The 57671-nt window shown below is 68.8% G+C and carries 50 protein-coding genes (2 of these 50 running past the window's edge); 18 read left to right on the top strand and 32 right to left on the bottom strand.

All coding sequences use genetic code 11. The features are described from left to right. Nucleotides 1-640: the 3' portion of an enoyl-CoA hydratase-related protein gene (locus GLS40_RS11150; RefSeq protein WP_160382798.1), read on the top strand. It extends 155 nt beyond the left edge of the window; the window shows 640 of its 795 coding nt (coding positions 156-795); the start codon falls outside the window, past its left edge; its stop codon occupies nt 638-640. A gap of 747 nt (nt 641-1387) precedes the next feature. Here the strand turns inward: GLS40_RS11150 and GLS40_RS11145 are convergent. Next, on the bottom strand, nt 1388-2332 hold the full coding sequence (locus tag GLS40_RS11145) for a carbohydrate kinase family protein (protein WP_160382797.1): 945 nt from the start codon (nt 2330-2332) through the stop codon (nt 1388-1390). A gap of 433 nt (nt 2333-2765) precedes the next feature. Between GLS40_RS11145 and GLS40_RS11140 the strand changes: the two genes are divergently transcribed. Next, nucleotides 2766-3728, top strand: a complete 963-nt coding sequence (locus GLS40_RS11140; protein ID WP_328598895.1) for a sugar-binding transcriptional regulator — start codon at nt 2766-2768, stop codon at nt 3726-3728. A gap of 23 nt (nt 3729-3751) precedes the next feature. Here the strand turns inward: GLS40_RS11140 and GLS40_RS11135 are convergent, their stop codons facing one another. Next, a complete protein-coding gene (locus GLS40_RS11135; RefSeq protein ID WP_160382796.1) occupies nt 3752-4633 on the bottom strand; it encodes an NAD(P)H-binding protein in 882 nt (293 codons plus the stop codon). Nucleotides 4634-4746: 113 nt separating this feature from the next. Between GLS40_RS11135 and GLS40_RS11130 the strand changes: the two genes are divergently transcribed. From GLS40_RS11130 to GLS40_RS11090, 9 genes are all read left to right on the top strand, one after another. Further along, nucleotides 4747-5175 carry a winged helix-turn-helix transcriptional regulator gene (locus GLS40_RS11130; protein WP_160382795.1) on the top strand — a complete coding sequence of 143 codons (429 nt, stop codon included), beginning with the start codon at nt 4747-4749 and terminating at the stop codon, nt 5173-5175. A gap of 279 nt (nt 5176-5454) precedes the next feature. After that, nucleotides 5455-6768 carry an ABC transporter substrate-binding protein gene (locus GLS40_RS11125; protein WP_160382794.1) on the top strand — a complete coding sequence of 438 codons (1314 nt, stop codon included), beginning with the start codon at nt 5455-5457 and terminating at the stop codon, nt 6766-6768. A 64-nt stretch (nt 6769-6832) separates the two neighbouring features. Continuing rightward, complete coding sequence (locus GLS40_RS11120; protein WP_160382793.1) at nt 6833-7705, top strand: carbohydrate ABC transporter permease; 873 nt, start codon at nt 6833-6835, stop codon at nt 7703-7705. A gap of 1 nt (nt 7706) precedes the next feature. Further along, on the top strand, nt 7707-8132 hold the full coding sequence (locus GLS40_RS11115; protein WP_160382792.1) for a hypothetical protein: 426 nt from the start codon (nt 7707-7709) through the stop codon (nt 8130-8132). A 1-nt stretch (nt 8133) separates the two neighbouring features. Then, the gene (locus tag GLS40_RS11110) at nt 8134-8964 is read left to right on the top strand and encodes a carbohydrate ABC transporter permease (protein WP_160382791.1); all 831 of its coding nucleotides are present in this window, start codon (nt 8134-8136) and stop codon (nt 8962-8964) included. A gap of 12 nt (nt 8965-8976) precedes the next feature. Next, the gene (locus tag GLS40_RS11105) at nt 8977-9978 is read left to right on the top strand and encodes an ABC transporter ATP-binding protein (protein WP_160382790.1); all 1002 of its coding nucleotides are present in this window, start codon (nt 8977-8979) and stop codon (nt 9976-9978) included. A 185-nt stretch (nt 9979-10163) separates the two neighbouring features. After that, complete coding sequence (locus GLS40_RS11100) at nt 10164-11603, top strand: mannitol dehydrogenase family protein (protein ID WP_235905898.1); 1440 nt, start codon at nt 10164-10166, stop codon at nt 11601-11603. A 22-nt stretch (nt 11604-11625) separates the two neighbouring features. Then, on the top strand, nt 11626-12276 hold the full coding sequence (locus GLS40_RS11095; protein ID WP_328598894.1) for an HAD family hydrolase: 651 nt from the start codon (nt 11626-11628) through the stop codon (nt 12274-12276). Between the two features lie 16 nt (nt 12277-12292). Then, a complete protein-coding gene (locus GLS40_RS11090; RefSeq protein ID WP_160382787.1) occupies nt 12293-13861 on the top strand; it encodes an FGGY-family carbohydrate kinase in 1569 nt (522 codons plus the stop codon). 362 nt (nt 13862-14223) lie between these two features. Here GLS40_RS11090 and GLS40_RS11085 read toward each other — a convergent pair whose 3' ends face one another. From GLS40_RS11085 to GLS40_RS11040, 10 genes are all read right to left on the bottom strand, one after another. Beyond that, nucleotides 14224-14979, bottom strand: coding sequence for an ABC transporter ATP-binding protein (locus tag GLS40_RS11085; RefSeq protein ID WP_160382786.1), 756 nt, complete (start codon nt 14977-14979; stop codon nt 14224-14226). Next, the gene (locus GLS40_RS11080) at nt 14976-15833 is read right to left on the bottom strand and encodes an ABC transporter ATP-binding protein (RefSeq protein WP_160382785.1); all 858 of its coding nucleotides are present in this window, start codon (nt 15831-15833) and stop codon (nt 14976-14978) included. The genes GLS40_RS11085 and GLS40_RS11080 overlap by 4 nt, the downstream gene beginning before the upstream one ends. A 142-nt stretch (nt 15834-15975) precedes the next feature. Beyond that, entirely contained in the window at nt 15976-16896 is a 921-nt protein-coding gene (locus GLS40_RS11075; protein WP_160382784.1) for an ABC transporter permease, read from the bottom strand. Next, nucleotides 16893-17942 (bottom strand): ABC transporter permease, encoded by a 1050-nt coding sequence (locus GLS40_RS11070; RefSeq protein ID WP_160382783.1) that lies wholly within the window; start codon nt 17940-17942, stop codon nt 16893-16895. The genes GLS40_RS11075 and GLS40_RS11070 overlap by 4 nt, the downstream gene beginning before the upstream one ends. Before the next feature lie 343 nt (nt 17943-18285). After that, complete coding sequence (locus GLS40_RS11065; protein WP_160382782.1) at nt 18286-19887, bottom strand: ABC transporter substrate-binding protein; 1602 nt, start codon at nt 19885-19887, stop codon at nt 18286-18288. A gap of 68 nt (nt 19888-19955) precedes the next feature. Continuing rightward, a complete protein-coding gene (locus GLS40_RS11060; RefSeq protein ID WP_160382781.1) occupies nt 19956-21014 on the bottom strand; it encodes a dipeptidase in 1059 nt (352 codons plus the stop codon). Between the two features lie 436 nt (nt 21015-21450). Beyond that, nucleotides 21451-22188: a proteasome-type protease gene (locus GLS40_RS11055; RefSeq protein ID WP_160382780.1), complete on the bottom strand. Its 738-nt coding sequence runs from the start codon at nt 22186-22188 to the stop codon at nt 21451-21453. A 37-nt stretch (nt 22189-22225) separates the two neighbouring features. After that, nucleotides 22226-23026, bottom strand: a complete 801-nt coding sequence (locus tag GLS40_RS11050; protein ID WP_160382779.1) for a transglutaminase family protein — start codon at nt 23024-23026, stop codon at nt 22226-22228. A gap of 15 nt (nt 23027-23041) precedes the next feature. Beyond that, nucleotides 23042-23983 (bottom strand): alpha-E domain-containing protein, encoded by a 942-nt coding sequence (locus GLS40_RS11045; protein WP_160382778.1) that lies wholly within the window; start codon nt 23981-23983, stop codon nt 23042-23044. A gap of 5 nt (nt 23984-23988) precedes the next feature. Continuing rightward, nucleotides 23989-25416: a circularly permuted type 2 ATP-grasp protein gene (locus tag GLS40_RS11040; protein ID WP_160382777.1), complete on the bottom strand. Its 1428-nt coding sequence runs from the start codon at nt 25414-25416 to the stop codon at nt 23989-23991. A gap of 399 nt (nt 25417-25815) precedes the next feature. On the opposite strand from GLS40_RS11040, the gene GLS40_RS11035 reads away from it, so the two are divergent. From GLS40_RS11035 to GLS40_RS11025, 3 genes are all read left to right on the top strand, one after another. Then, the gene (locus GLS40_RS11035) at nt 25816-29154 is read left to right on the top strand and encodes a transglutaminase family protein (protein ID WP_160382776.1); all 3339 of its coding nucleotides are present in this window, start codon (nt 25816-25818) and stop codon (nt 29152-29154) included. Nucleotides 29155-29289: 135 nt separating this feature from the next. Beyond that, nucleotides 29290-31728, top strand: coding sequence for a circularly permuted type 2 ATP-grasp protein (locus GLS40_RS11030; protein WP_160382775.1), 2439 nt, complete (start codon nt 29290-29292; stop codon nt 31726-31728). A 7-nt stretch (nt 31729-31735) separates the two neighbouring features. Beyond that, nucleotides 31736-32623 carry a transglutaminase family protein gene (locus GLS40_RS11025; protein ID WP_160382774.1) on the top strand — a complete coding sequence of 296 codons (888 nt, stop codon included), beginning with the start codon at nt 31736-31738 and terminating at the stop codon, nt 32621-32623. A 469-nt stretch (nt 32624-33092) separates the two neighbouring features. On the opposite strand, the gene GLS40_RS11020 is transcribed toward GLS40_RS11025, so the two are convergent. The 10 genes from GLS40_RS11020 to yajC form a co-directional block, all read right to left on the bottom strand. Continuing rightward, the gene (locus tag GLS40_RS11020) at nt 33093-33608 is read right to left on the bottom strand and encodes a DsbE family thiol:disulfide interchange protein (RefSeq protein WP_160382865.1); all 516 of its coding nucleotides are present in this window, start codon (nt 33606-33608) and stop codon (nt 33093-33095) included. A 7-nt stretch (nt 33609-33615) separates the two neighbouring features. Continuing rightward, nucleotides 33616-33774 (bottom strand): heme exporter protein CcmD, encoded by a 159-nt coding sequence (gene ccmD, locus GLS40_RS11015; protein WP_160382773.1) that lies wholly within the window; start codon nt 33772-33774, stop codon nt 33616-33618. Further along, nucleotides 33771-34502 (bottom strand): heme ABC transporter permease CcmC, encoded by a 732-nt coding sequence (gene ccmC, locus GLS40_RS11010; protein ID WP_160382772.1) that lies wholly within the window; start codon nt 34500-34502, stop codon nt 33771-33773. Before ccmC ends, ccmD begins: the two co-directional genes overlap by 4 nt. Nucleotides 34503-34543: 41 nt before the next feature. Beyond that, on the bottom strand, nt 34544-35200 hold the full coding sequence (gene ccmB / locus GLS40_RS11005; RefSeq protein WP_160382771.1) for a heme exporter protein CcmB: 657 nt from the start codon (nt 35198-35200) through the stop codon (nt 34544-34546). Between the two features lie 478 nt (nt 35201-35678). After that, the gene (gene ccmA, locus GLS40_RS11000) at nt 35679-36296 is read right to left on the bottom strand and encodes a heme ABC exporter ATP-binding protein CcmA (protein ID WP_160382864.1); all 618 of its coding nucleotides are present in this window, start codon (nt 36294-36296) and stop codon (nt 35679-35681) included. A gap of 241 nt (nt 36297-36537) precedes the next feature. Beyond that, the gene (locus GLS40_RS10995) at nt 36538-36891 is read right to left on the bottom strand and encodes an Mth938-like domain-containing protein (protein WP_160382770.1); all 354 of its coding nucleotides are present in this window, start codon (nt 36889-36891) and stop codon (nt 36538-36540) included. A gap of 25 nt (nt 36892-36916) precedes the next feature. Then, entirely contained in the window at nt 36917-37669 is a 753-nt protein-coding gene (locus tag GLS40_RS10990; RefSeq protein ID WP_160382769.1) for a sulfite exporter TauE/SafE family protein, read from the bottom strand. Next, a complete protein-coding gene (gene secF, locus GLS40_RS10985) occupies nt 37662-38630 on the bottom strand; it encodes a protein translocase subunit SecF (RefSeq protein ID WP_160382768.1) in 969 nt (322 codons plus the stop codon). Before secF ends, GLS40_RS10990 begins: the two co-directional genes overlap by 8 nt. A gap of 1 nt (nt 38631) precedes the next feature. Continuing rightward, a complete protein-coding gene (secD, locus tag GLS40_RS10980; RefSeq protein WP_160382767.1) occupies nt 38632-40263 on the bottom strand; it encodes a protein translocase subunit SecD in 1632 nt (543 codons plus the stop codon). Between the two features lie 19 nt (nt 40264-40282). Continuing rightward, nucleotides 40283-40570, bottom strand: coding sequence for a preprotein translocase subunit YajC (gene yajC, locus GLS40_RS10975; RefSeq protein WP_160382766.1), 288 nt, complete (start codon nt 40568-40570; stop codon nt 40283-40285). A 236-nt stretch (nt 40571-40806) separates the two neighbouring features. On the opposite strand from yajC, the gene GLS40_RS10970 reads away from it, so the two are divergent. The 3 genes from GLS40_RS10970 (at nt 40807) to GLS40_RS10960 (ending at nt 44813) form a co-directional block, all read left to right on the top strand. Then, nucleotides 40807-42522 (top strand): pentapeptide repeat-containing protein, encoded by a 1716-nt coding sequence (locus GLS40_RS10970; protein WP_160382765.1) that lies wholly within the window; start codon nt 40807-40809, stop codon nt 42520-42522. Nucleotides 42523-42676: 154 nt separating this feature from the next. Then, entirely contained in the window at nt 42677-43969 is a 1293-nt protein-coding gene (serS, locus tag GLS40_RS10965) for a serine--tRNA ligase (protein WP_160382764.1), read from the top strand. A 145-nt stretch (nt 43970-44114) separates the two neighbouring features. Continuing rightward, nucleotides 44115-44813 (top strand): tryptophan-rich sensory protein, encoded by a 699-nt coding sequence (locus tag GLS40_RS10960; protein WP_160382763.1) that lies wholly within the window; start codon nt 44115-44117, stop codon nt 44811-44813. Between the two features lie 226 nt (nt 44814-45039). On the opposite strand, the gene GLS40_RS10955 is transcribed toward GLS40_RS10960, so the two are convergent. From GLS40_RS10955 to GLS40_RS10910, 10 genes are all read right to left on the bottom strand, one after another. Next, complete coding sequence (locus GLS40_RS10955) at nt 45040-45264, bottom strand: formate dehydrogenase subunit delta (protein WP_160382762.1); 225 nt, start codon at nt 45262-45264, stop codon at nt 45040-45042. Next, nucleotides 45254-46063 (bottom strand): formate dehydrogenase accessory sulfurtransferase FdhD, encoded by an 810-nt coding sequence (fdhD, locus tag GLS40_RS10950; protein WP_160382761.1) that lies wholly within the window; start codon nt 46061-46063, stop codon nt 45254-45256. The genes GLS40_RS10955 and fdhD overlap by 11 nt, the downstream gene beginning before the upstream one ends. Beyond that, complete coding sequence (gene fdhF / locus GLS40_RS10945) at nt 46063-48984, bottom strand: formate dehydrogenase subunit alpha (protein WP_160382760.1); 2922 nt, start codon at nt 48982-48984, stop codon at nt 46063-46065. The genes fdhD and fdhF overlap by 1 nt, the downstream gene beginning before the upstream one ends. 4 nt (nt 48985-48988) lie before the next feature. Further along, a complete protein-coding gene (locus GLS40_RS10940) occupies nt 48989-49195 on the bottom strand; it encodes a DUF4287 domain-containing protein (protein ID WP_160382759.1) in 207 nt (68 codons plus the stop codon). Nucleotides 49196-49391: 196 nt separating this feature from the next. Continuing rightward, entirely contained in the window at nt 49392-50921 is a 1530-nt protein-coding gene (locus tag GLS40_RS10935; protein ID WP_160382758.1) for a formate dehydrogenase beta subunit, read from the bottom strand. Further along, entirely contained in the window at nt 50918-51385 is a 468-nt protein-coding gene (locus tag GLS40_RS10930) for a formate dehydrogenase subunit gamma (protein ID WP_160382757.1), read from the bottom strand. The genes GLS40_RS10935 and GLS40_RS10930 overlap by 4 nt, the downstream gene beginning before the upstream one ends. A 94-nt stretch (nt 51386-51479) precedes the next feature. Further along, nucleotides 51480-52373: a LysR family transcriptional regulator gene (locus GLS40_RS10925; protein ID WP_160382756.1), complete on the bottom strand. Its 894-nt coding sequence runs from the start codon at nt 52371-52373 to the stop codon at nt 51480-51482. 40 nt (nt 52374-52413) lie between these two features. Next, the gene (gene der / locus GLS40_RS10920; protein ID WP_160382755.1) at nt 52414-53940 is read right to left on the bottom strand and encodes a ribosome biogenesis GTPase Der; all 1527 of its coding nucleotides are present in this window, start codon (nt 53938-53940) and stop codon (nt 52414-52416) included. A gap of 352 nt (nt 53941-54292) precedes the next feature. Then, a complete protein-coding gene (locus GLS40_RS10915; RefSeq protein ID WP_328598893.1) occupies nt 54293-55609 on the bottom strand; it encodes a PQQ-binding-like beta-propeller repeat protein in 1317 nt (438 codons plus the stop codon). Nucleotides 55610-55695: 86 nt separating this feature from the next. Next, complete coding sequence (locus tag GLS40_RS10910; RefSeq protein WP_160382754.1) at nt 55696-56376, bottom strand: tetratricopeptide repeat protein; 681 nt, start codon at nt 56374-56376, stop codon at nt 55696-55698. A gap of 249 nt (nt 56377-56625) precedes the next feature. Between GLS40_RS10910 and GLS40_RS10905 the strand changes: the two genes are divergently transcribed. Continuing rightward, a protein-coding gene (locus GLS40_RS10905; RefSeq protein WP_160382753.1) for an efflux RND transporter periplasmic adaptor subunit crosses the window boundary here: on the top strand, nt 56626-57671 show its 5' portion. The gene runs 289 nt beyond the window's last position; the window shows 1046 of its 1335 coding nt (coding positions 1-1046); the start codon lies at nt 56626-56628; its stop codon lies off the right edge, out of view.

Raw genomic sequence — 57671 nt, 5'->3', positions numbered from 1 at the left:
CCTGACCGGGGCCGAGGGCTATTTCTGCGTCGGCGGCGACGTCAAGAACATGCATGCCGGCGTGGGTGCCGAGCGGAGCGAAGATCAGAAGGCCGCCGACCTGCGCAGCCGGATGGAGGTCTCGCGCATCCTGAACGAGATGCCCAAGCCGACCATCGCCGCTATCGAGGGCGCCGCCGCGGGCGCGGGCCTGTCGCTGGCCCTGGCCTGCGATTTCCGGGTCTGTGCCGAAGATGCCAAGCTGACCGTCGCCTTTGCCAAGGTCGGGCTGTCGGGCGATTACGGCGGGTCCTATTTCCTGTCCCAGATCCTCGGTGCGGCCAAGCTGCGCGAACTCTACATGCTCTCGCCGATCCTGTCGGGCGCCGAGGCCGCGCAGATGGGCCTGGTGACCCGTGCGGTAGAAAGCGGCGCGGCGCTGGAGCAGGCCATCGTGCTGGGCACCCGGCTGGCCGAGGGGCCGACCCTGGCGCTTGGCCGGATGAAGCAGAACTTTCTGGTCACCGAACATGGCGGCACCCTGTCCGACCTGCTGGACAGCGAGGCCCGCAACCACGCCCGCAGCACGGTCACCGCCGACCACAAGGAGGCCGCGGCCGCCTTTGTCGAAAAGCGCCAGCCCGCGTTCAAGGGCGCCTGAGCGGCCGGTCTGCCTGCATCGTCGCGGGCGGGGCGCGCCCGCGACAGCCGGACCGGGTTCCGCCGGATCGTGCGTTCCGCACCCGTCCCATGACACCGCCGGGCCCTGGCGATCCCACCGCCTGTCAAGGGCCACCGGCCACTGCGCGCCTGCCGCCAAACGGACCGGCGGACTCCCGGTGGCCGGCCAAAGCGCCCGTTCCGGAACCCGGCACCACCCTCACCGCATCGCAATCAGCCGCGTCCCTGCCGGATCCAGGCACTACCCTCGCCGCATTGCGGCCTGTCGCGCTTAGTCCCGATCCCGGCACCGCCCTCGCCGCATAGAACCCGCAGGGCTTGTGCCCAACCCGGCATCACGCTCGCCACATCGCGGCCAGCCGCGTCCGTGCCCGATCCCGGCACTACCCTCGCCGCATTGCAGCCAGCCGCGTCCGCGCCCGATCCAGGCACTACCCTCGCCGCCTTGCGGCCTGCGGAGCCTGTGCCGCGTCCTCTCTCACCGGAGCGCGTGGCAATCCCGGCGCGTGTGGCAAGCTCAACACCCAGCCAGCGTGACCCAAGCCGCCCGCGAGGGCGCCGGCACGGCCCCCGCGCGCCCCTGCAGGCCCCGCAAGGGCCGGTGGTGCGGTTTGCAAACAGCAAATTGCAAAGGGCAGTTTGCAAACAGGGGAGAGGCGCGGCTTTGCCAGGAAGGCTATGCAGATCCGGCTTTGCAAAACGGGGTTTGCAAAGCCCCCTGCCCGTGTCAGCCGTCGAGTTCCGATGCCCAGGGCGGGTTGGCCCCCGCGCGCGCGACGCAGACCGCCGCGGCCCGCACACCCAGTGTCAGGGCCTTGGCTAGCTCCGGCTCTGACGCGGCAATCAGCGCCTCGCGCGACAGCAGGTCATCGCGCGACAGCCCCGCCAGCATACCCGCGCTGAATGTATCCCCCGCGCCCACGGTATCGACCACCGCGACCGGGGTCGCGGGCACATGCAGATCTCCGGCGGCGCGCCAGGCGGTGACACCCTCGGCGCCGCGCGTCACGCAGACCATCACCGGCCCCTCGTCCAGCAGCGCCCTGGCGGCGGCGTCCATCGCGGCGCTGTCGTCGGCCGGCGCACCGGTCAGCCAGGCGAGGTCCTCGTCCGAGATCTTCACCACGTCGGCCAGCGCGAACATCCGCGCGATCCGCGCCCTGTAAGCCGCGTCATCCGTGACAAAGGCCGGGCGGATGTTGGGATCGAACATCACCAGCGTGCCAGCCGCTTTCAGTGTAGCGCAGAGCGCCTCGAAGACCGAGCCGCAGGGCTCGGGCACCAGCGAGATGCCCCCGAAAAGCGCCGCACTGGGCGGCACCGGGCCGGTCCGCAGGTCGCCGGGCTGCAACTCGCGCATCGCGCTGCCCGCGTCGTAGAACCCGTAGGTCGCATGCCCGTCGCGCTTGGTCACGATGGCCAGCCCCGTCGGGCGGTCGCTGAAATCGCAAAGATCGACAGAGACGCCCGACGCCCCCGCATGATCCACAATCATCCGGCCAAAGACATCGGTCGACAGGCCGGTGCACAGGGCGACATCGGCCCCCAGCCGCCCGAGCGCCACCGCCGAATTCAGCGAAGCGCCGCCCACCTTGGGCAGGTAGGCCGGTTCGCCATCGGCGAGGGTCGCGGGGATCATGTCGATCAGGGCCTCACCGGCGCAGAGGATCATGTCTTGGCTCCTTCCATTGCCGGTCCTGGGCATCCGCCGGCTGTTCGGGCAAGCGCCCGCGTCGCGATGACATGGGCGAAGTGGCCCCACCGCGTCAAGCCTCTGCCGATCATCTCTGCGCGGGCCGGTCGTCTGCGCAGGCCGGGCACGGGCTCGGTCCGGCCCCGCCCGAAAGCGCGGGCTGGCGCCCTCAAGCGACCCGGAGGACCCGGCCATCGCGATGCCGGCGCCCGGACAGGCGATCATCCGGCCCGATGCGCGACACCCGACACCGGCACCGCGGCAGGCGGCCCGGACCGCCGCCAGGCGCCCCGCCCCGCCACCCGCCGGCGGGACCCGCCACGACCATATGCCGCCCCGTCCCCCCGGGCCGGTGGGTTGACAGGGCGACGGCGCAGCGGGAACAGTCCCGCCGTACCGGGAGGGCCGCGCCGTGAAGCAACCAAAAACCGAAAGCGCCGACAAGACCAGCCGACGGCTGGACGAGGCGGCGCGGGCGGCATGGCTCTACTACATCTCGGGCAAGACCCAGGACGAAATCGCGGCGGTGATGGGCGTGTCGCGCCAGTCTGCGCAGCGGCTGGTGTCGCTGGCAATGTCCTCGGGGCTGGTGAAGGTGCGCATCGACCATCCGATCTCGCACTGCCTGAACCTTGCCGAAACGCTCAAGGCCCGGCTGGGGCTGGAGTATTGCGACGTGGTGCCCACGCTGCCCGGCAGCGACGGGCTGACCGGCGTCGCCCATGCCGCCGCCGACGTGATCGAACGATGGCTGGCGCGGGACGCGGCGCTGGTGATGGGGCTGGGCACCGGGCGCACCCTGCGCGCGGCGATCGAGCTGCTGCCCCGGCTGGACTGCGACCAGCACCGCATCGTCTCGCTGACCGGCAACATCGCGCCCGACGGCTCCACCGCCTATTACAACGTGCTGTTTTCGATTGCCGACCGGGTCTCGGCCCCGACCTTCCCGATCCCGATGCCCGTTATCGCCGCCTCGGCCGAGGAACGCGACACCCTGCTGGCGCAAAAGACCATCGCGGCGACCCGGGCGATGGCGGCGCGGGCCGATGTCTCGATCGTGGGGATCGGCCAGGTGGATGCGGCGGCGCCGCTGGTGCTCGACGGTTTCCTTGCGCGGGCCGAGCTGGGCGCGCTGCAGGCGGCGGGCGCCGTGGGCGAGATCCTGGGCTGGGTCTTCGACCGCGACGGCCAGCTGATCGAGGGGCTGAGCAACACCCGCGTTTCCTCGGCCCCGCTGCGGGCGGGGCAAGGCGCGCCGGTGATCGCCGCCGCCTGCGGCCCGGCCAAGGTGGCGGGCATCCTGGGCGCGATCCGGGGCGGGCGCATCACCGGGCTGGTCACCGACGAGGCGACGGCCGAGGCCCTGCTGGCCTGAGCCGCCGCCCCGTTTGCCTGTGATCAGGCGGCTTCCATCGCCGCGACGGCCCCGGCCAATGTCTGTTGCCACGGCTCGGTCGGGCGCCCGATCAGGCCCGACAGGACCTTGCCGTCATCCAGCAGCGCGCCCCCGGCGGCCTTGGCATCGCTGTCGGCCAGGATATCGGCCATCACGGCGGGCACCCCGGCGCCTTTCAGCAGCGCGGCATAGTCGGCCTGCGGCATGTCGGCATAGGGGATCGACCGCCCCGCCAGGCGCGACAGCTCGGCGGCGTAATCGGCCAGGGTAAAGCTCTCGTCGCCCGCCAGTTCCAGCGCGGTGCCCGGCGCAACCGTGCCGCCGGCGATCACCAGCGCCGCCGCCTCGGCGTAATCCGCGCGGCTTGCGGTCGCGAACCGTCCCTGCCCCGCCGCCCCGGCCAGCGCCCCGTGTTCCAGCGCCGCCCCGACGCCCATCGCGTGGTTCTCGCTGTACCAGCCGTTGCGGAGGAAGACATGGGGCAGGCCCGCGGCGGCGATCAGCTCTTCGGTCTGGCGGTGTTCGGTGGCGAGCTCCATCGGCGAGCTGTCGGCCCGCAGGATCGAGGTATAGGCGACGAATCCGACGCCCGCGGCCTGCGCGGCTTCGATGACGTTGCGATGCTGCACATAGCGCTGGCCGACCTCGTTCGACGAGATCAGCAGCAGCCGGTCGATGCCCTGCATCGCGGCCGCAAGGCTTTCGGTATCGGTGTAATCGCCCATCCGCGCCTCGACGCCCTGCGCCTTCAGCGCCTCGGCGGCGTCGGCCCGGCGGACAAGGCCGGCGATCCGCGCATCCGGCGCACGGCGGCGCAGCGCTGCAATGGTGAGTGCGCCAAGCTGTCCGCTGGCGCCGGTGATCAGGATGTCGGGTCGGGTCATGTCATGTCCTTTCGGGTCTCGTGGGTCCCGAACCGGCTTTATTTTGGTCTCGATTCGGGATATGGTCTCTTATGTAGACCGTATAGACCCATGCCGGAAGGAGGCAGGATTTCATGCCCAGGACACAGGAAGGTAACCACCTGCCGGATCTCTCGCGTTACATCGCCCCGGCTGGCACGGCGCTGGATGCCGGGCGCTGCCCGGTGCGCGACGTGCTCGACCGGCTGGGCGACAAGTGGACGACGCTGATATTGCTGCAGCTGGCGGAGGGGCCGAAACGCTTTGCCGCGCTGAACCGGGGTGTGCCGGACATCTCGAAACGCATGCTGACCCAGACCCTGCGCACCCTGGAACGCGACGGGCTGGTGGAACGGACGGTCTTTCCGACCAAGCCGCCAAGTGTGCAATACGAGCTGACCGAAACCGGCCTGTCCCTGATGACTCCGCTGGGTGGCCTGCTGGCCTGGGCCGAGTCGCGGCATGGCGACATCCGGGCCGCGCGGGTGGCCTATGATTCGACAGAGGTTGCACCAGCCGAATAGCCGCTTTTCGCTGGCTGCATGCCGCAATCCGGCGCTCAGGGGGCGGCCGGGCCCGGGCGGCGTGCCCCGGGGCACGCCCGATCCGGCGCCCTCACCTCTTGATATTCCATTACATTACAGCGTGTTGCGGGCGCTTCCTCATGCTCGGCGGCAATAGGATACCCGGTGCCTGTTGACAAGACTGCGCCAAGCGTGAACATTTGCCCACATACCCGGCGAATGCTCAAACACTCGGTTGAGACGCCGGAACAGACCACACACGATCTCGGGAGGAGATACATGACACGTCTGACCAGCGCCCTTTTGGGCGCAACGGCGATCTGCGCCCTGTCGGCAGCCGTCCACGCGGAAACCATCACCATTGCGACCGTGAACAACGGCGACATGATCCGCATGCAGGGGCTGACCGAGGATTTCACCAAGGACCATCCCGACATCGAACTGGAATGGGTCACGCTGGAAGAAAACGTGCTGCGCCAGCGCGTCACCACCGATATCGCCACCAAGGGCGGCCAGTACGACGTGCTGACCATCGGCAACTACGAGGTGCCGATCTGGGCCAAGCAGGGCTGGCTGCTGGCGCTGGACGACATGCCCGAAGGCTATGACGCCGCGGACCTGCTGCCCGCCATCGCCGGCGGCATCTCGGTCGACGGCACGCTCTACGCCGCGCCGTTCTATGGCGAATCCGCGATGATCATGTACCGCACCGACCTGATGGAAAAGGCGGGCATGGAGATGCCGACCTCGCCCACCTGGTCGCAGGTCATGGATGCCGCCAAGGCGATGACCGACAAGGACAACGAGATCTACGGCATCTGCCTGCGCGGCAAGGCCGGCTGGGGCGAGAACATGGCCTTTATCACCGCGATGGCCAATTCCTACGGCGCGCGCTGGTTCGACATGGAGTGGAAGCCCGAATTCACCGGCCCGCAATGGACCGCGACGCTGACCGACTACCTGACGATGATGAACGAATACGGCCCTCCGGGCGCATCGTCGAACGGGTTCAACGAGAACCTGGCGCTGTTCCAGCAGGGCAAATGCGGCATGTGGATCGACGCGACCGTCGCGGCCTCCTTCGTGACCGGGCCGGATTCGACCGTGGCCGACAGCGTGGGCTTTGCCCAGTTCCCGAACAAGGACGGCATCGACAACCACGGCCACTGGCTGTGGTCCTGGAACCTGGCAATCCCGGCGTCCTCGGCCAAGGCCGACGCAGCCAAGGCCTTTGTCGCCTGGGCGACCTCGAAGCATTACACCGAACTGGTGGCAGCCAACGAAGGCTGGGCCGCGGCCCCTCCGGGAACCCGCAAGTCGCTCTATGACAACCCCGAGTACCTGAAGGTCGCGCCCTTCGCCGAGATGACTCTGTTCTCGATCGACGCGGTCGACACCTCGGCCCCCTCGGTCCAGGAGATCCCCTACACCGGTTCGCAATTTGTCGCGATCCCGGAATTCCAGGGCATCGGCACGGCCGTCGGCCAGCAGTTCGCGGCCGCTCTGGCCGGGCAGGTCACGGCGGAACAGGCCCTGCAAAGCGCACAGCAGCTCACCGAGCGCGAGATGCGCAAAGCCGGTTATCCCAAGTAACCGCACCTGACTGGAGGGGCCGGCAGCCGTCGGCCCCCCTTTTCCCTCCAGCCGGATTTTCACAATGGCCACCACGCATTCCCGCTCTGCCGCGCGCCTCATGATCTCGCCCGCCGTGCTGCTGCTGCTGGCATGGATGATCATCCCGCTGGCGATGACGCTCTACTTCTCGACCCTGCGCTACAACCTGCTGATGCCGGGGATGGAAGAGTTCATCGGCTTCGACAATTACCGCTATTTCCTGACCGATCCCGCCTTTTACGCGGCGTTCCAGAACACGCTGCTGCTGGTGGTCGGCGTCCTGCTGATCACCGTGATCGGCGGCGTGCTGCTGGCCCTGCTGCTGGATCAGGAGTTCTGGGGCCAGGGCATCGTGCGCATCCTGGCGATCGCGCCCTTCTTCGTCATGCCCACCGTTTCGGCGCTGGTCTGGAAGAACATGTTCATGAACCCGGTGAACGGGCTGTTCGCCCATATCGCCAAGGGGCTGGGATTGCAGCCTTATGATTTCCTCGCCCATGCGCCGCTGTTCTCCATCGTGCTGATGGTGTCCTGGACCTGGCTGCCCTTTGCCACGCTGATCCTGCTGACCGCCCTGCAGTCGCTGGACCGCGAGCAGATCGAGGCGGCCGAGATGGACGGCGCCGGGGCATTCTCGCGCTTCTTCTACATCGTGGTGCCGCACCTGTCGCGCGCCGCCACCGTGGTGGTGCTGATCGAGACGATCTTCCTGCTGTCGGTCTTTGCCGAAATCCTCGTCACCACCAACGGGGGGCCGGGCTATGCCTCGACCAACATCACGTACCTGGTCTACGCCCAGTCGCTGCTGCAGTTCGACGTGGGCGGCGGGGCCGCCGGCGGGATCGTCGCGGTGGTGCTGGCCAATATCGTCGCGATCTTCCTGATGCGGATGATCGGCAAGAACCTGGACGCCTGAGATGCAGTGCCTCGTGCTCACCCTCGGCAACCGCGCCTGTCTTGCCATGAGCGACGGTCAAACGGTTTCCCATGCAGCCGCCGTGCTGCCGCGCGTCGCCCCGGGCCAGACCCGGGGCCTCGCAGGGGGCGGCGCCGCAGGGATCAAGGCCGCGCACCGGGCCCCCGCGCCGATGACGACCGGCCGTCGCGGTGCCGAAACCACGGGCCACCGGCCCTGCGAGATCCCGGCGCGAGGCCGGGATGACGTTGCGCAGATCAAGACGCCAGGGGCCAGCCGGGCAATGACCCGCCTGCCCCGCCCCGGCGGCAGTCCCACAGGCTGCGCCGTCACGCCCGAGATCGTGCTGTCCCTCATGGGCCTGCACGACGCCTTGCCCGCGCGCCCATCGGGCGCGTCAAAGACCGCCCGGACGGAGGAGACCTGACATGGCCCGTTCCACAACCCCGCGCCGCAAGGCGATGTTCACGGTCTTTGCCTGGGCCGTCGGGCTGCTGCTGTTCTTTCCGATCCTCTGGACCGTGCTGACCAGCTTCAAGACCGAGGCCGAGGCCATCGCCTCTCCGCCGTCCTTCCTGGGCTTTCACTGGACCTTCGAGAACTACGTGACGGTGCAGGAACGCTCGAACTACGGGCGACATTTCTGGAACTCGGTCGTGATCTCCGTCGGCTCGACCGTGCTGGGCGTGCTCATCGCCGTGCCCGCCGCCTGGGCCATGGCCTTTGTCCCCGGCAAGCGCACCCGCGACGTGCTGATGTGGATGCTCTCCACCAAGATGCTGCCGCCGGTCGGCGTGCTGATCCCGATCTACCTGATCTTCCGCGACCTCGGTCTGCTGGACACCAAATTCGGGCTGGTCATCGTGCTGATGCTGATCAACCTGCCGATCATCGTCTGGATGCTCTACACCTATTTCAAGGAAATCCCGGGCGAAATCCTGGAGGCCTGCCGCATGGACGGCGCCGGCCTGCGCGAGGAAATCATCCACGTGCTGACCCCGATGGCCGTGCCCGGCATCGCCTCGACCCTGCTGCTGAACGTGATCCTGGCCTGGAACGAGGCGTTCTGGACCCTGAACCTGACCGCCGCCAAGGCCGCGCCGCTGACCGCGTTCATCGCCTCCTACTCCTCGCCCGAGGGCCTGTTTTACGCCAAGCTCTCGGCCGCCTCCACCATGGCCATCGCGCCGATCATGATCCTTGGCTGGTTCAGCCAGAAACAGCTGGTCCGGGGCCTGACCTTCGGCGCCGTGAAATAAGGAAAGACGACCATGGGCAGCATCACCCTGAAACAAGTCACCAAGGCGTTCGGTCCGAAAGAGGTCATCCCGCCGCTGGACCTTGACATCCACGACGGCGAATTCGTGGTCTTCGTCGGCCCTTCGGGCTGCGGCAAGTCCACCCTGCTGCGCCTGATCGCGGGGCTGGAGGACGTGACCTCGGGCTCTATCGTGATCGACGGAAAGGAGGCGACCGACGCCGCCCCCGCCAAGCGCGGGCTGGCCATGGTGTTCCAGAGCTACGCGCTCTACCCCCATATGTCGGTGCGCAAGAACATCGCCTTTCCGCTGAAAATGGCCAAGCTCTCGCAGGCCGAGATCGACGCCAAGGTCGAGAATGCCGCGCGCATCCTGAACCTGGCCGATTACATCGACCGCCGTCCCGGGCAGCTTTCGGGCGGGCAGCGCCAGCGGGTCGCCATCGGGCGGGCCATCGTGCGCGAACCGGCGGCCTTCCTGTTCGACGAACCGCTGTCGAACCTCGACGCCGCCCTGCGCGTGACCATGCGGCAGGAGATCTCCGAGCTGCACCAGTCGCTGGCGACCACGATGATCTACGTCACCCACGACCAGGTCGAGGCGATGACCATGGCCGACAAGATCGTGGTGCTGCACGACGGTTATATCGAACAGGTCGGCGCGCCGCTGGAGCTTTACGAGCGGCCGCGCAACATGTTTGTCGCGGGCTTCATCGGCTCGCCCAAGATGAACTTCGTCGAGGGGCCCGAGGCCGCCAAGCACGACGCCCATACCATCGGCATCCGCCCCGAGCATCTGACCATCTCGACCGAAAGCGGCAGCTGGGAGGGCAAGGTCGGTCTGGCCGAGCACCTGGGCTCGGACACCTTCCTGAAGGTCGACTGCGGCCCCCTGGGCGAGATGACCGTGCGCGTGGTGGGCGAGCTGGGGGTGAAGGCCGGCCAGACCGTCTGGCTGACGCCCGACCCGTCCAAGCTGCACCGCTTCGACGGCAAGGGGCTGTCGATCTTCTAGGCCCCGCCGCGCGGCCCCCTCTTTGCCGGGAAAGGGCGCGGTCCCGGCCCGGACCCCGCGCCGGCGCCACTGCGCGCCGGGAGATCAAGAAACGTTTCAAAGGGGCGCCCGGCAGTGAACCGGGCCCCGCACGACAAGAGGATGTGAGCATGGCCACCGCGCTGTCTCTTTCGACCCTGTCCGACATGCCGGATGGCGTGGCTGTCCCGGGATATGCGCGTTCCGACCTCAGCGCCGGGATCCTGCATTTCGGCATCGGAAACTTCCACCGGGCGCATCAGGCGACCTATCTCGACCGGCTGTTCGCGACCGGCGAGGGGCAGGACTGGGCGATCCTGGGCGCCGGCGTGATGGAGGGCGACCGCAAGGCCCGCGCGGTGCTGCAGGCGCAGGACTGGCTGACCACGCTGGTCGAGCAGGAAGCGACACATTCCCGGGCCCGGGTCATCGGCTCGATGGTCGGCTATCTCGAACCCGGCGACGCGGCGGCGATCACCGCGGCGCTGGCCGATCCGGCCATCCGCATCGTGTCGCTGACGATCACCGAGGGGGGGTATTTCCTCGACAGTTCCGACAGGTTCGACCCGACGCATCCGGCGATCCAGGCCGATGCGAGTACGCCCGACGCGCCCGGGACGGTTTTTGGCCTGATCCTCGCCGGTCTGCGGCTCAGGCGCGAAAAGGGTTTCGCGCCCTTCACCGTCATGTCCTGCGACAACATCCCCCACAACGGCCGCATCACCCGCAACGCCCTGATCGGCCTGGCCGAACTGTCGGATCCCGCCCTGGCCGCCTGGATCGCCGAAAACATCAGCTTTCCCAACGGCATGGTCGACCGGATCACGCCCGCCACCTCGGACCGCGAGCGCGGGATGCTGGAAAGCGACTTCGGGGTGCGCGACGGCTGGCCGGTCTTCTGCGAGGCCTTCACCCAATGGGTGCTCGAGGACGACTTCCCCTCGGGCCGCCCGCCGCTGGAAAAGGTCGGCGTGCAGTTCGTGCCCGATGTCAGCCCCTACGAGCTGATGAAGATCCGCATCCTGAACGGCGGCCATGCGGTGATCGCCTACCCCGCCGGGCTGCTGGACATCCATTTCGTGCACGAGGCGATGGAGCATCCGCTGATCCGCGCCTTCCTCGCCAAGATCGAGCACGACGAGATCATCCCCGGCGTGCCCCCGGTGCCCGACACCGACCTCGGCGCCTATTACGACCTGATCGCCAGCCGGTTTTCCAACCCCAAGATCGGCGACACGGTGCGCCGGCTCTGCCTCGACGGATCGAACCGGCAGCCGAAGTTCATCGTGCCCTCGATCGCCGATTCGCTGGCGCGCAACGGCAGCGTCACCGGGCTGGCGCTGGAAAGCGCGCTGTGGTGCCGCTACTGCTACGGCACCAGCGAAAGCGGGGCCGAGATCGCGCCCAACGATCCCAACTGGGACCGGCTGACCAGAATCGCAAAGGCGGCCAGGGACGATCCCGGCACATGGCTGGGCATGGAGGAGGTCTATGGCGCCACCGGCCGCGACGCCCGGTTCGCCTCGGCCTTTTCCGAGGCGCTGGAGGCGCTCTGGTCAGACGGGACCGAAGCGGTGCTGACCAGCTATATCGACGGCAGGCTCTAGGGTCTTGGCGGCGCCGGGGCTGGTGATATTCGACTGCGACGGCGTCCTGGTCGACAGCGAGCCGATCTCGGTCGAGGTTTTGCGCGAGGTGCTGGCGGACGCGGGCTGCGAGATCAGCGTCGAAACCGCCTATGAGCGCATGCTGGGCCTGTCCATCGGATCGGTGTCAGAGATGGTCCGGCGCGATTACGGGCTGGACCTGACCGGCGCGCATCTGGCCGACATCCGCACCCGGCTCTACGCCCGGTTCCGGCGCGACCTGCACCCGGTGCCCGGCGTGGCGCAGGCGATCCGCGCCCTGTCCCGCCCGGTCTGCGTCGCCTCCTCCTCGCAGCCCGAGCGGATCGCACTTTCGCTGGAGGTCACCGGGCTGGCCCCGCTCTTCGGGCCGCATGTCTTCAGCGCGACGATGGTGTCCCGGGGCAAACCCGCGCCCGACCTGTTCCTGCATGCGGCGCGCGAAATGGGCGTGGCCCCGCGGGACTGCGTGGTGGTCGAGGACAGCCTGGCCGGGATCGAGGCCGCGCAGGCCGCCGGGATGCGGGTCGTGGCCTTCACCGGCGGGGCCCATGCCGGCCCGGCCCGGCTGGCGAATCGCGCAAAGACGCTTGGACCAACGGCACAGGTGGACAACATGGCCGCGCTGGCCGACATTCTGCTGACGCAGCTCTGATCCGGGGACTTCAGGGATGGATCGCTTCGTCTGTGCCATCGACGTGGGAACCCGCTCTGCGCGGGCGGGTATCTTCGACTCCGGCGGCCGCGCGCTGAGCCACCACACCCGCCCCATCGGTCTGTGGGAAGAGGACGGGATGCGGGCGGAACACGCCTCGGAGGATATCTGGCAGGCGGTCTGCGCCGCCGTGCGCGATGCCGTCGCCGGGGCCAATGTGGCGCCCGGCAGCGTGGCGGCGGTCGCCTTCGACGCGACATGTTCGCTGGTGCTGCGCGACACGTCTGATGCGCCCCTGCCGCTTGGCCCCGAGGGGCGCGACACCATCGCCTGGTTCGATCACCGCGCGGTGGCCGAGGCCGCCGAATGCACCGCCACCGGCCACCGCGTGCTGGATCACGCGGGCGGGACGATGTCGCCCGAGATGCAATGCCCCAAGCTGATGTGGCTGAAACGGCACCGCCCGGATCTCTGGCCCCGGATGGGTCGGGCGATGGACCTGACCGATTTCCTCACCTGGCGGGCCAGCGGGCAGGACCTGCGCTCGACCTGCACCCTGGTGGCGAAATGGACCCACCTGCCCCATGCGGGCGGCTGGCAGCGGGACTTCCTGGATGCCATCGGGCTGGACGACCTCGCCGCGCGCGCCAGCGTGCCCGCGATGCCCACGGCGCCGGGGACCGCCGCCGGGCCGCTCACCCCCGCCGCGGCGGATGAGCTGGGCCTGACCACCGCCTGCACCGTGGCCGTCGGGCTGATCGACGCCTTTGCCGGGACGCTGGGCGTGATGGGCGGGCTGGCCCCGCGCGACCGGGCCGGGGCGCTGGCGATGATCGCGGGCACCTCGACCTGCGTGATGAGCATGTCCGACATGGCCTGGCGCGGGCGCGGCATCTGGGGCCCCTACCCCGGCGCCATCCTGCCCGGGCTCTGGGTCAACGAGGGCGGGCAGTCGGCCACCGGCGCCCTGCTGGACCACGTGCTGCACACCTATGCGCCGGACCGCGATGCCTCGCCCGCCGCGCATCGCCGGGTGGCCGCGCGGATCAGCGCGGCGCTCGCACGGGAAGGCGGCGGCTTTGGCCGGGGGCTGGACATCCTGCCCGATTTCAACGGCAACCGCACGCCGCTGGCCGACCCGATGGCCTATGGCGTGGTCTCGGGCCTGACGCTGGACACGGGCGAGGGCGCGCTCGACCGGCTCTACTGGCGCGCCGCCGTGGCCCTGGCCCTGGGGCTGCGCCAGATCGTGGCCCAGATGGAAACCGGCGGCACCCGGATCGAACGCCTGCTGATCACCGGCGGACATGCCCGCAACGCGCTGCTGATGCAGCTCTATGCCGATGCCACGGGGCGCGAGGTGCAGCTGAGCACCCAGCCCGATTCCGTCCTGCTGGGCACGGCGATGACCGCCGCCGCCGCCGCCGGGCTGCACCCCGGCCTGCCCGCAGCCGCGCAGGCGATGGCCGGGCGGCCCGGCTGCCTGAAACCCGACCCGTCCCGCCGGGCAGGCTACGACAGGGACTACGCGGTGTTCCTGCGGATGCAGGCGCACCGGGCCGAACTCTCCGCTATGCCACGGTAAAGGACACGCATCTGCCCGGGACCGCACCTCGACGGACATCCCACATCCGAACCGACCCCGCGCCGCCCGACTGCCGCTGCGACGGCACCGTCGCAAGGGGGCTCTGCCCCCGCCGCACCTGCGGTGCGACTCCCCCGGAGTATTTTGGACGAGATGAAGCAAGGGGAGCGGTCCTCACCTTCCTCTTGCTCCAAATATGCCCGCCGGAGGCGTCAGACGCACCGCGCGGATGCGCGGTGCAAAACATCCTGTGCGCCGCAGGCGCTCCGCTCGGAGGGGGCCACCCCGCGGACCGCCCGGGGTCATCCGGGCCAAGCCACCGGTCCGGCCGGACCCCGCGGGCCGGTTCCGGCCCCCCGGCCTCAGCGCACGGACCGCAGAGAGCTGTCGAGCAGATGCTTCGTATAGGGATGCGTGGCCTTCATGGCGCGCATGTCCTCGACCCCCAGCAATTCGACCATCTCGCCGGTCTGCATCACCGCAACCTGCCCGCACATGTGCCCCACGACACCCAGGTCGTGCGAGACCATCAGATAGGTCAGCCCCCGCTCCGCCCGCAGGTCGGTCAGCAGGTTCAGGATCTCGGCCTGCACCGACACGTCCAGCGCCGAGGTCGGCTCGTCCAGCAGCAGGATGCGCGGCTCGGGCGCCAGGGCCCGGGCGATGGCCACCCGCTGCCGCTGCCCGCCCGAAAGCTGATGCGGGTAGCGGAAGCGGAAGCCCTTGCCCAGCCCGACATCCTCCAGCAGCCGGTCGATCCGGTTGTCGATATCGCCGAAGCCGTGCAGCTTCAGCGCCTCCGACAGCACCGCGTCGACCGTCATCCGGGGGTGCAGCGAGGCATAGGGGTCCTGAAAGACCATCTGCACCTGCTTGTAGAACGTCCGGTCCCGCTTCGCCCCCAGCGGGCGGTTCATGATCCGCATCGACCCGCTCCAGCTCGGCACCAGCCCGGTGATCGCCCGGAGCACGGTCGACTTGCCCGAACCGCTTTCCCCCACCAGGCCAAAGCTTTCGCCCTCGCCGATGCTCAGCGATACCTGCCTGACCGCGTTGCTGCGCGCCGCGCCCTCGCCGAACCAGACGGTGAGGTCGGATATCTCGATGGCCAGGGTCATAGCAGCGCACTCACCGAAGGCGCCTCGCGCCAGGCCGGGTCGCGCCGCAGCACGTCCAGCCGCTCGCGCGGCGACCCGAGGTTGGGGACAGAGTTCAACAGCCCGATGGTATAGGGATGCCTGGCCTCGTGCAGCTTGCCCGCCTGGCAGACCTCGACGATCCGGCCGGCATACATGATGACGATCCGGTCGCAGAAATTTGACACCAGGTTCAGGTCGTGGCTGATGAAGATCAGCCCCATGCCGCGCTCGGCCACCAGCTTGTCCATGATCTCCAGCACCTGCAGCTGGACCGAGACGTCGAGCGCCGAGGTCGGCTCGTCCGCGATCAGGATCTCGGGGTCGGGGATCAGCATCATGGCGATCATGATACGCTGGCCCATCCCGCCCGACACCTCGTGCGGGTATAGGTCGAACACCCGTTCGGGATCGCGGATCGCCACCGCGTCCAGCATCTCCAGCGCCCTTGCGCGGGCCTGGGCCATGTTGACCTTTTCATGGGTGCGCAGGGCCTCTGTGATCTGCCGGCCCACGGTCATCACCGGGTTCAGCGAGAACTTGGGATCCTGCATGATCATGCTGGCGTGGTGGCCGCGCAGCTTGCGCATCTCCTTCTCGCTGGCCGTCAGCACATCGGTGCCGGTCATGGTCAGCCGGTCGGCCTCGATCCGCCCCGGGGGGCGGATCAGCTTGAGGATCGCCCGCCCCGTCATCGACTTGCCCGAGCCGCTTTCGCCGACGATGCCCAGACGCTCCTTGCCGAGCGAGAAGGAGATGCCGCGCACCGCGTCGAAGATGCCGTTGCGGGTCGGGAACTTCACCCAGAGGTTTTCCACGTCGATCAGATTGCTCATCCCGTCGCCCCCGTCCGGCGCAGCGCGCGCCCTGTGGACAAGCCCGGCCCCATGCCCGCAGACGCGGCGCGATCCGCGCCCGGAGCGCCACCCCGCGGCCCGGCGGAGAGGGCGCCGTGACGCCTTTGCCAATCCTGACCCATCACTGCCCCCCTTTCGGGTCGAGCACATCGCGCATCCCGTCCCCCAGCAGGTTGAACGCCAGCGAGATGGCAAAGATCGCCAGCCCCGGGATCGTCGCGACCCACCAGTAATCCAGAAGGTACTTGCGCCCCTCGGAAATCATCGCCCCCCATTCCGGCGAGGGCGGCTGCGCCCCCAGCCCCAGAAAGCCCAGGCCGGCGGCCGTCAGGATGATCCCCGCCATGTCCAGCGTGACCCGGATCACCAGCGACGAGATGCACAGCGGCCAGATATGGCGCGTCACGATCCGCATCGGCCCGGCCCCCTGCAGCCGGATCGCGGCGATGAAGTCGGAATTGCGGATCGTCAGCGTCTCGGCCCGGGCGATCCGGGCATAGGGCGGCCATGCGGTGAGCGAGATCGCCAGCACCGCGTTCTCGATTCCCGCGCCAAGCGCGGCAACGAAGGCGAGCGCCAGGACCAGCCGCGGAAAGGCCAGGAAGATATCGGTGATCCGCATCAGCACCACATCGGCCCAGCCCCCGGCATAGCCCGCGACCGTGCCGATGATCAGCCCCAGAAGGGGCGCCACCATCGCCACCAGCAGCACGATGTAGATCGAGATCCGCGCGCCGTAGAGCAGCCGCGAATAGATGTCCCGCCCCAGGCTGTCGGTGCCGAAGATATGCCCGTCGAACCCCGGCGGCTTCAGCCGCTCGCCCAGGTTCTGGGCAAAGGGATCGTGGGTCGCCAGCACCGGCGCCAGAATCGCGCAGACGATGATGAAGACCAGGATGATCAGCCCGATCATCGTCAGCGGGTTCGAGCGCAGCGTAAGCCACCCCTGATACCACGAGGCCGCCCGCGCCTGCCGGCGCGAGGTCGGCGTTTCGGCCAGCAGCCAGGCGCGCAGGGTTGTCGGTTCGGTTGGCGTGTTCATTTCGACCTCGGATCGAAGAAGCGGTAGAGCAGGTCGGAAAAGATGTTCAGCGCCACGAAGATCACGCCGATCACCACGGTCCCGCCCAGGACCGAGTTCATGTCATTGGCCAGCAGCGAGGTGGTGATGTATTGCCCGATGCCCGGCCAGGCAAAGATGATCTCGGTCAGGACCGAGCCTTCCAGCAGGTTGGCATAGGCCAGCGCGATCACCGTGATCAGCTGGATGCGGATGTTGCGGAAGGCGTGGCGCCAGACGACCTCCCACTCGCTCAGGCCCTTGACCCGCGCGGTGGTGACATATTCCGCCGACAGCTGTTCCAGCATGAAGGACCGGGTCATCCGGCTGATATAGGCCAGCGAGAAATAGCCCAGCAGAGAGGCGGGCAGGATGATATGGCTGAAGGCATCCCGGAAGACGGCGAACTGGCCCTGCAAAAGGCTGTCCACCAGCAGCAACCCCGTCTGCGGCTGGACTATGCCCTGGTAGAAGATGCCCACGCGCCCCGGCCCCGCGACCCAGCCGAGGATGCCGTAAAACACCAGCAGCCCCATCAGCCCCAGCCAGAAGATCGGCATCGAATAGCCGACCAGCCCGACAAGCCGCGCGATCTGGTCGATCCACGACCCGCGCTTGACGGCGGCCAGCACGCCAAGCGGCACGCCGATGACCACGCCGATCAGCGTGCCCAGGGTGGCCAGCTCCATCGTGGCGGGAAAGGCGCGGGCGAGATCCTCGCTCACCTGTTTGCCGGTGCGGATGGAGCGGCCGAAATCGCCCTGCAGCACGTCGCCGAGGTAGATCCCGAACTGGACCAGCAGCGGCTTGTCGAGGCCAAGCGCGATATAGGTCGCGTCGTATTGCGCCTGCGTCGCCCGCTCGCCGATCACGGCCAGCACCGGGTCGACCGGCATCACCCGCCCGATCATGAAGGTTACGAACAGCAGGCCGAGTATGGTGAAGATCACCGTGATCGCGGTGCTGAGCGTCTTCTTGATCCAGGGCGGAATGGTCAGGGCCGCAGCGCCCGTGGTGCTGTCACTCATGCTCGGTCCGTCCTGCAATATGGGAAAGGCGCGCATCGCGCCGTGGCCCCGGCACGCGGGACCGCGGGCATGCCGCCGGGGATGTCGAACGCCTGCCCCGGGGGCAAGGTGCCGGGCCGGGGGCTGCCCGCCACGGGGGCGGCACGGGGCCGGATGCGCGCGCGGCGCGACAGGTGGCCGCCTCGGCCTGCCGGGGGACGGGATGGGAGGGGGGCGTCATCCGCCCTGCCCCGCGCCGGGCGGGCTGCGCGGCGGGCAGGCGGGCCACAGCCCGACCCCAGATAAATCCGAACCGGGCGGGCGGCAGATGCCGCCCGTCCGCATGATCCAGGAGCAAGGCCACTTACTTCGTGATGACCCAGTAGGACACTGCCGTCGTCGCGCCGCCCGCGACGAAGTTCTCGACACTGTCCGTCATCCCGTTCTGTTCGATCTGCTGGAACATGATGCCGAAGGGCGAGACCATCTGATGCTCTTTCTGCAGCTCCAGATACATCTCCTTGCGCACATCGGTGTCGTTCTCGACCACAGCGGCAAGGGTTTCCTCGCTCATCACGGGCAGGGCCCAGGCGTTGCGCCAGGCCAGCAGGCCGGTGGCGCCGGCCTCGTCCGAATTGTCGGGGTTGTAGGCAAAGGTGCCCGCGTTGGTGTTGGGATCGGGATAGTCCGGGCCCCAGGCGCCGAGGTAGATGTCATGCTCACGCGCGCGATAGCGGTCCAGCGTCTGTGCCCCGGTGCCCACGACCAGTTCGACCCCGATGCCCAGCTGGTCCCAGGTGTTCTGCAGCGACTGGCCGATGTCGATCCGCTCCTGCGCGTCGCGGACCGAAATCTTCAGGTCGAACCCGTCGGGGAAGCCCGATGCCGCCAGCGCGGCCTTGGCCTTGTCCATGTCGTAGTCGTAGGGCTTGTCCTTCAGCGCGCCAAGGAAGGTCAGCGGCAGGAAGGCCTCGTGCACCGTGTACTGGCCCTTGAGGAAGCTGTCGGCCATGCCCTGGTAATCGGTGGCGAATTTCAGCGCTTCCAGCACCTTGGGATCGGCCAGCGCTTCGTTCTTCTGGTTCGCGGACCAGTACATCAGACGGCCGCGCAGTTCGTCCACGATCTTCAGACCGTCGGATTCCATCACACCGGCCACGTCCTCGGGCGAGAGGTTGCGCGCCACGTCGATATCGCCGCGTTCCAGCATCAGGCGCTGCGTCGCGCTTTCCTGGATGTGCTGCACGATCACCCGTTCCATCGCCGGCTTTTCGCCGCCAAAGTTCGGGTTCAGATCCAGCAGGACGCTTTCGTTGGGCTTCCACTCGACGACCTTGTAGGGGCCGGAGCCGGCGGAGTTGTCGCGCAGCCAGGCATTGCCCATGTCGCCGTCGACCTCGTTCGCCATCACCGTGGCGCTGTCGACGATGCCGCCGATGGTGGCGGTCAGGCAGTTCAGCACGAAGGACTGGGCGTATTGCTTGTCCAGCGTGATCTTGAGCGTCCTGTCGTCGGTCGCGACGATGGTATCCTCGACGTTGTCGGCGCTAAAGCCGAACTGCGTCAGGATGAACGAGGGCGTCTTGTCCAGCAGCACCGCGCGGCGCAGCGAGAATTCGGCATCCTTGGCCGTCACCGGGTTCCCGGAAGAGAACACATGCCCCTCGGCCATGGTGAAGGTGATGGTCTTGCCGTCCTCGGAGATTTCCCAGCTTTCGGCCAGCTGCGGGCCATAGCCGGCATCCAGGTCCAGCGGGTCGAAGTTCACCAGCTTTTCGTAGACGTTGCGGGACACGTCGGCGCCCGCGAACTCGAAGCTTTCGGCCGGGTCCAGCGTCTTGATGTCGTCGATCCGGTTCGCGATCACCAGCATGTTCGGCGGGGTCTCGGCCAGCACGGGCAGGGCCGTGGTTCCAAGCAGGGTCGCGGTCAGTGCCACCCCGATCAGGCTTCGCATGTGTTTCATGGTCTTACTCCCAGTTGGTTGTCGGTCGTTGCCGGCGGCGGGTCGGTGACGATGTCATCCGGCCCGCATCATTCAACCCACGTCTTGCGCAGGACGCGCAACCAGTTCCCGTGGGTCAGTTTCGTCATCAATTCGGGGCCCACCCCGTGTTCAATCATCGCTGCCCGCAGATTGGGCAGACCGGCGCAATCGCCGATATCCTGCGGCACCAGGGCCCCGTCGAAATCCGAACCGAGGCCCACGCGGTCCTCGCCACAAATTTCGACCAGATGGTCAAGGTGACGCAGAAGGACGTCAAGACCGAAATCGCTGGCCATCCGGCCATCCGGCCGCAGGAAGGCCGAGGCGAGGTTGATGCCCACCATTCCATCGCTGTCGGCGATCTGGCGCAGCTGCCGGTCGGTCAGGTTGCGGGCATGGGGGGTCACTGCATGGGCGTTGGAATGGGTCGCGACCAGGGGCGCGTCGGACAGGGCGGCGATATCGTCCATGCCCTTCTCGTTGAGGTGGCTGAGGTCGATCATGATGCCCAGCCGGTTGCATTCCCTGACCAGCAGCTTGCCCGCCTCGGTCAGCCCGCCGCCGATATCGCCGGTCGAGGGGAAGCGGAACGGCACGCCCTCGGCAAAGACCGTGGGCCGTGACCAGACCGGTCCGATGGAGCGCAGGCCACGGGCATACATGCCCTCCAGCTCGGCGCAGTCGGGGCCGATGGCCTCGGCCCCCTCGATATGGGTGATGGCGGCCATGCGGGGCCCGGCGATGGCGGTCTCCAGCTCGGCCACGGTGCGGCAGATGTCGATGGCTCCGGCCTGCTCCAGCTCGGCCAGCACCTGGAACCCGCGTTCGGCGAAGGGGGCGGCCTCTGCATGGGGCACGGGCGGCGGCAGCGGCAGGTCGTAGGAGGGTTTGGACATCTCCTCCATCCGGAAGGCCCTGTCCGTGGGGCTGGGCACGTAGATCGCGAAGAAGCCGCCGGCGAACCCGCCCGCCGTGGCGCGCGGCAGGTCGATATGGCCGCTGTCATAGCCCTGCACCACATTTTCGACGGTGGCCTTGCCGGTCAGGATCTTCAGGACCAGATCGTTGTGACCGTCAAAGAATGGGGGAGTCGTCTCAGCGCTCATAGGTACCTCGCTTGGTGATCTTTCGCGCCGCCCCTGCCCGGCACTCGGGGAGCGTGCCGTGAAACCCATGACGATTGCAAGCATTTGCACGACGGACGGACGGGCGGGCCCGATGGCACCGCCACCCCCTGCCCGGCCCCCGCGCGGCGCGGGAGAGGCCGCGATATCGACGCGGACAGCGCTGTGGGCGCAGGTGTGCCTTTGCCCCGCCAACCTGCCCGGGAGCAGGGAGGACGGCATCCGCCGGGGCGGGGGTGCAGGAGCGGGTGCGCAAAGTGACGTTGCGTGATGTCGGCGTCCGCCTCAGCCGAAGGGAGCGGGCGAAACCTGCGGAAGGGTATGCGCAGGCCCGGTGTCGCCCCCTGCCCCGGCCTGCCGCAATGACCGAAGGACGGCGCGCCGCCCGGCGAGGCAACGCCCGCCGCGCAGCCGCGACTCAGGCGGGCAGGACGAAGGGCGGCAGGTTGCCGAAGGCCTCGCGCAGGGCCACGCCCCAGCCGTTCGAGATCGTCTCGAAATAGGGATCGTCGCGGTCGACGCGGCCCATGCGGCCGTTCGCCAGGCTGTCGGCCTCGTAGATGTGCCAGTCCAGCGGCAGGGCGACCGAGAGGTTCGCCTTGATCGTCGAATCGAAGGACACCAGCAGCAGCTTCATCGCCTCTTCAAAGCTCATCTGCCGCTCGTAGGCGCGGATGATGATCGGGCGGCCGTATTTCGTCTCGCCGATCTGGAAGAAGGGCGTGTCTTCGCCGGCCTCGATGAAATTCCCCTCGGGGTAGATCATGAACAGGCGCGGGGCGCCGCCCTTGACCTGCCCGCCCAGGATGATCGTCGCGTTGAAGGTCGCGTCGGCGCGCTGGCCTTCGTCGGCGTGGTTGGAAATCACCTCTTTCAGGGTGCCGCCGACCAGCCGGGCAACCTGGAACATGCTTTCGCATTGCAGGATGTCGGGCGAGCGGTCCGAGGGATGTTTCGACCGCTCCTGCAGCAGCGAAATCAGCGCCTGGGTGGTCGCCAGATTGCCGGCGGTCATCAGGGTGATGGAACGGTCGCCCGGCACCTCGAAGCTGTGCATCTTCCGGAAGGTCGAGATGTTGTCGACGCCCGAATTCGTTCTCGTGTCCGACATGAACACGATCCCGCGATCCAACTGGATACCCACACAATAGGTCACGTTCCGCCTCTGAACCTTTCGACTCGACCGGCGGAGTCTATTGCTGAACCTGCAGGGAAACGCAAAGCTCTTCTTGCGCATCGCCCTGCCGCAGCCCGTGCACTGGTGCCGCATCGGCATAGTCGCGGCCCACGGCGACACGCACGTAGCGGTCATCGGGGCAGACGGCGTTCGACACGTCGAAGCCGACCCAGCCAAGCCGCTCGATGAAGATCTCGCACCAGGCGTGGGTGGCGTCCTGTTCGGTCACGCCCTCCATCAGCAGATAGCCCGAGACATAGCGCGCCGGGCGGCCCAGCAGGCGGGCGGCGGTGATCATCACATGGGCATGGTCCTGGCAGACCCCCTTGCCCGCGACAACGGCCTCTTCCGCCGTGGTGGCCGAGGTGGTGGCCCCGACGGTGTATTCCACCGCTTCGCCAATCGCCTCGGACAGGCGGTGCATCGTGGCCAGCTGATCCTCGGCCACCTGTTTCTCGAACGGTTTCACCAGCTTGCGCAGCTGCGGACCGGGAGAGGTGGCCGCCGTCTTGGGCATGAAGACCCACAGCGGCATCAGCCCCTTGCCCATGCCGACGACGCCGTTGCGGTCCTCGACCTCGACTTCGCCTTCCGACACGATCTCCAGCTTTTCGGTCCCGGCCATCAGCACCAGGTCCACCGGGTTGCGGAACTGGTCCTCAAAGCTGACCTGTCGCTCGCCCCCGGTGAAGGTCGAGGTCCAGTTCAGCACCTTCTGACCGTCGGCCGTGCGCGGTGTCAGCCGGATCTGCTGCAGCGCGTAATACACCGGCTTGTCGTAGGTGTAGGTGGTCTTGTGAGAAATCTTCAGCCGCATCGCAACGCTCCCCGTTCACCCGTAGAAGCGGAAGTCTTCCTGAATCTGGCTGGCCAGCCGGGCGGTATCACTGATGCTGCTTTCCAGGAACTCGTGCAACCCCTCGTCGAAGATCGAGTCGATTTCCCTGTCGTTCAGCTTGGCATAGGTCTGCTGCGCGATCTCCAGGCTGGGCAGCGTGCCCGCGTGCTTTTGCGACAGATAGGCCAGGTTGCCCGCCAGCTTGGCATAGCAGAAGGCGAGCGAGCGCGGCATCCGCTTGTCCAGGATCAGGAAGGCCGCGATGGCCTTGGGCGAGCTGTCGGATTCGTTCAGCCAGCGGAACGACCGGAAGGCCGAGACCGAGCGCAGGATCGTCTCCCACTGGGCATTGTCCATCGACGAGCCGACGAAGGCGGCCGAGGGCAGCAGCACGTAGTATTTCACGTCGAGGATTCGCGCGGTGTTGTCCGCCCGCTCGACGAAAGTGCCGATCCGGGCGAAATCGAAGATCTCGTTGCGCAGCATGGTGCCGTGCAGGGCACCGCGCACCAGGCTCGACTGCTGCCGGACCGAGGTCAGCACCTCGGCCAGGTTCTTGACCGACACCTGCCGGGCCAGGGTCTGCTTGAGCAGCATCCAGGTCTCGTTGGTGGCCTCCCAGACCTCGGAGGACAGCGCCGTGCGCACCATGCGCGCATTCGAGCGCGCCGCCTCGATCGAGGACAGGATCGACGAGGGGTTGTCCTTGTCGCGCAGCAGGAAGTTGATCACATGCGCCTGGTCGAAACTGTCGTATTTCTGCAGGTAGAGATCGCGCGCCCCGGATGTGGTGACGATGCTTTCCCATTCGGATTCGGCCTGCTGCGAGCCGGTCAGCGCGATCCGGAACCCGGTGTCGAGCATGCGCGCGGTATTCTCGCTGCGTTCGAGATAGCGGAACATCCAGAAGAGGCCGCCAGCGGTACGTCCAAGCATCGGCATCAATCCCCCAGAACCCAGGTGTCTTTCGTCCCGCCGCCCTGCGAGGAGTTCACGACCAGCGATCCCTCCTTCAGCGCCACGCGGGTCAGGCCGCCTGCCGTGATATGTATCTTCTTGGGCGACACCAGCACGAAGGGGCGCAGGTCGACATGGCGCGGGGCCAGCCCCTTCTGCGTCATGATCGGCACCGTCGACAGCGCCAGCGTGGGCTGGGCGATGTAGTTCCCGGGCCGCGCCCGCAGCTTGGCCTCGAATTCGGCCAGCTCCTTCTTGGAGGCGGCGGGCCCGACCAGCATGCCGTAACCGCCCGAGCCGTGGACCTCCTTCACCACCAGTTCGGCGAGGTGGTCCAGCACGTATTTCAGGCTGTCCTCTTCCGAGCAGCGCCAGGTCGGCACGTTCTGCAGGATGGCTTTCTCGCCGGTGTAGAACTCGACGATATCGGGCATGTAGGAATACAGCGCCTTGTCGTCGGCGATCCCGGTGCCCGGGGCGTTGGCGATGGTGATGTTGCCCGCCCGGTAGACATCCATGATCCCCGGCACGCCCAGCAGGGATTCCGGGTTGAAGTTCAGCGGGTCGAGGAAGGCGTCGTCGACCCGGCGATAGATCACGTCGATCGGCTTGTAGCCCCGAATCGTGCGCATCGCGACCTTGCCGTCGACGATGCGCAGATCGCTGGCCTCCACCAGCTCGGCCCCCATCTGATCGGCCAGGAAGCTGTGTTCAAAATAGGCGGAGTTGTGGATCCCCGGGGTCAGCACCGCCAGCGTCGGCTTGGCCGAGGTGCATCCCGGCGGGGCGCTTTCGCTGAGCGAGCGGCGCAGCTCGGCCGGATAGGACGACACCGGCTTGACCCGCATCTGGGTGAACAGCTCGGGGAACATCTGCAGCATGGTCTCGCGGTTTTCCAGCATATAGCTGACACCGGAGGGCGTGCGGGCATTGTCTTCCAGCACGTAGAACTGGTTTTCGCCAGTGCGCACCAGGTCGGTGCCGACGATATGGGTATAGACCCCGCCCGGCGGCGAGACGCCGACCATCTGCGGCAGATAGGCCTCGTTTCCGCTGATGATATGCGCCGGCAGGCGCCCGGATTTCAGGATTTCCTGCTTGTTGTAGATATCCGCGAGAAAGGCGTTGATCGCCCTCACCCGCTGTTCGATCCCGCGTTCCAGCTGGCGCCATTCGCTGGCGGCGATGATGCGGGGCACGATGTCGAAGGGGATCAGCCGCTCGTCGGCTTCGGATTGTCCGTAGACGTTGAAAGTGATGCCTATTCGGCGAAAGAAGGTCTCGGCCTCGGCCGATTTCTTCAGCAGCGATTTCGGGTCCTCTCCCGAGAACCAGTCCGCGTACCGGGCATATGGGGCACGCGGCGCGCCGCCTGCCTCGCTCATCTCGTCAAAGAACTTTCCGTTGGTCATACCACCCCTTGCATCCCTCTCAGGGCCATTGCCTCGATCCTTGCAGGTCATTGGCCGGTTGGCGAGGGCGACCTGCCCGCGATCTGGCGTATTGCTCGCGGCAAGGCCCTTCTGCCATGATCTTGCGCAATTCCTGCACTCACACAACCCCTGACCGAATCGTGCGGGCCGCTTGCACCTATCTCTTTACCCTAGCCCGCTTTTTGCGCGCGACCAGAGCCTTGTCCGCGCGGCCCCGGCGCGACAAAGTCATGCCGCAGCGCCGCAGGAAAGCCTGTTTTTTGATCCTCTGGCGGGGTATGGAATGGCAATGACCGTCAAGCCCTTGCTTGCCGCATCATCCGCACCGTGTCATGCAGGGGTTCGTCCGCCTGGGACCGGGATGCCCAAAGGAATACCATGTCGATCAACGCCGCGATCTATCACCTGACCCATTACAAATATGACCGTCCGGTGACCCTGTCGCCCCAGGTCATCCGGTTGCGGCCGGCACCGCATTCGCGCACGCGGGTGATTTCCCATTCGCTCAAGGTCAGCCCCGGCGGGCATTTCGTGAACCATCAGCAGGACCCTTACGGCAACTGGCTGGCGCGCTTCGTCTTTCCCGAACCGGTGCGCGAGTTCAAGATCGAGGTCGACCTGGTCGCCGACATGTCGGTCTACAACCCCTTCGACTTCTTCGTCGAGGACACGGCCGAGGAATGGCCGTTCCAGTACCCCGCCGACCTGGGCACCGACCTGTCGATCTACATGACGCCGGAACCGATGGGCCCGCTGCTGGAACGGTTCATGAAAACCATCCCGCGCGATCACAAGCGCACGGTGGATTTCCTGGTGACGCTGAACGCCTTTGTCGCGAACCACGTCGATTACACCATCCGGATGGAGCCGGGCGTGCAGACGCCCGAGGAAACGCTGCAGCGCGTCTCGGGGTCGTGCCGCGACAGCTCGTGGCTGCTGGTGCAATGCCTGCGCAACCTCGGCTTTGCCGCGCGCTTCGTCTCGGGCTACCTGATCCAGCTGAAACCGGACCTGAAATCGCTCGACGGCCCTTCGGGCACGGATGTCGATTTCACCGACCTGCATGCCTGGGTCGAGGTCTTCCTGCCCGGCGCGGGCTGGATCGGCATGGATCCGACCTCGGGCCTGCTTGCGGGGGAAAGCCATATCCCGCTGGCCGCCACGCCGCATTACCGCACCGCCGCGCCGATCTCGGGCATGGCCTCCTATGCCGAGGTCGATTTTGCCTTTGACATGAAGGTCACGCGGGTCAGCGAACACCCCCGGATCACCAAACCCTTCAGCGACGAGGCCTGGGACCGGCTGAACGCGCTTGGCCGCAAGGTCGACGAAAGCCTGGCCGCCGGCGACGTGCGCCTGACGATGGGGGGCGAGCCGACCTTTGTCACCATCGACGATTTCGAAAGCGCCGAGTGGAACACCGCCGCCGTGGGTCCGCAGAAACGCGGGCTGGCCGATCAGCTGATCCGCCGCCTGCGCGACCGCTTCGCCCCCGGCGGGTTCCTGCATTACGGCCAGGGCAAGTGGTATCCGGGCGAGACGCTGCCGCGCTGGACCTTCTCGCTCTACTGGCGGGGCGACGGCAAGCCGATCTGGTCCGATGAATCGCTCGTGGCGACCGAGGATGCGCAGACCGGCGCCGGACCGGATGATGCCAAGGCCCTGCTGTCGGCCATCGCCGAGGATCTGCAGGTCGGCGGCGACTACGTCTATCCCGCCTTCGAGGATCCGGCCGAGTGGATCATCAAGGAAGGCAACCTGCCCGAGAATGTGACGCCCGAGAATTCCAAGCTGAAGGACCCCGAGGAGCGCCACCGCATCGCGCGGGTCTTTGAACGCGGGCTGACCACGCCTTCGGGCTACATCCTGCCGATCCAGGCCTGGCAGTCGCGCGCCACGGGCCGCCGCTGGCGGTCCGAGAAGTGGAAGCTGCGGCGCGGGCATATCTACCTGGTCCCCGGCGACAGCCCGGTCGGCTACCGCCTTCCGCTGGGCACCCTACCCTATGTGCCGCCGTCGCAATATCCCTACACCTATATCGTCGATCCCACGGTCGAACGCGGCGACCTGCCCGATTACCACGCCGAGGCCGAGATGCCCGACTCCACGCCCGAGCGGGCGCAGCCGGTGTCGGCACCCAAGGAGCAGTCGTCGGTTCAGGATGTGATCGAACAGGAGATCACCGAGATGGGCGGCTCGGTGCGCACCGCGCTGTCGGTGGAACCGCGTGACGGGCGGCTCTGCGTCTTCATGCCCCCGGTCGAAAGCATCGAGGATTACCTGGACCTGATCGCCGCCGCCGAACGCGCGGCCAAGAAGCTGGGCCTGCCGGTGCATATCGAGGGCTACGCCCCGCCGCACGATCCCCGGATGAACGTGATCCGCGTCGCCCCCGATCCGGGCGTGATCGAGGTGAACATCCACCCCGCCCACAACTGGGAAGACTGCGTCGCCACCACCCAGGCGATCTATGAAGAGGCGCGCGCCTGCCGCCTGGGCGCGGACAAGTTCATGATCGACGGCCGCCACACCGGCACCGGCGGCGGCAACCACGTGGTTGTCGGCGGCGCGACACCCAACGATTCCCCCTTCCTGCGGCGGCCGGACCTGCTGCGCTCGCTGGTGCTCTACTGGCTGCGACACCCGTCGCTGTCGTATTTCTTCTCGGGCCTGTTCATCGGCCCGACCAGCCAGGCCCCGCGGATCGACGAGGCCCGGCACGACACGCTCTACGAGCTGGAAATGGCGCTGGCGCAGGTGCCCGATCCCGGCGAGGGGCAGCAGCCCCCGCCCTGGCTGGTCGACCGGCTGTTCCGCAACATGCTGACCGACGTGACCGGCAACACCCATCGGGCCGAGATCTGCATCGACAAGCTGTTTTCGCCCGATGGCCCCACCGGCCGGCTGGGACTGATCGAATTCCGCGGCTTCGAGATGCCGCCGGATGCCAAGATGTCGCTGGCCCAGCAGGTGCTGATCCGCGCCATCATCGCCCGGCTGTGGCACGCCCCGATCAAGGGCAAGCCGGTCCGCTGGGGCACCGTGCTGCATGACCGCTACATGCTGCCCCATTTCGTCTGGGAAGACTTCAAGGACATCCTGCGCGACCTGGCCGACCACGGGTTCGACGTGGAACCCGAATGGTTCGTCGCCCAGTCCGAATTCCGCTTCCCCTTCTGCGGCGAAGTCACCTACGAGGGTGTCACCCTGGAACTGCGCCAGGCGCTGGAACCCTGGCACGTGCTGGGCGAAACCGGGGCCATCGGCGGCACGGTGCGCTATACCGACAGTTCGGTCGAGCGGCTGCAGGCCAAGCTGATCACCGCCCATCCGGGCCGCTACGCGGTGCACTGCAACCAGCGCAAGGTGCCCCTGGTCGAAACCGGCGAGGCGGGAACCTATGTCGGCGGCGTGCGCTTCAAGGCCTGGCAGCCGGCCGAGGCGCTGCACCCGGTGCTGCCGGTCAACGCGCCGCTGCATTTCGACATCTACGACACCTGGACCGGCCGCGCGCTTGGCGGCTGCACCTATCACGTCGCCCACCCGGGCGGGCGCAACTACGACACCTTCCCGGTCAACGGGAACGAGGCCGAGGCCCGCCGCCTGGCCCGGTTCCAGCCGATGGGCCACACGCCGGCCCCCTATCAACCCGCGCCGGACGAGGGGCACCCGGAATTTCCGACGACCCTCGACCTCAGGCGCGCGCCGGGGGTCTGACAACTTGGCCGCCCGGGCTGCCGGGTCCCCTGCCCGCCGTCCGGGCTGCCTGGCCGCTGCCCTGCGCCGCCGGGACCGGATGGCCTGCGGGAACCGTGCGGCCTGCCGGGCCCGGATGGTCTGCGGGCGCGCGGGATGAGGGAGCAGGCGGTGAACCAGGACACGGGCCGCATCGCCCAACTGCTGCGCGACTATGCCGTGCCCCCGGGCGTGGCCGACGAACTGCTGGACCGCAACGGCCAGATGCGCCCGGTCTGGACGCGCTTCATCCTGCAGCTGGCCGAAATGCCGGCGCGCGAGATCCCCGCGCTGTTTGCCCGGGGTGATCTCTACCTGCGCGATGCCGGGGTCTATTTCCGCCACTATTCGGAAAACGCCAAGGCGGAACGCGACTGGCCGCTCAGCCATATCCCGGTGATCCTGCATGCCTCGGAATGGGCCGAGATCGCGGATGGCCTGACCCAGCGGGCCGAGCTGCTGGAACAGGTGGTCGCCGACCTCTACGGCCCGCGCCAGCTGGTCGACAACGGATCGCTGCCTGCCTCGCTGATCGGGCAGAGCCCGGAATGGCTGCGCCCGATGGTCGGCATCCGGCCGGCGGGCGGGCATTTCCTGCACTTCCTCGCCTTCGAGATCGGGCGCTCGCCCGACGGGTCGTGGTTCGTTCTGGGCGACCGGACGCAGGCGCCCTCGGGCGCGGGCTTTGCGCTGGAAAACCGCATGGCGACCACACGGGTCTTCCCCGACAGCTTTGCCCGTTCCAACGTCACCCGGCTGGCGGGCTTCTTCCGCGCCTTCCGCGACGCGCTGGAGGGGCTGCGCGAAGAGGCCACCGAGTCCGGCCGCGCCCCGCACAACGCCCGCCCCGCGATCCTGACGCCGGGGCCGTCGACCGACACCTATTTCGAACATACCTACATCGCCCGCTACCTGGGCCTGATGCTGCTGGAGGGCGAGGATCTGACCGTGCAGAACGGGCAGGTCATGGTCCGCACCGTGGCGGGGCTCAAGCCGGTGTCGGTGCTCTGGCGGCGGCTCGATGCCTCTTTCGCCGACCCGATGGAGCTGAACGGCCATTCCAAGATCGGCACGCCCGGCCTGATCTCGGCGCTGCGCGAAGGCTCGCTGACCATGGTCAACGCCCTGGGCGCGGGCGTGCTGGAAACCCGGGCGCTGATGGCCTTCCTGCCGCGCATCAACCGGGCGCTGAACGGCGCGCCGCTCAAGCTGCCGAATATCGCCACCTGGTGGTGCGGGCAGGACGCCGAACGCGCCCATGTCGCCGCCCATGCCGAACGCATGATGATCGGCTCTGCCCTGTCCACCTCGCTGCCCTTCTCGGTCGAGGCCGACACCGCGCTTGGCGGCAAGTTCCAGAGCACCGCCGCCGGGGGGCATCACCTGCCGCTGGCCGACTGGATCGCCGCCAAGGGCCCCGACCTGGTGGGGCAGGAGGCGGTCAGCCTGTCCACCACCCCGGCCTGGGAAGAGGGGCGGCTGGTGCCGCGCCCGATGACTGTCCGGGTCTTTGCCGCCCGCACGCCCGAGGGCTGGAAGATCATGCCCGGCGGCTATGCCCGGATCGGCAGCAGCGGCGATGCGACCGCGCTGGCCATGCAGCGCGGCGGATCGGTGGCAGACGTCTGGATCGTCAACGACACGCCCACCCCGCAGGACAGCCTGATGCAGCTGGAACGCGGCCGGCTGCGGGACACGCAATCCGTCCTGCCCTCGCGCGCGGCGGACAATCTGGTCTGGCTGGGCCGCTACGTCGAACGCTGCGAGGGCACGATCCGCCTGCTCAGGGCCTGGCACACCCGGCTGGCCGAAACCGGCACCCCCGAGGCGCCGCAGCTGGCGGGGCTGGCCGACTACCTCGACGGGCTGGGGATCGAGCCGGAACACCGCGTCCCCGGCGCCCTGCTGTCGCAGCTGGACGCGGCGGAAATCTGCGCCGGCAAGGTGCGCGACCGGTTCTCGGTCGACGCCTGGGCGGCGCTGCGCGACCTCGCCCGCACCGCCCGCGCGATCAACGGGGAAAGCTATCCGGGCGACGACAGCGCCCGGGCCATGGGCGTGCTGCTGCACAAGATCACCGGCTTTTCCGGCCTGGTGCACGAGAACATGTACCGCTTTTCCGGCTGGCGCTTCCTGTCGCTGGGCCGGGCGCTGGAGCGGGCCGACCACATGGCGATGCTGCTGGGGTGCTTCACCGAAAAGGACGCCCCCGAAGGCAGCCTGGATCTGCTGATCGAGCTGGGCGACAGCGTGATGACGCATCGCCGTCGCTACCGCGTGGACAGCAGCACCGACACCGTGGTCGACCTGCTGGCGCTGGACGGGAACAACCCCCGTTCGATCCTGTTCCAGGTCGAGGCGATGCGCGACCATGCCGCCCGCCTGCCCGACGCCCGGATCAATGGCCGCCTGCAGCCGCTGGGGCGCGCGCTGCTGCGGATGGAAACCGACCTTGCCGCCTCGGACCCCGGGGACTGGCCGGCCGAGCGGCTGGCCGGGCTGCGCACCACACTGGCCGCGATCGCGCAGGATCTCTCGCGGGCCTATCTCGGGTAGGAACAAGATGCTCTACGATGTCGAACTGACGATCGAGCATGGCTACGCCACCCCGGCCGAGGGCGCGCGCACCCATGTCCACCTGATGCCGCTGACGGTGCCGGGGCGGCAAAGCCTGATCACCGGCATGATCAGCGCCACGCCCCTGCCCGACGAGCGGCTGGACCGCACGGATTTCTTCGGCAACCCGGTGACGGAATTTGCCTGGCGCAAACCGCTGGACGACCTTGTCCTGCACCTGCAGGCCCGGGTGCAGAGCTTTGCCGCGCCCTCGACCCTGGACCTGGCGCCCGACCTGCCCGGCTTGGCGCGCGAGCTGAATGGGGTCACTGACCTGGGCCCGCAGTCGCCGCACCATTTCCGCGCCGCCTCGCCCCGGGTGGCGCCCGCGCCCGAGATGACGCAATTCGCCCGTGACCTGCTCTGGCCCGGCATCACCGCGCTGCAGGCGGTGATCACCCTGGGCCGGGCGCTTTACGGCGAGATGACCTTTGACGCCAAGGCAACCGATGTGAACACGCCTCCGGCCGAGGCCTTTCGCCACCGCCACGGGGTCTGCCAGGACTTCACCCATGTGATGATCGCCTGCCTGCGCGGGATCGGCATCCCGGCGGGATATGTCTCGGGCTTCCTGCGCACCATTCCGCCGCCGGGCAAGGAACGGCTGGCCGGGGCGGATGCGATGCACGCCTGGGTCCGCGCCTGGGTGGGGATCGAAACCGGCTGGGTGGAATTCGACCCGACCAACGACCTGCTGGTGGGCACGGATCACATCGTGGTGGCCCACGGGCGGGACTATTCCGACCTGTCCCCGGACCGCGGTGTGTTGCGCACCTTCGGCGCGCAGGAAAGCAGCCAGGCGGTCGACGTGATCCCGGTGCCGGTCGCGGGCTGAGGGCAGTGGCCTGCGCCGCCGGACACGCTGGGGATATGGGCCGGGGCGGTTGTGCCGCTTCCAGCGTTGCGATCGCGGCGTGCACGCCCCTCGCGGCAAGGGACGAAATCCGCCGGGGCGAGATCAGGTCTCCGGCGCCGGTCCGGTGGCAGGTGGTGCGTGTCCGCAGTCTGACCGTTGTTCGCAGTGCCCCCGACGCGGGACGCGGCGGCCTGGTGAGGCATCGCCCCGGTTTTCCGGGGAAAGTGCAAAGTGCGGAGGTGGGAGGGGGGCCAGTCTTACCATTGTCCGCAGTTCCCCCGACGCGGGACGCGGCCGCCTGGTGAGACGTCGGCCCCGTTGGCCAGGGGAAGTGCAAAGTGCGGAGGTGGGAGGGGGCGCTGCCCCCGCCCGCGCTGCGCGCGGACTCCCCCGGGATATTTCGGGCCAGAGGAAGCCGGGGAACCGCGCACGGCCCCGGCGGGCGGGGTCAGCGGGCGGCTTTGGCCAGGGCGGGCAGGATCGTGCTGTCGAGCACCCTTTGCGTGATCGGGCCGGCGACGCGCAGCAGCACGGTGCCGTCGCCGTCGATCACATAGGTTTCCGGCACGCCGTAGACGCCCCAGTCGAGCGCCATGCGCCCCTCGCGGTCCTGGCCCGCGGCGGCATAGGGATTGCCGAGCTCCTGAAGGAAGCCGAGGGCCTTGGCCGGGTCGTCCTTGTAGTTCACGCCGTAGATCGTGAGGCCCCCGTCGCTCAGATCCTCGAGATGCGGATGTTCGACCCGGCAGGGCGCGCACCAGCTGGCCCAGAAGTTGACCAGCTTGACCGTGCCGTCCCTCAGCACCGCGTCGTCGAAGCCGGGCAGATCGCCCAGGGGCGTGACCGCCACCGCCGGCGCTGCCCGGCCCGCCAGGGCTGAGGGCAGTTCGTCCGGGTTCTCGCGCTGCATGCCGATGAAGAACATCGCGGCCAGCCCGGCGAAGAGCACCGGCGGGGCGAGCATCAGAAGGCTAGGCCGTGCCATCGCGCCGCGCCTCCACCCGGTCCAGCGCCCGTTTCACCCGGCGCGCGCGCCAGAGGCTTGCCACCACCAGCGCCGCCAGCAGTGCCAGCGAGGCCCCGTAGGCGCTGAGCACGGCGCCCGCGTATTTCCCGAGTTCAGGCATCATCCCATGCGCTCCCGTGCCAGCAGGGCCCGCATCCGGCGGGCACGGATTTCGGTGCGCGTGCGCAGCAGCACCAGCGCCAGGAACAGCAGGACGAACCCGGCGATGCAGACCAGCAGCGGCTGGTAGAAGACATCGGCCACGTTCTCCTCCTTGTCGAGGCTGAGCGAGGCGCCCTGATGCAGCCCCTGGTTCCAGAAGTTCACCGCATAGCGGCTGAGGATCGCAAAGACCGAACCGACGATGCACAGGACCGAAGTCAGATCGGCCGCGGCATCGTCATTGTCGATCGCCGCCCAGAGCGCGATATAGCCGAGGTAGAACAGGAACAGGATCAGGAAGGAGGTCAGCCGCGGATCCCAGGCCCACCAGGTGCCCCACATCGGCTGCCCCCAGATCGCCCCGGTGACCAGCGCGATCAGCGTCATCACCGCGCCCACCGGCGCCGCCGCCCGGGCGGCCAGGGCGCTGACATGGTGGCGGCGGACCAGCCAGATCAGCGAGGCCACCAGCATCATCAGCCAGGTGTTGATCGCCATCAGGGCCGAGGGCACATGCAGGTAGATGATCTTGACGGTCGAGCCCTGGCGGTAGTCGTCCGGCGTCAGGAAGAAGCCCCAGGCCAGCCCGACCACCAGCGCGATGCCGGCCAGTGCGGCAACCCACGGCAGGACCACGTCGGTGGTCGCCATGAACTTGCGCGGATTGGCATATTCCCAGATCGAGCCCATGGCGCTCCCTTACCGCAGTCCCCGGTCACCTGCCAGTCACATCACCGCAGGTTGACCCTGAGTACCGCAGCCGAGGCAAAGGGCAATAGCGCGATGGTGCCGCAGGTGATGCCCGCCAGCAGCAGCAGCGGCGCCTGCGGGTCCAGCCCCTGAGCCCCGCGCCGCGCGACCTCGGCCCCGAAGATCAGCGTCGGGACATAGAGCGGCAGCACCAGCAGCGACAGCAGCAGCCCGCCGCGTTTGATCCCCACGGTCAGGGCCGCGCCGAAGGTGCCGATCACACTCAGCGCCGGGGTGCCGAGGGCGAGGCTCAGCGTCAGCCACAGGTAACCCGGGCCCGGCAGCGACATCAGCAGGCCCAGCACCGGGGCGGCCAGCACCAGCGGCAGGCCGGTGGTCAGCCAATGGGCCAGCGCCTTGACGACGGCAACCGCCTCCAGCGGCAGGGGGGCGGTGGCGATCAGGTCCAGCGAGCCGTCCTCGAAATCCAGCGCCAGGATGCGGTCGAGCGACAGCAGGCAGGCCAGCAGCGCCCCGAGCCAGAGGATGCCCGGCGCAATCCGCGAGAGCAGCGCGGTCTCCGGGCCGACGGCAAAGGGGACCAGCACGGTGACGATCAGGAAGAACGCGAGGCCCAGGCCAAAGCCGCCGCCGGCGCGGAAGGCCAGGCGCAGGTCGCGGAGCAGCAGGGCGCTCACGGGCGGCACTCCGGCGCGGGCCCCTGCGGGGGGAGCGCATGGCCCCGGAGCGGTGTCGGCCGGGTCCCGCGGCGCGCCTGCGCAGGCGCGAACGGGCGTATCAAACGGCCCTGCCGCGGCATCGGCAAGGCTCTGCAGCGCCCGTGTGTGTGCGCCTGCCTGGGCAGTGAACGGCCCCGTGGCACCGTCGGCAATATCTTGTGGCACGCTGGCGCGGGCCCCTGCAAAGGCCCGGCCGGTGCAACATGCGGGAAGGTCCACCGACGCGCGCGCCGCAAAGCCACGTGGTGGACGATCCACCCGCGATACCGCCCGGCGCTGGCCATACTCTCCCTCGCCTGCCCGGCAGCGGGCAGCGCGGCCGCAGGCCGGAGGAACCGCCCCGCCTCGGGACCGGCACAGGCCCAGGACTCCCGGCGGAGACCTTGGCCCTGCCCGGGCCCGGAGGCAGGCATCATGTCACAAGAACCGCCCCCCCTCACAGGAACGCCTCGTCGAAACCGTCCCGCGCGGCGCGTGGCACGGCCCGGAACGGGGCCAGCTCCAGCACCCGCGCCTCGATCCCCAGGTCGATATGCGTCGCCATCAGCGCCAGCCCGCCCCCGGCCAGATGCGCACGCACGGCCTCGGCGAACATCGCGACGGCCTCGCGGTCCAGCGAGACCGTCGGTTCGTCCAGCACCCAGACCGGCCGCCCGGTGACCATCAGCCGCGCCAGCCCCAGCCGGCGCTTCTGCCCGGCCGAAAGCTGCCCGGCCGCGCGCTCCGCCAGCGGGTCGAGCGCAAAGGCCGCGAGCGCCGGGGCGATGTCGCGCAGCCCGTGCAGCCGCGCCCAGAAGGCCAGGTTCTCGGTCACGCTCAGAGTGGCCTTCAGCCCGTCGGCATGGGCGGCATAGGCCATGCGCTCGCGATCCAGCGAGACCCGCCCGGCCAGCGGCGGCTGCAGCCCGGCAAGGGTTCTGAGCAGGGTCGTCTTGCCGATCCCGTTCGGCCCGCGCAGCACAAGCGCCTCGCCGGGGCCAAGCGCAAAGCTCAGCCCTTCGAGCACCGGAATGCCCCCGCGCGCAATCGCGAGATCCTCGACGACCAGGTCCATCCTGCCGGGATAGCGGGAACCGCCCCGCCAGGAAAGACCCGTTCCCCCGCTTCCTCTGGCCATAAATATCCCCGCCGGAGGCTTCGGGGCGGAAGGCCACCCCTTGCGGGTGGAATTCCGCCCCGACCCCCTGCGCGACGCCGCCAGGCAGCGCCACCTCAGCCGTGGCGCGCGAAAGTGGCCGGCCTGCGGCCGGCAAAGCCTCCGGCGGGAGTATTTTGGACGAGATGAAGACGGATCGTCACACCGGGATCAGGGCGGCCGCGACGCGCCGGCCCTCCGACAGCAGGACGTTGAAGGTGCGGCAGGCGGTCGGGCTGGCCATCGGTTCAACCCCGATACCGGCCTCCTCGAGCGGGGCGCGCAGGGCGGCGGGCACGGGGGCGATATCCGCCCCGGTGCCGATGAAGATCACATCGACATGGCCGCGCAGATCCAGCAGGGGGGCGGGGTCGGTGAGGCCCGCCCAGGGATCGACCTCGGTCGCGGTGACGAGGATCGGGCCGGAATGCACCTCTCCGCCGATGCGGAAGAAGCCGGGGCCGTAGCCCTCGACCGGTCGGGCGTTGGCATAGTCGATCTCGGTCAGGCGCATGGGGTCCCTCCCCTCTGGCGCGGGATCAGTCGAAGACCGGAAGGCTCGACAGGATCGCCAGCGCGATGGTGACATAGGCCGCGAGGCGGAATTCCCGCTCGCGCTCGGGCCGGAACAGCATCTGCCCGACCGTCGAACCCAGAAGGTAGGGCAGCGCCATGGCGAGGCCAAGCCAGATCGCCCGCATCGTGACCAGATCACGGGCAAACAGGCTGGCAATGACCCCGATCTCGAAAATCGCGAAGGCGACGATCACATTGGCCCGGATCGCCGGGGCCCGCGCCTGGCCCGCCAGGTAGAACAGCACCGCCGGAGGACCCGAAAGCCCCGTCGCCCCGCCCATCAGCCCGACCGCCCCGCCCACGGCGGCGACCCCGGGCCGGGACACGCGGCCCCGGTAGCGCAGGCCCGACAGCAGGGCCAGCAGCGTGGCCGAGGCGATGGTGGCGAGGGTCCAGCGCAGCACCTCCTGCGGCACGGCGGTCAGCACCCAGGTGCCCAGAGGCGCGGTGACAAGGGCGGCAAGGCCGAGGATCGCGGCCTCGGAGCGGTCGGCCTCGCGCAGCGCGCGGGGCAGCAGGACCGGCCAGCTGAGCACGCCGACAACCGCCATCATCACGATGGCCACCGGCAGCGGCATGATGGCGGCGGCCACCGGCATCATGATCAGCGCCGCGCCAAAGCCGGAGAAGCCGCGCACCAGCCCGGCCACCAGCACCGCCAGCGCGAGAAACGGCAGCCCCGGCGTGGCAAACGCCGCGGCCAGCCCCTCAGGCATCGATATTGGCGAACTGGTTGCCCTTGTTGGCGTCGGGCTTGGTCCAGTCCCGCTTCACCCCCAGCCAGAGCACGATGTTCTTGGCCACATAGACCGAGGAATAGGTCCCGACCACGACGCCCCAGGTGATCGCGAAGACGAAGCCGCGGATCACGTCGCCGCCCAGCACCAGCAGCGCAATCAGCGCCATCAGCGTGGTGCCCGATGTCATCAGCGTCCGGCTCAGCGTCTCGTTGACCGAGAGGTTCATCACGTCCTGCAGCGGCATGGTCTTGTATTTGCGCAGGTTTTCCCTGAGCCGGTCAAAGATCACCACCGTGTCGTTGATCGAATAGCCGATGATCGTCAGCAGCGCCGCGATGGTCGCCAGGTCGAACCGGATCTGCAGGAGCGAGAAGATGCCCACCGTCAGCAGCACGTCATGGAACAGCGCCGCCACGGCGCCGACCGAGAACTGCCATTCGAACCGCAGCCAGATGTAGAACAGGATCGCCGCCAGCGAGACGCCCACGGCGATGAAGGCGGTCTGGATCAGCTCTCCCGAGACCTTGGGCCCCACGGATTCGACCGAGGTGAACCTGATCGTGCTGTCGACCTGCTGCAGCGCGGCCTCGATCCGGTTGACGGTGTCGGTGGCCACGCTTTCCTGGCCGTCCTGCGCCTGAACCCGGATCATGGCCACATGCTTGTCGGGGCCGAACGAGGGGTCGAACACTTCGGAGATCGAGACATCGCCAAGGTTCAGCGGCTGCATCGCGTCGCGATAGGCGCCCACATCCACCGCCACGCTGCTTTCGGTGCGCAGAGTCGTGCCGCCGCGGAAGTCGATGCCGAAGTTCAGCCCGACCGTGAGCCACAGGATGAGGGATGCGATCATCGCCACGACCGAGACGCCGAAGGTGGCGTAGCGGTACTTGAAGAAGTCGATGTGGGTTTCGTCGGGGACCAGTCTCAGCCGCATCTCACACCTCGATCGTTTTGGGACGGCGACGTTCGAACCACATGACGATCAACAGCCGGGTGACCCAGATCGCCGTGAAGACCGAGGTGACAATGCCGATGCCCAGCGTGACCGAGAACCCCCGTACCGGGCCGGAGCCCAGGGCGAAGAGGATCACCGCGATCATGAAGGTGGTGATATTGGCGTCGACAATGGCGCTGAGCGCCCGGTCATAGCCCAGCTCGATGGCCCGTGCGGGCCCGCGCGCCGTCTTCAGTTCCTCGCGGATGCGTTCGAACACCAGCACGTTGGCGTCCACCGCCATGCCGATGGTCAGCACGATGCCCGCGATGCCCGGCAGGGTCAGCGTGGCCCCGATCATCGACAGCAGGCCAAAAATCAGCCCCACGTTGGCCAGCAGCGCGAGATTCGCGAAGATGCCGAACAGCCCGTAGGACGCCACCATGAAGATCAGCACGCCGGCGAAGGCCACGATGCAGGCCAGCTTGCCCGCCGCGATGCTGTCGGCGCCCAGTTCCGGGCCGATGGTCCGCTCTTCCAGGAAATCCAGCCCCGCCGGCAGCGCGCCCGCGCGCAGCAGGACGGCCAGGTTGGTGCTTTCCTCGACCGAGAAATTCCCGGTGATGATGCCCGATCCGCCGGCGATATGGCTCTGGATCACCGGGGCCGAGATCACCTCGTCATCCAGCACGATGGCGAAGGGGTTGCCGATATTGGCCGCCGTGTAATCGCCGAACTTGCGCGCCCCCGTCGGGTTGAACCGGAAGGTCACCGCCGGGCGGCCGTTCTGATCGAAGGAGGGCTGCGCATCCACCAGCTCCTCGCCGGTCACGACGGGCGTGTCCTCGAGGATGTAGAACACCCCTTCCTCGTCCAGCGAGGGCAGGACCTCCTGCCCCGGGCCGGCACTGGCATCGGCGCTGGCCGTGCGGCTCACCACCGGCTGGAAGGTCAGCTGCGCCGTGGTGCCGATGATCTGTTTCAGTTCGCTGGCCGATCCGATGCCGGGCACCTGGATCAGGATCCGGTCCGCGCCCTGGCGCTGGATCGTCGGTTCGCGGGTGCCGACCTCGTCGATCCGGCGGCGGATGATTTCGAGCGACTGGCGCACGGTGCGGTCGTCGGTCGCGGCGCGTTCGGCCTCCGACAGGGTCACGACCAGAATGTCGCCCTCGGCGCGCACCTCGATATCGCTGGCCCCGGCCCCGGTCAGCGTCGTCACCGGCCGCGCCAGATCGCGCACCAGCTGCACCGCGCGGGCCATGCCGTCGGCATCGCCGATGCGCACGCGCAGCTCGTCGGGCTTGCCCTCGACCAGGCGGATGGTGCCGACCTGCTCGCGCGCGTCGCGCAGGCGGTTGCGGATCTCGGGCCACATGCCCTTCATCCGCGACTCGTAGACATCGGCCACCCGGACCTCGGCCAGCAGGTGCGCCCCGCCGCGCAGGTCCAGCCCCAGGTTCACCAGCCCCGTGGGCAGGTACGAGGGCCAGGTGCTGTCCTCGACCCCCGAGGCGATCGCATCGTTATGCCCCTCGACCCGGGAATAAAAGGCGTTCGGCAGAGCCAGAAGCAGGCCCGCCGCGACGACGAGCCAGATCAGGATGCGCTTCCACAGATCGATCTGAAGCATTCAGGCGGCCCTCCCGGGGTCAGGAATTGGCCGGCTCGGTCTTGCTGAGAACCTGCGCGATGGTGGATTTCACGACGCGGATCTTGACGCCCTCGGCGACCTCGACCTCGACCTCGTTGTCGTCCTTGACCTTCGCGATCTTGCCGATGATGCCCCCCTGGGTGACAACCATGTCCCCGCGGCGGACGGCATTCACCAGCGCCTGGTGCTCCTTCACCTTCTTCTGCTGAGGGCGGATCAGCAGGAAGTACATGATCGCGAAGATCAGGATCAGGGGGACGAACTGGGCGATGGCGCTCCCATCCATTGGGGGGGTCTCCTTGGTTGCTGCGGGGGCCCCCCGCGAATGTGGGCGGAACCTATGGTCGGCATGGCGGAATTGCAAGGCGGGAAAGGGGTGCCGGACCCGGGTCAAAGGGCCTTCTGCGACGGTGCGACGCGGGCCGGGCGGCTGCGGGTTTTCCTTTGCGAAACCGGCGGGGCTGGGTAGGCTGACGCGGGGCGGCGTCAGGGATGGGGGTCAACGGTGCCATGAACGGGAACATGACGCTGACAGTGCCGCTGTCCGAGGCGGCATTCTGGACCTTGGTCTTCGCGGGGTCGGTGATCGCCCTGTCCGTCCTCGTCTGGTGGATCCTGCTCCAGCGATCCAACAGCTACCGCCTTCCCCGGGACTGGTCGATCAAGGCGCTCGCGGCCTTTGCCAGCGCCCTGACCCCGATCTGGGCCGCGCTGATCGCCTTCGTCCTCTATGCCCTCTGGCGCCTGGTCTGGGCCTTTCCCCACAGCGACGAGGGCGCGCCCGGCGTCTCGGTCCTGTGGGGCGCGCTGAGGCTGGAGGGAAGCGGCGGCGCGGATGACCTGCGCTGGCACGTGCTGGCACTGGTCGGCCTGCTGACCGCGCTGGCCGGGCTACTGGGCATTCCGATGGCCCTGATCCGGGTGACGACCACCGAACGCCAGACCCGCGCGGCCGAGGAAGGGCTGATCACCGAGCGGATCAACACCGCCGTGCAGGGCCTTGGCGCCGAAAAGAAGGTGGACCGCATCGGCCGCCCGGTAACCGTCACACAGGGTGCAACCACGGACACACGCATCGAATGGCAGACCCAGACGCTGGGCCTGGACAACGGGGAAACCGTCACGGAACGGGGCGACTGGCAGGTCTTTTCGGAAACCCTGCCGAATCTCGAGGTGCGCATCGGCGCCATCTACGCGCTGGAACGCATCGCCCAGGACAGCGACCGCGACCACGTGCAGATCATGGAAATCCTCTGCGCCTATATCCGCGAAAATGCGCCGGCAAAGGATGCGCCCCCGAACCCCAAGATGATCTGGGATGCGGCCTGGAAGCGGTTGGAAGGTGACGGCGCCGACGAAGGTGAAATCCCCCACCGGATACAGACAGAGACAGGGATTTCGCCGGACATGATCGAGCCGAATGCATTGGCATCCTGGGGGCGGGCGCGTGCCAAACCCAGAATCGACGTTCAGACCGCGATCACGGTCATCGGGCGGCGCAGCCTGCGGCAGATCGCGCTGGAGGCCGCTGCGCAATCAAGCACACGCCGGAAGGACTATCGACCCGATCTCCGCGATACGAACCTTCAATTAGCGGACCTGAGCGACCTCGATCTTCGGACAGCACTTGTCTCAACGTCGCGCTGCGAAGGGGCGAACCTCTGGGGGGCGCAGTTGCAGGGGGCGAGCCTCTGGGGGGCGCAGTTGCAGGGGGCGCGCCTCAGGGAGGCGCAGTTGCAGGGGGCGCGCCTCTGGGGGGCGCAGTTGCAGGGGGCGCGCCTCAGGGAGGCGCAGTTGCAGGGGGCGGACCTCTGGGGGGCGGAGTTGCAGGGGGCGGACCTCGGGGAGGCGCAGTTGCAGGGGGCGGTCCTCAGTGATGCGCAGTTGCAGGGGGCGAACCTCGGGGAGGCGCAGTTGCAGGGGGCGCACCTCGGGGAGGCGCAGTTGCAGGGGGCGGACCTCACGGGGGCGCAGTTCTCAGACACAACGGCTTTTTATCCGGCTACTCTCCGAGGTGCCGGGCTGAAGGCGGTTGACCTCTCCATGCTCGCGCTCAACGCGGATCTCTTCAAGGACACTTTTGGTGACAGCGACGTGACCCTGCCCGAGGGCTATCCCTGGCCCGAAGACTGGCGCCCGAAAGATGCAGAGCCCCTCCAATTGTTCGAATTCGAACCCGAATGGCGCGCCTTCCAGGATCGCATCGGCTACGTCCCCGACCCCGCCGGACGCCGCTGAGGTCATCTCGCCCGTTCCGCCGCGCCCCGGCCCGCGCGCCGGGGTCTCGCCCTGTCCGCGCACCGTGCGGCCCCCATCCCAACCTGCCCAGTTACACATCCCGCCGTTTTGCGGCATAACCCGCCCACGAATCCGTGCCCAAAGGAGAGAACCCATGCACGACATCCGAATGATCCGCGAGAACCCGGCCGCCTTCGACGCCGCCCTGTCCCGCCGCGGAGCCTCGGCCATGTCGTCGGAGATCCTCTCCCTCGACGAGGCCCGGCGCGCCCGCATCCTCGCCGCCGAGACGGCGCAGGCCGAACAGAACAAGGCCTCCAAATCCGTCGGGGCCGCCAAGGCCAGCGGCGACGAGGCCGAGTTCGAGCGCCTGCGCGCCCTCGTGGCCGACAAGAAGGCCGAGATCGCCGCGATGCAGGACGAGGCCAAGGCGCTCGACGCCCAGCTCACCGACCTGCTGTTGGGCATCCCGAACCTGCCGCTGGACGAGGTGCCGGACGGCGCCGACGAGGCCGACAATGTCGAGCTGCGCCGCCACGGCTCCATCCCGAACTTCGCCTTCGACCCGGTGGAGCATTACCAGCTCGCCGGGGTGCAGCAGGGGATGGATTTCGAAACCGCGGCCAAGCTGTCGGGCTCCCGCTTCGTGGTGCTCTCGGGCGCGGTGGCGCGCATCCACCGGGCGCTGGCGCAGATGATGGTCGACACCCATGTCGACGAGAACGGCCTGACCGAGACCTGGACCCCGGTCCTGGTGCGCGAGGAGATGATGCTGGGCACCGGCCAGCTGCCGAAGTTCGGCGAAGACAGCTATCAGACCCGCGAGGGCTGGTGGCTGGTGCCGACCGCCGAGGTGACGCTGACCAATATCGTCAACGACACGATCATCGCCGAAAGCCATCTGCCGCGCCGTTACGTGGCCCATACCCAGTGCTTCCGCTCCGAGGCCGGCAGCGCGGGCCGCGACACCGCCGGCATGCTGCGCCAGCACCAGTTCGAAAAGGTCGAGATGGTCTCGATCACCCGCCCCGACGCCTCGCTGGAGGAACAGGAGCGGATGACCCGCTGCGCCGAGGGGATCCTGGAAAAGCTCGGCCTGCCCTACCGCACCGTGGTGCTCTGCACCGGCGACATGGGCTTTGGCGCGCGGCGGACCTACGATATCGAGGTCTGGCTGCCGGGGCAGAACACCTATCGCGAGATCAGCTCGGTCTCGGTCTGCGGCGACTTCCAGGCCCGGCGGATGAACGCCCGCTTCCGCCCCGAAGGCGGCGGCAAGCCGGAATATGTGCACACGCTCAACGGTTCGGGCCTCGCCGTGGGCCGGACCCTGATCGCGGTGCTGGAAAACGGCCAGCGGGCGGACGGCTCGGTCGCCCTGCCCGCGGCGCTGCACCCCTACCTCGGCGGGCGCACCACCCTGACGCCCGAGGGTCAGCTCGCCTGACCCACGGAGCCGTCGGCGCACAGGCCGGCGGCCCACCCTTTCGCCCCGGCTGATGGCACATCCCCCGGCACCTGACGCCGCCAGGACGTTGCGTCACGGCCACGCGGGGCCTGAACCCGATCCGCCAGTCGCGCGTTGACCGGGCATGCAACCTGTCAAAGCCCTGCTCACCCTCATCGCCGCCCTGGCCTTTGCCCTGTCGCCGGTTGTCACCGGCGGCTTCGCGGGCTTCAGCCCCGAGCAGTTCCCCGTGCCGCAGTTCGCCCCCCCGATCCAGCCGGCGGGCTGGGCCTTCTCGATCTGGCTGCCGATCTATGCCTGGCTGATCCTCTCCGCCGGCCTCGGCCTGCTGCGCCATGCCCGCGATCCGGACTGGGACCGCCCGCGCTGGCCGCTGCTGGCCAGCCTCACCCTCGGCGCGGCCTGGGTGCCGCTGGCACAGGCCTCGCCGGTCTGGGCCACCGTGCTGATCTGGGCGATGCTGGCCACGGCCCTGGCCGCGCTGATCCGCACGCCGCTGCGCGACCGGGCCTGGCTTGCCTGGCCCATCGGTCTCTACGCGGGCTGGCTCACCGCCGCCTCCTGCGTGGCCAGCGCGATCCTGGCCACCGGCTACGGCGCCGCGCCGGTGGTGCCGATCCACGCCGCATTCATCCTGCTGGCCCTGGGCATCGGGCTGATCACCCTGCGCTTCACCGCCTCGGGCCGCGCCTATGCCGCGGGCCTCGGCTGGGCCCTGGTCGGGATCCTCGCCGCCAATGCCAATCCACCGCTCTGGCCCATCCTCGCCATGGCAGCCGCAGGGCTTGTCCTGCTGGTCACGACGGCCACGCGCCACCCGTGAGTCGGGACCGGGTCAAGGATGGCCGCAGGCCACCGCGCGCCAGCGCGGCCCGTCCTTGACGCGAGCGCGACTCGCAGAACACTCGACACGGGCGCGTTCAGGGCAGACCTGCCCCTGAACCGCTTCTCGGCAAATCTCCCGACCCATCGACCGGACCCGCCACCAGCCCCCGGGGCGTCGCCGCGCAGATGTCAGAACCGGGAATGCGCGGCAGCGCTCAACTGGATCACGCCCCGTCCGGGGGCTGGGGCAGCCGGCCCGCCGCCTCCAGCGCCAGCGGCGACAGCCCGGCCCCGCCGGCGGCCACGATCTCCAGCAGCTGCACCCGCATCCGGGGCTCCCAGAAATCCGACAGATGCGCCGCGACACGCTCCGCCCGGTCCTCCCCGGGCTGGGTGGCAAAGAAGGTGGCGATCTGGTTCGCCATATAGACCAGTTTCTCAGGCGACATCGGCCCCTCCGGCAATCCTCTCGGGCCCCGACCACAGGTCGAACCCGCCTTCGCGCGCGAAACAGGCCAGCGTCAGCCCCGCCTCACCCGCCATCCGCACCGCCAGCGCGGTCGGAGCGGAAACCGCGACCACCACCGGGAGTCCGGCCATCGCGCATTTCTGCACCATCTCGACCGAAACCCGGCTGGTCAGCACCGCCGCGCCCGAGGCCGGATCGCCCGCGCCCCGCGCCAGCGCCCCGATCAGCTTGTCGAGCGCGTTGTGCCGCCCCACATCCTCGCGCGCCAGCACGATGCCCTGCCCCGGCACCAGGAACCCCGCCGCATGGACCGCGCGGGCGCGGTCGTGCATCGGCTGGCTGGCGCGCAGCGCCTCGGGCGCGCCGGCGATCTCCTCCACGCCGAAGCGCAGGTCCGAGACCACCGCCGGCAGGTCGCGCATCGCCTGTTCCAGCGAATCCAGCCCGCACATTCCGCAGCCCACCGGCCCCGCCATCATCCGCCGCCGCGCGCCGAGCGCCTCGGCCCGGTCGGCGCGCAACCACATCCTGAGTTCGATGCCCTGCGCATGCGGCACGACCTCCAGCGACTCGATCTCGTCGGCGGCGCGCACGATCCCCTCGGTCAGGCAGAAGCCGACCGCAAAATCCTCCAGATCCGCGGGCGAGCACATCATCACCGCCTGGGACGATCCCTGACAGACGAGAGAGACCGGCACCTCCTCGGGCAGCGCCCGCAGCGCGGGCACCCGCCCGCCCGCATGCACCGCCGTCATCGGCAGGGAGGCCAGCCCCTTCATCATTCCGCCGCGGGCAGGATTCGCCGGGCCTGTTCGGCCTGGGCGGCATAGTCCTCCTGCCAGTCCGTCGGCCCGTTGGAGGCCGAGACCTGCACCGCCGTCACCTTGTATTCCGGGCAGTTCGTCGCCCAGTCCGAAAAATCGGTGGTGATCACATTGGCCTGCGTGTCCGGGTGGTGAAAGGTCGTGTAGACCACCCCGGGCGAGACCCGGTCGGTCACATGCGCCCTGAGCGTCGTTTCGCCCGAGCGCGAGGCGAGCTTGATCCAGTCGCCCTCCTTCAGGCCCCGGTTCTCGGCATCGTGGGGATGGATCTCCAGCAGGTCCTCGGGATGCCAGGCGGTGTTTGCCGTCCGCCGGGTCTGGGCACCCACGTTGTACTGCGACAGGATCCGCCCCGTGGTCAGCAGCAGCGGAAAGCGCGGGCCGGTCTTTTCGTCCGTCGCCACGTATTCCGTCACGATGAACCGCCCCTTGCCGCGCACGAAACCGTCCACATGCATCAGCGGCGTGCCGTCGGGGTTGGCCTCGTTGCAGGGCCACTGGACAGAGCCCTTCTCCTCCAGCACCTCGTAAGTCACCCCGGCGAAGGACGGCGTCGTCGCCGCGATCTCGTCCATGATCTGGGCCGGGTGGGTGTAGTGCCAGTCCGCGCCCATGGCATTGGCCAGCAGCTGCGTCACCTCCCAGTCCTCGTAGCCGTTGCGCGGGGCCATGACCCGGCGCACCCGGTTGATCCGGCGTTCGGCATTGGTGAAGGTCCCGTCCTTTTCCAGGAAGGTCGAGCCCGGCAGGAAGACATGGGCGTAATTCGCCGTCTCGTTCAGGAAGAGGTCATGCACGATGACGCAGTCCATCGCCGCCAGCCCCGCCGCGACATGTTTGGTATCCGGGTCGGACTGCAGGATATCCTCGCCCTGGCAGTAAAGCCCCTTGAAGGTGCCGTCGACCGCGGCGTCCAGCATGTTGGGAATGCGCAGGCCCGGTTCGCTGTCGATCTCGACGCCCCAGAGGGTTTCGAAAATCTCGCGCACCTCGGGGCCCTTTACATGGCGATAGCCCGGCAGTTCATGCGGGAAGGAGCCCATGTCGCAGGAGCCCTGCACGTTGTTCTGCCCGCGCAGCGGATTCACCCCCACGCCGGGGCGGCCGATATTGCCGGTCAGCATGGCCAGGTTGGCGATCCCGATCACGGTGGTCGAGCCCTGGCTGTGCTCCGTCACGCCCAGCCCGTAATAGATCGCCCCGTTGCCGCCGGTGGCAAACAGCCGTGCGGCGGCGCGCAGCTCGGCCGCGGGAACGCCGGTCAGCAGCGCGGTCGCCTCGGGGCTGTGGCGCGGGTCGCTGACGAATTCGGCATATTCGCTGAACTCGTCCCAGTCGCAGCGCTCGCGGATGAACGCCTCGTCCATCAGCCCCTCGGTCACGATCACATGCGCCATCGAGGTCACGACCGAGACATTGGTGCCGGGCCGCAGCGGCAGGTGATGCGCGGCCTCGACATGGGCCGAGCGCACCAGGTCGATGCGGCGCGGGTCGATCACGATCAGCTTGGCGCCGGCCCGCAGCCGCTTCTTCAGCCGCGAGGCAAAGACCGGGTGCCCGTCGGTCGGGTTGGCGCCGATGACGATGACGACATCGCTATCCTCGACACTGTCGAAATCCTGCGTCCCCGCGCTGGTGCCGAAGGTCTGGCCCAGCCCGTAGCCGGTGGGCGAATGGCAGACCCGGGCGCAGGTGTCGGTGTTGTTGTTGCCAAAGACCGCGCGGGCGAGTTTCTGCACCAGGTAGGTCTCTTCGTTGGTGCAGCGCGACGAGGTGATCACCCCGATGCTTTTCTTGCCGTGGGTCTCCTGCAGCCCGCGCATCCGGGTGGCGGCAAAGCTCAGCGCCTCCTCCCAGGTCACCTCGCGCCAGGGCTCGTCGATCCGGTCGCGGATCATCGGGTTCAGGATGCGGTCCTTGTGGCTGGCATAGCCATAGGCGAAACGGCCCTTCACGCAGGAATGGCCCCGGTTCGCCTTGCCGTGACGATAGGGCACCATGCGCACCAGTTCGTCGCCGTTGAGTTCGGCCTTGAAGGAGCAGCCGACGCCGCAATAGGCGCAGGTGGTGATCACCGACTTGTCGGGCGTGCCCATCTCGATCACGCTCTTTTCCTGCAGCGTCGCCGTCGGGCAGGCCTGCACGCAGGCCCCGCAGGACACGCAGTCGGAGGACATGAAATCATCCCCCGGCATCCCCGCCTTGACCCGGCTGTCGAACCCGCGCCCCTCGATCGTCAGGGCAAAGGTGCCCTGCACCTCTTCGCAGGCCCGCACGCAGCGCGAGCAGACGATGCATTTGGCGGGATCGTAGGTGAAATAGGGGTTGCTCTCGTCCTTGGGGATGTAGCGCGGGTTGGCCTCGCCCCCGGGTGCGCGGGCACGGATGTCGCCCTGGGCCAGGGTGCCGCCGATTGCGGCGTAATGGTTCTGCCCGGGCGTGTAGCGCACGTCGCGCAGCCCGACCATGCCGGCCATGTCCTGCAATTCGCAATCGCCGTTGGCGGCGCAGGTCAGGCAGTCCAGCGGGTGATCGGAGATATAGAGCTCCATCACGCCGCGGCGGATCTTCTTCACCCTGGGGGACTGGGTATGCACCACCATCCCCTCGGCCACCGGCGTGGTGCAGGAGGCGGGCGTGCCGCGCCGTCCCTCGATCTCGACCACGCAGAGCCGGCAGGAGCCGAAGGCCTCGACGCTGTCGGTGGCGCAGAGTTTCGGGATCCTCAGCCCGGCCTCCATCGCCGCGCGCATCACGCTGGTGCCCTCGGGCACCGTGACGGGGAACCCGTCGACGGTCAGGGTGACGCTGACACCGGAGCGGGAGAGCGGCGTGCCCATGTCCCAGTCCTTGGGCGGAATGATGAAATCCTTCATGATCTCAGCCTTTCCCGGCGCGTACATGCGCGACGATTGCATTGGCATGGCCGTGGCCCAGCCCGTGTTCGGTCTTGAGCCAGGCGACGGTGTCCATGTGCTTCTCCCCGGGCCGGGCGGCGACGAGGGAAAGCCAGTGGTCGATGGGCTGGCCGTAGGTCTTCTCGATCGAGGGGAAGTAGGAGGCGGGGCCCTTTACCTTGTCGGTCATCGCGGGGTGCTCCTTGTGAAACGGTCCTGGCGGGGGGACAGATGGACACGGGAGGGGGCTCTGCCCCCATCGTCCCTGCGGGCCGATTCCCCCGGAGTATTTCTGACGAGATGAAGCAGGGGGCCGCGCGCCGGGCCCGGGCGGTGCGCGGGATGGCGGGCGGGGCGATGTTCCCGCAGGGGACAAGCGCCGGGCGTCATTCCGCGGCCTCTTTCGCGACGGGGAAATCGGCGGGGAAGTGGCGCAGGGCCGACATCACCGGATAGGGGGTGAAGCCGCCGAGGGCGCAGAGCGAGCCGTCCTTCATCGTGTCGCAGAGATCCGTCAGCACCTCGACCGCCGACGCGTCGCCGCGCCCGATCCGGTCGATGGTCTCGACCCCGCGCACGGCGCCGATCCGGCAGGGGGTGCATTTGCCGCAGCTTTCCACCGCGCAGAATTCCATCGCGAAGCGCGCCATCGCCAGCATGTCGGCCGTGTCGTCGAAGATCACCACGCCGGCATGGCCGATCAGCCCGCCCTGCCCGTCGAATTCCTCGTAGCCGAAGGGCGTGTCGAACAGCGTCTCGGGGAAATAGGCCCCGAGCGGCCCGCCGATCTGCACCGCCTTGACCGGGCGGCCCGAGGCGGTGCCGCCGCCGATTTCGTTGACCAGCGTGCCGAGGCTCATGCCGAAGGCGGTTTCGAACAGCCCGCCGTGTTTCACATTGCCCGCGATCTGCACCGGGATCGTGCCGCGCGACCGGCCCAGGCCGAAGTCGCGGTACTGCGCCGCGCCCTTTTCCAGGATCACCGGCACCGTCGCCAGCGAGATCACGTTGTTCACCACCGTCGGCTTGCCGAAGGCGCCCTGCAGCGCCGGCAGCGGCGGCTTGGCCCGGACCACGCCGCGCTTGCCTTCGAGCGAGTTCAGCAGCGAGGTTTCCTCGCCGCAGACATAGGCCCCCGCGCCGACACGGATTTCCATGTCGAAGGCGCGCCCCGATCCCAGGACCGAGGCGCCCAGCACCCCGGCGGCGCGGGCGCGGCGCAGGGCCTCTTGCATCACCTCGATGGCATCGGGATATTCCGAGCGCAGGTAGACGAAGCCCCGGGTGCTGCCCGTGGCCAGCCCGGCGATCGCCATCCCCTCGACCAGCGAGAAGGGATCGCCCTCCATGATCATCCGGTCGGCAAATGTGCCGCTGTCGCCCTCGTCGGCATTGCAGACGATGTATTTCTGGTCGGCCTCGGCCTTGCGCACCGTGTCCCACTTGATGCCGGTGGGAAAGCCCGCCCCGCCCCGGCCGCGCAGCCCGCTGTCGGTGACCTCGGCCACCAGCGCCTCTGGTGTCATTTCCAGCGCGCGGCGCAGGCCGCTCAGCCCGCCATGCGCCTCGTACTCCGCCAGCGACAGGGGGTCGATCAGCCCGCAGCGGGCAAAAGTCAGGCGGGTCTGTTTCGCAAAGAAGGGAATCGCCTCGACATCGCCGAGGGCCAGCGCGTGATCCCCGAACGCCGCGTCGAAGAGGCCCGGCACATCCGCCGCGCTCACCGGGCCAAAGCCGGTGCGGCCCGCCTCGGTCTCGACCTCCAGCAGCGGCTCCAGCCAGACCATCCCGCGCGAGCCGTTGCGCACCAGGTCCACCGTCAGGCCGCGCGCCGCGGCTTCGCGCAGGACGGCCTCGGCCACGGCATCGGCGCCAAGCGCACGGGCGGCGGCATCGCGGGGGACATAGACCTTCATGCCGCGCCCTCCGCCACCAGCGCCTCGATCCGCGCGGCGTCGACGCGGCCGTGCAGCCGACCGTCGACCTGCGCCGCCGGGCCGCAGGCGCAGAGCCCCAGGCAATAGACCGGCTCCAGCGTCACGCCGCCCTTGCTCTCGCCCCAGCCGATGCCGAAGGTCTGCATCACGGCCTCGGCCACCGCCGCCCCGCCCGAGGCCTGGCAGGCCTCGGCCCGGCAGAGCCGCACCACCCGGCCCGTGACCGGCGCGTCGCGGAAATCGTGGTAGAAGGAGACGACGCCGTGCACCTCGGCCCGGGTCTGGTTCAGCGCCTGAGCGATGCGCGGCACCGCCGCCTGCGGCACATGGCCAAAAGCGGCCTGCAGCGCGTGCAGGATCGGCAGCATCGGCCCTTCCATCGACATATGCGCCGCGACGATGGCGTCGATCTCGGCCTCGGAGGGGGGGGTGGATGGGGACATGGCGCGCTCCGGCGGGTGGGCTGGCTGTGCCGTGGTTCTCGCGCCGCTTGATCGTAAAATCAATATCGCATTTCCGTCAGACGATAGACAGGCTCTATCGTGCCGAGACGCCCGCCAGGCCCCGCCCGGCCTCGATCAGCGCCTCCACCAGCGGCGTCTGCGGCGCGCGCCAGGGTGCTATCAGGCCCACGGCATGGGGTGCGCCGCCGTCGCGCAGGGGCACCACCGACACGCCGCGCCCGCGCGCCAGGAATTCGGCCAGCTGCCGGGGCAGCACGGTGACCCATCCGCCGCGCTCCACATGGCTCATCAGCACCACGGTGGAGTTCGATTCGATCCGCGCCTCGGGGGCCACGCCGGCCTCGATCAGCTTCTGGTTCACGATGCGGCGGTTCTGCATCTCGGGGGTCAGCAGGCAGAGCGGCACGCCGCCTAGGTCGCCCCAGTCCACCGACTCACGCGCCGCCAGCGCCGCGCCGGAGCCGCAGACCACGCAATATTCCTCGCGGTAGAGCGGGACCGAAAGGACCCGGCCCAGGGGTTCGTTGTCGAGGTAGGTGACCCCGGCATCGGCCTCCAGGTTCTCGATCATGGCGAGGATTTCGGTGGAGGAGCGCGACAGCACGATCAGCCGCACCTCGGGATGGGCGGCGCCGAAGGTGGCGGTCAGGCGGGCGGCCTCGCTCAGCGCGGTCGGCACGACGGCCAGGCGCAGGGTGCCCGAAAGCCCCCGGTGCACGGCGCGCATCTCGTCGCGCAGGGCCCGCGCCTCGCCCACGATCCGGCGGGCCCGTTCCAGGGTGCGCACGCCCTCGTCGGTCAGCCCGCCATAGCGCGATCCGCGCCGCACCAGCTGCACCCCGAGCTGCGATTCCAGCTGCTTGATCCCGGCCGACAGCGTCGGCTGGGTGATCCCGAGGGTTTCTGCGGCACGCCCGAAATGCTCCTCGCGCGCCAGGGCGATCAGCATTTCCAGCTTGTCGATCATGCCCGCCCCCGGCGGGCCGCACCGGGCCGGGGCGGCGCCATCACCTGGGCCGGGACTTGCCGGACCCGCGGCCGGGCGCCTTGGCCGGCCCCTTGTCCAGGTGCTTGCGCAACTTCGAGGGCCCGGGCTTCTTGCGCGACTGGTAGGGGTTGCGATCGCCCTGCCCGCGCATGTGCAGGCGGATCGGGGTGCCGGGCATGTCGAACCCCTCGCGCAGCCCGTTCACCAGGTAGCGGGAATAGCTCTCGGGCATCTTGTCGGGATGCGAGCACATCACCACGAATCCGGGCGGCCGGGTCTTGGCCTGGGTCATGTAGCGCAGCTTGATCCGCTTGCCCTGCGGCGCGGGCGGCGGGTGCGCCTCCAGCATGCCGCTCAGCCAGCGGTTCAGCCGCGCGGTCGACACCCGGCGGTTCCAGACCTCATGCGCCTTGATCACCGCGGCGCGCAGCCGGTCGAGCCCACGTCCCGTCTTGGCCGAGACGGTGACCAGCGGGGCGCCGCGCAGCTGCGGTAGCAGGCGTTCGAAGGCCTCCTTGAGGTCGCGCAGCTTCTGCTGCTTGTCGTCCTCGATGTCCCACTTGTTCACCGCGACCACCACGGCGCGGCCCTCGCGCTCGGCCAGGTCGGCGATGCGCAGGTCCTGCTGCTCGAAGGGGATGGCGGCGTCGAGCAGCACCACGACCACCTCGGCGAATTTCACCGCCCGCAGGCCGTCGCTGACCGAGAGCTTTTCGACCTTGTCCTGCACCTTGGCCTTCTTGCGCATGCCGGCGGTGTCGAAGATCCGCATCGGCAGGCCGTCCCAGTCGATCTGCAGAGAGATCGCGTCGCGGGTGATCCCGGCCTCGGGGCCGGTCAGCAGGCGGTCCTCGCCCAGGATGCGGTTGATCAGGGTCGACTTGCCGGCATTGGGCCGGCCCACCACGGCGACCTGCAGGGGCCTGGCGGTCGAGGGGCGCCAGGCTTCCTCGGCGGCGCCCAGGTCCAGCTCCTCGCTGCCGTCGTCCTCAGGCAGGAAGATATCGGTCTCGGGCGCAGTTTCGGCGGCAGCGGCGGCTTTCGCGGCAAAGGCATCCGAGATCGGCATCAGGGCGGCATAGAGATCGGCCATCCCCTCGCCATGCTCGGCCGAGATGCGCAGCGGCTCGCCCAGGCCCAGGGCATAGGCCTCGATCAGCCCGGCATCGGCGGCGGCGCCCTCGGCCTTGTTGCAGGCCAGGATCACCCGGGGCGCGCGCTTGCGCAGCAGTTCGGCAAAGAATTCGTCGGTCGGTGTCACACCGGCGCGGGCATCCAGCACGAAGAGGCAGACATCCGCCATGTCCACCGCCCGCTCGGTCAGCTTGCGCATCCGGCCCTGCAGGCTTTCGTCGGTGGCTTCCTCCAGACCCGCCGTGTCGATCACGGTGAAGGTCAGGTCGCCCAGCCGGGCCTCGCCCTCACGCAGGTCGCGCGTCACCCCGGGCTGGTCGTCGACCAGCGCCAGCTTCTTGCCAACCAGCCGGTTGAACAGCGTCGACTTGCCGGCATTGGGCCGGCCGACGATGGCGAGGGTGAAGGACATGGCGGGCTCCGCAGGGTTACGAGGGGCCGCGATACAGGAATTGAACAGCTTCGGAAAGAGGGATGCAACGGCACCGTCGCACCCGCCGGACCGCTGCCGGGGGCGCTGCCCCCGTCCGCCGCTGCGCGCCGGACTCCCCCGGAGTATTTGCAACGAGATGAAGCAGGGGCGATCCACCCGGCTTCATCTCGTCCGAAATACTCCCGCCGGAGGCGGACCCGCGAGACCCCGAACCCTGCGCAGCGCCAGGCGCCGCGATGCCGGTGCAGGTCCCTGCTCCCTTGCGGGCCACGGGGGGCGGAGGCGGGACGGGGCGCGGGGGCGGCCGGCCCCCTGCCCTGTCCCGGTGCCGTCAGCGGTAGGCGTAGAGCATGCCCTTGGTCGAGACCGCGTAGAGCGTGCCGCCGGCCACGACGGGTGCGACCGTGGCGCCGCCGGGCACCTCGATCGAGCCGCGCGGCGCGCCGGAGGCCGGGTCGTAGAACCGCAGCCAGCCGTCGTTCGAGGCGATGACGATCCGCCCCCCGGCCAGCACCGGGCCGTAATGGGCAAAGACCTCTTTCTGCCGCCTCGGCCGGTCCTTGACGAAGAACGGCAGTTCGGCGCCCCAGATCCGGTCGCCGGTGGCGGCGTCGAGGCGGAGCAGTTCGTTGCGGTCCGAGATCAGGAAGACCGAGCCGCCGGCCACCCAGACCGGGCCCAGCGGGCCCTCGTCCGCCGTCCAGAGCCGCTCGCCGGTCGAGACGTCCAGCGCCGCGAGCCGCCCGGACTGGGCGCCGACATAGACGGTGGAGCCCAGGACAACCGGATCGCCGGTGATATCGCTGATGTTCGCGCGGGCATAGCCCAGGCGGCGGCCGCCGACGATGACCTCCCAGGCCCGCAGCCCGCCGTTGCGGAAGGCGCCCTGCACCTCGCCCGAGCCGAAGCCGAAGATCGCGTATTTGTCGGTCAGCGCCGGGGCGGGCCCGCCCAGCACGTTGTTGGAGTCGGGCGCCGAGGAGAGCTGCCAGCGGATCCGGCCGGTATCGGCCTCGATCGCCCAGGCGGTCGCATCGCCCGCGACGAGGTAGACCACGCCATTGGCGAAGGTCGGCGCGCCATTGCCCGCGGCCTGCAGCTCCTGCTGCCAGATCACCGCGCCCGTGGCCGGGTCCAGCGCGGTCAGCCGACCGAAGCCGGACGAGACGTAGAGCCGCCCGCCGCCCACGGCCAGCCCGCCGCCGGTGGCGTCGCCGGCACCGTCGGTCGAGGGCACGAGATCGGCCTGCCAGAGCGTCGCGCCGGCGGTGGAGGTGGCGGTCACCTTCGCCTCGGCATCCAGGGTGAAGACGCGGCCGCCGGCCACCACGGGCTCGGCCGTGATCCGGTTGCGGCGGCTGTCGCCCGCGCCGATCGGCGCCGACCAGGCCAGCACCGGCGCCGGGCCGAGTGCGGGATTGTCCGTCCGCGTGGCCGGCGTGCCGGGCCGTTGCAGCCAGTCGGCATTGTTGCGGGCCGCGGGCAGGCTGATCGGCAGGGACCGGTTGCCCTGGCGCGCGGCCAGGTCTTCCACCGGCGCGCCGGTGCTCAGCGCCGCGCGCAGGTCCTCGCGCTTGCCGGGCAGGATCACCTCGCGTTCGTCGCAGGCCGCCGTCACCGCCAGCACCGCCACCATTGCGGCCCGCACCAGCCATCTGCCCCGCACCGGGCCAGCGCCCGCGCTACCGGCGCCCCTCGCCATCACTGCCTCAGCCATCTGTCGCGGCCCCAAGTTCATTCACTGCCTGCCGCCGCACCATCCGGTGCAGCGGGATCGGCCCCAAGCGCCACAATCAACTGAGACGCCCGTTGACGCAAGCCCGTGGTCAGTTCCGCATCCTCCAGGATCGCGCGCAGGCGGGCGATGGCCTCGTCGGTCTCGCCGGCCTCGACATAGGTCAGCGCGATCTGCTCGTCAGCCAGCAGCCGCAGGGCCGAGCCCGAGTTGGCCAGAGCCTCGTAATCCGCCCGCCGCTCGGCCGGATCGCGCTGCCCGGCCTGCAGGCCAAGCGCCTTGAACCGGGCGATGTCGCGGTAGATCTTCGGCAGGTCAGACGACCCGGCCACCTGCATCAGCGTGTCTGCGGCGCCTTCGGGATCATCGGCCGCCGCGGCCTCGCTCGATTCCAGCAGGCCGCGGATCGCCTGCTGGCCCGGGGTCGTGGCGTCGACCGCGTCGAGGGCGGACACCCGTTCCGCGGGCGTGTCCTGTTCCAGCGCGGACAGCAGCGCATCGCCAAGAGCCTGGGCCGCCGTGCGCTCCTGGGCCTTGCGGTATTCGTTCCACGCCGCCCCGGCGACAACCACCAGAACGACCAGGACCGCGATCCAGCCATACCGGCGGATCAGCCCGAACAGCCGGTCGCGGCGGACCTCCTCGGTGACCTCGTCGATGAAACTGTCCGTTTGGCTCATGCCCGGCCCCCCTTGATTTCGGCCCCTCTTACAGCTTTGCCCTGGCGCTGCCAAGGTCTGCGGACAGGCTGGGCACAGTGGCGACAGATGGCAGGATCCGTTGCGTCAAACCGAAATGCGGCGTTGCAGAAATGTCGAATTTGAACTACACGGTTCAGAACTTCGCTGCTGCCCGCTTGTATCGTGGCAGCGCGTTCCTAATTGGCTGTGCAATGCCCGGCGCGGGCGACGTTTCAGGTTGAGCGACTCATGCGACTTCTTCCCCTACTGACCGCCGTGCTGGTGACAGCGACGCTCTACGCCGTGATCATCCAGCGCGATGCCCTGATGGCCTTTGCCCGGGGCGAGGGGCTGGACCGCTCGATCGCCATCGCCCGGGGCGAGGCCGAGCCGATGACCGCCGAAGCCGCCGAGGTGCCCGCCGCCGCCGGGGAATCCCCCGCCGACGGGGAAGCAGCGGCGGCCGGAACCCCTGCCCCCGCCGGGGAAGACGCCGCCCCGCCCCACAAGCCGGTGCGCGTGGTCGCCATCCACAGCCAGGCGCGCGAGATCGACGGCGCCGTCATCCTGCGCGGCCAGACCGAGGCCGTGCGCCAGGTCGAGCTGCGGGCCGAGACCTCGGGCCGGGTGATTTCCGATCCGCTGCGCAAGGGCGCGCTGGTTGAGGCGGGCGAGTTGCTCTGCGAGCTGGACCCGGGCACCAGCAACGCCACCCTGGCCGAGGCGCAGGCCCGCCTGGCCGAGGCGCGCGCCGCCGTCCCGACCTCGCAGGCGCGGGTGGAAGAGGCCCGCGCGGTGCTGGAAGAGGCCCAGATCAACGACAATGCGGCGCGGAAGCTGTCCGAAGGCGGCTATGCCTCGGACACGCGCGTCGCCTCGACCAAGGCCGCCGTGCGCTCGGCCGAGGCGGCTGTCGCCTCTGCCGAATCCGGGCTGTCGAGCACCCAGGCGGCGATCCAGGCGGCCGAGGCCAATGTGGCCGCCGCGACCAGCGCCATCGACAAGCTGGCAATCCACGCCCCCTTTGGCGGTCTGCTGGAAACCGACACGGCCGAGCTCGGCTCGCTGCTGCAGCCGGGCAACGTCTGTGCCACGGTGATCCAGCTCGACCCGATCAAGCTGGTCGGATTCATCCCCGAGACCGAGATCGGCCGCGTGCAGACCGGCGCCCGCGCCGGGGCCCGCCTGGCCGCCGACGGGCGCGAGGTGATCGGCAAGGTCACCTTCCTGTCGCGGTCTTCGGACCCGCAGACCCGCACCTTCCGGGTCGAGGTCGAGGTCGCCAATGACGATCT

Origin of the sequence: Pseudooceanicola pacificus (genome assembly GCF_009789075.1) — a bacterium.
GTDB classification, from domain to species: Bacteria; Pseudomonadota; Alphaproteobacteria; order Rhodobacterales; family Rhodobacteraceae; genus Pseudooceanicola; species Pseudooceanicola pacificus.
Note: the sequence above shows the minus strand (reverse complement) of the source record. Positions and strands in the feature narration are given on the sequence as shown.

Coding starts and splice junctions, on each gene's coding strand:
- GLS40_RS11145 (WP_160382797.1), bottom strand. CDS start 2,332: ATGATCCTCTGCGCCGGTGAGGCCCTGATCGACATGATCCCCGCGACC.
- GLS40_RS11135 (WP_160382796.1), bottom strand. CDS start 4,633: ATGACCCGACCCGACATCCTGATCACCGGCGCCAGCGGACAGCTTGGC.
- GLS40_RS11130 (WP_160382795.1), top strand. CDS start 4,747: ATGCCCAGGACACAGGAAGGTAACCACCTGCCGGATCTCTCGCGTTAC.
- GLS40_RS11125 (WP_160382794.1), top strand. CDS start 5,455: ATGACACGTCTGACCAGCGCCCTTTTGGGCGCAACGGCGATCTGCGCC.
- GLS40_RS11120 (WP_160382793.1), top strand. CDS start 6,833: ATGGCCACCACGCATTCCCGCTCTGCCGCGCGCCTCATGATCTCGCCC.
- GLS40_RS11115 (WP_160382792.1), top strand. CDS start 7,707: ATGCAGTGCCTCGTGCTCACCCTCGGCAACCGCGCCTGTCTTGCCATG.
- GLS40_RS11110 (WP_160382791.1), top strand. CDS start 8,134: ATGGCCCGTTCCACAACCCCGCGCCGCAAGGCGATGTTCACGGTCTTT.
- GLS40_RS11105 (WP_160382790.1), top strand. CDS start 8,977: ATGGGCAGCATCACCCTGAAACAAGTCACCAAGGCGTTCGGTCCGAAA.
- GLS40_RS11100 (WP_235905898.1), top strand. CDS start 10,164: ATGCCGGATGGCGTGGCTGTCCCGGGATATGCGCGTTCCGACCTCAGC.
- GLS40_RS11090 (WP_160382787.1), top strand. CDS start 12,293: ATGGATCGCTTCGTCTGTGCCATCGACGTGGGAACCCGCTCTGCGCGG.
- GLS40_RS11085 (WP_160382786.1), bottom strand. CDS start 14,979: ATGACCCTGGCCATCGAGATATCCGACCTCACCGTCTGGTTCGGCGAG.
- GLS40_RS11080 (WP_160382785.1), bottom strand. CDS start 15,833: ATGAGCAATCTGATCGACGTGGAAAACCTCTGGGTGAAGTTCCCGACC.
- GLS40_RS11075 (WP_160382784.1), bottom strand. CDS start 16,896: ATGAACACGCCAACCGAACCGACAACCCTGCGCGCCTGGCTGCTGGCC.
- GLS40_RS11070 (WP_160382783.1), bottom strand. CDS start 17,942: ATGAGTGACAGCACCACGGGCGCTGCGGCCCTGACCATTCCGCCCTGG.
- GLS40_RS11065 (WP_160382782.1), bottom strand. CDS start 19,887: ATGAAACACATGCGAAGCCTGATCGGGGTGGCACTGACCGCGACCCTG.
- GLS40_RS11060 (WP_160382781.1), bottom strand. CDS start 21,014: ATGAGCGCTGAGACGACTCCCCCATTCTTTGACGGTCACAACGATCTG.
- GLS40_RS11050 (WP_160382779.1), bottom strand. CDS start 23,026: ATGCGGCTGAAGATTTCTCACAAGACCACCTACACCTACGACAAGCCG.
- GLS40_RS11045 (WP_160382778.1), bottom strand. CDS start 23,983: ATGCTTGGACGTACCGCTGGCGGCCTCTTCTGGATGTTCCGCTATCTC.
- GLS40_RS11040 (WP_160382777.1), bottom strand. CDS start 25,416: ATGACCAACGGAAAGTTCTTTGACGAGATGAGCGAGGCAGGCGGCGCG.
- GLS40_RS11035 (WP_160382776.1), top strand. CDS start 25,816: ATGTCGATCAACGCCGCGATCTATCACCTGACCCATTACAAATATGAC.
- GLS40_RS11030 (WP_160382775.1), top strand. CDS start 29,290: ATGAGGGAGCAGGCGGTGAACCAGGACACGGGCCGCATCGCCCAACTG.
- GLS40_RS11025 (WP_160382774.1), top strand. CDS start 31,736: ATGCTCTACGATGTCGAACTGACGATCGAGCATGGCTACGCCACCCCG.
- GLS40_RS11020 (WP_160382865.1), bottom strand. CDS start 33,608: ATGCTCGCCCCGCCGGTGCTCTTCGCCGGGCTGGCCGCGATGTTCTTC.
- ccmD (WP_160382773.1), bottom strand. CDS start 33,774: ATGATGCCTGAACTCGGGAAATACGCGGGCGCCGTGCTCAGCGCCTAC.
- ccmC (WP_160382772.1), bottom strand. CDS start 34,502: ATGGGCTCGATCTGGGAATATGCCAATCCGCGCAAGTTCATGGCGACC.
- ccmA (WP_160382864.1), bottom strand. CDS start 36,296: ATGGACCTGGTCGTCGAGGATCTCGCGATTGCGCGCGGGGGCATTCCG.
- GLS40_RS10995 (WP_160382770.1), bottom strand. CDS start 36,891: ATGCGCCTGACCGAGATCGACTATGCCAACGCCCGACCGGTCGAGGGC.
- GLS40_RS10990 (WP_160382769.1), bottom strand. CDS start 37,669: ATGCCTGAGGGGCTGGCCGCGGCGTTTGCCACGCCGGGGCTGCCGTTT.
- secF (WP_160382768.1), bottom strand. CDS start 38,630: ATGCGGCTGAGACTGGTCCCCGACGAAACCCACATCGACTTCTTCAAG.
- secD (WP_160382767.1), bottom strand. CDS start 40,263: ATGCTTCAGATCGATCTGTGGAAGCGCATCCTGATCTGGCTCGTCGTC.
- yajC (WP_160382766.1), bottom strand. CDS start 40,570: ATGGATGGGAGCGCCATCGCCCAGTTCGTCCCCCTGATCCTGATCTTC.
- GLS40_RS10970 (WP_160382765.1), top strand. CDS start 40,807: ATGACGCTGACAGTGCCGCTGTCCGAGGCGGCATTCTGGACCTTGGTC.
- serS (WP_160382764.1), top strand. CDS start 42,677: ATGCACGACATCCGAATGATCCGCGAGAACCCGGCCGCCTTCGACGCC.
- GLS40_RS10960 (WP_160382763.1), top strand. CDS start 44,115: ATGCAACCTGTCAAAGCCCTGCTCACCCTCATCGCCGCCCTGGCCTTT.
- GLS40_RS10955 (WP_160382762.1), bottom strand. CDS start 45,264: ATGTCGCCTGAGAAACTGGTCTATATGGCGAACCAGATCGCCACCTTC.
- fdhD (WP_160382761.1), bottom strand. CDS start 46,063: ATGAAGGGGCTGGCCTCCCTGCCGATGACGGCGGTGCATGCGGGCGGG.
- fdhF (WP_160382760.1), bottom strand. CDS start 48,984: ATGAAGGATTTCATCATTCCGCCCAAGGACTGGGACATGGGCACGCCG.
- GLS40_RS10940 (WP_160382759.1), bottom strand. CDS start 49,195: ATGACCGACAAGGTAAAGGGCCCCGCCTCCTACTTCCCCTCGATCGAG.
- GLS40_RS10935 (WP_160382758.1), bottom strand. CDS start 50,921: ATGAAGGTCTATGTCCCCCGCGATGCCGCCGCCCGTGCGCTTGGCGCC.
- GLS40_RS10930 (WP_160382757.1), bottom strand. CDS start 51,385: ATGTCCCCATCCACCCCCCCCTCCGAGGCCGAGATCGACGCCATCGTC.
- GLS40_RS10925 (WP_160382756.1), bottom strand. CDS start 52,373: ATGATCGACAAGCTGGAAATGCTGATCGCCCTGGCGCGCGAGGAGCAT.
- der (WP_160382755.1), bottom strand. CDS start 53,940: ATGTCCTTCACCCTCGCCATCGTCGGCCGGCCCAATGCCGGCAAGTCG.
- GLS40_RS10910 (WP_160382754.1), bottom strand. CDS start 56,376: ATGAGCCAAACGGACAGTTTCATCGACGAGGTCACCGAGGAGGTCCGC.